The organism is Curtobacterium sp. MCBD17_032 (assembly GCF_003234855.1).
Lineage (GTDB): Bacteria > Actinomycetota > Actinomycetes > Actinomycetales > Microbacteriaceae > Curtobacterium.
In genome coordinates this window covers 1-57,671 of sequence record NZ_QKTO01000003.1, presented here as the reverse complement: position 1 = coordinate 57,671, position 57,671 = coordinate 1, and the positions used below count along the sequence as shown (strand labels likewise).

Sequence of the window (57,671 nt, the reverse complement as noted above, 5' to 3'; positions counted from 1 at the left end):
CCGGACCACGACGGCGACGACGGCCTCGAACGCCAGCGAGAGCAGGAGCACCCACCGCATCGCGACGCTCAGCGCGTCGAGGATGCGACGCCAGGTCAGTGTCGACGCGATCGCGAACGCGACCGCCGCGCAGAGGACCTGCGCGGTGATGCTCGCGAGGGTCGCCGGACGCCAGTGCGACCACACCACGGACACCAGGCACCAGGCCAGGAACACCCAGAGCGCCAGGGGAGTCCGGGTCAGCGGGGGCCGTGCCCGGACGAGGACGGAGACGCCCCCCGCCCCGAGCGCCGCCCAGACCACGGCGGCGCCGTACCAGGTGAGGGTGTTCGGCACGGCGTCGCCGGCGAAGAGCACGGAGAGGACGGCCACGGCGAAGGCGTGGGCTTCCCGCTCGGGTACGGTCCCACGCGAGAGCGGCCAGGTGTTCGTCACGACGTCAGGGTACCCGGCAGGCGGAAGCCGGACGGCGTCACCGCCGCAGCGCCCGGAGTGCGTCGGCGATCTCGTCACCGAGGTAGGGCGCGAGCGTCACCGCGAACGTGTTGGTGAGGTGCGTGCGGTCCCGGTGGACGAGGACCCCGCCGATCACGGCAGGGCAGGTCGTGGACGTGCAGTAGTACTGCGTGAGGTCGACCACCCTGGCCGCGCCGGGCATCCGGGCGGCGGCCTGCTCGCTGCCGTCGAACAGGCCGAGGGCGTCGTCGCGGGTGCTGTCACACGCGTCCGTCGTCGGACCCGACATCTGGCCGACGCACGCCACGACGTCGGTACGGGCCGTCGGGTTGTCCCGGATGGCAACGATCGGGATGCCGACGTCGGCCGCCGCTCGCCAGGCGTCGACCAGGCCGTCGACCACGGTGTCCTCCGAGGAACGGCCGGCGGCGGCGACGACGGGACCGTTGCCGGTCGAGTGCGTGACGACCAGGCCATCGAGGTCGGCGTGCGACCGGAGGTACGTCATCGCGTTCTGCTTCCAGGCGGCACAGTCGTCGATCTGCTCCTGCGTGTTCGCGACCTGCACGGCGGTCGTCAGGTAACAGCTCGTGTGCCCCGCGACGTCGATCCGCCAGTTCCTGGCCTGGGCGATCCGCTCGTAGGTGTCGACGAGCACGTTGTTGTGCGAATCGCCGATCGCGATGAGGTGCTCCGTGTACCCGGAGGCGGGGCCCAGCCGGCAGACGTTGAAGGCGCTGGAGTCGTTCGACCAGCACGCGGGGCGGTTCGCGTCGTCACCCAGCGCGTTCGCCGCTGCCGGCACCCGGACGTCGGCGAGTGCCGGGTTGACACAGGGTTCCGGCGACGAGATGCGGGCCGCCGCGCCGTAGCACGGGACGTCACCGCGAGCGAGGCGTTCGGCGAACTGCGCCGCCTGCACCTGCTGGACGTGGAGTGCGGTGAGGGTGGCCGCTCCGAGCGCGACGACGAGCACGGTGCCGATCGCGCCGTACAGGGCGACCCGGCGCGGTCGGAGCGCCGACACCCGGGACGAGGACCGGATCGGCTCCTCGACGAGCAGGGTCGTGACCGACGCGACGACGGCTGTGCCGACGAGGACCGCGACCTTGTCCTTCGTCGTGAGTTCGTGGCGCGTGAGGATCGGCAGGAGCACGATCGCCGGCCAGTGCCAGAGGTACACGGCGTACGAGATGCGACCGGCGAAGGCGATCGGCGCCAGCCGACCCACGGCCTGGAGGCCGGAGCGTCCACCGGAGAGGACCACGAGGCCGGCCGCGGCGACCGGCAGGACCGCGGCGACGCCCGGGTACGGGGTGGCCGGTGTGATGACGAAGAGGGCGACGACGAGTCCCACGGCTCCCGCCCAGGCGCCGAGCACCGAGCACCAGCGTCCCGCTGCCGTGCGCGCGGCGGCGGCGAGCGGGACGGTGGCGGCGAGGCCACCGACGGCGAACTCCCAGGCGCGGGTGGCCGTGGAGAAGTAGGCGACCCCGGCCGCGGTCTCGGTCTGCGCGATGCTCCAAGCGAGCGAGCAGACGACGACCGCGCCGAGCACGACCCGCGCGGTGACCACCGGTGACGTGCCGCTCCGCCCGACACGGCGGGACAGCCAGACCGCGGCGAGCAGCAGGAGCGGGAGGGCGATGTAGAACTGCTCCTCGACCGACAGCGACCAGAAGTGCTGGAACGGCGACGGCTGGTTCCCCTGCGCGAGGTAGTCGACCGCGTCCGCCGCGAGCTGCCAGTTCTGCACGTAGACCGTCGACGCGATGAGCTCCCGGCCGTACTGCCCCCACAGTGCGCTCGGTACCCACAGCAGGACCGCGACGCCGGTCGCCGCGATCGTCAGGAACGCACCCGGGAGCAGCCGTCGCGCCCGCCGGGACCAGAACCGACCGAGCCGGACCCGACCCGTGGCGACGACCTCGCGCAGCAGGTGGCCGGTGATGAGGTAGCCGGAGATGACGAAGAAGACGTCGACGCCGACGAACCCGCCGGGGAGCCGGTTCGGCCACAGGTGGTAGAGCACGACGGCGACCACCGCGAACGCGCGGAGCCCCTGGACGTCCCAGCGGGTCCGGTCGTCGCGTCGCGCCCCGGGGGTGCGACGCGATCGTCGGGTCGGCGACTCCACCGTGCTCGCAGTCATCAGCCGAGAGTCTACGGTGGTCGCCGGTAGGCTCGGGCGCATGTTCCTCGGCATCACGAACACCCCGCGCGACTACGCCTGGGGGTCCGTCTCCGCGATCCCCGAACTGCTCGGACGGACCGTCACCGGCGTCCCGCAGGCCGAACTCTGGCTCGGGGCCCACGCGGGCAGCCCCAGCGTGGTCGTGAACCCCGCGACGGTCGGCGGCGCGGACACGCTCCTCGACTGGATCACCGCGGAACCGGAGGTCGCCCTCGGCGCGGACCGTCATGGTCTGCCGTTCCTGCTCAAGGTCCTCGCCGCCGCGGCACCGCTGTCGCTGCAGGCGCACCCGACCCCCGAGCAGGCCCGGGAGGGCTTCGACCGCGAGGAAGCCGCCGGGGTCCCGCTCGACGACCCGGCGCGCAACTACAAGGACCCGTTCCCGAAGCCGGAACTCGTCGTCGCCCTGAGCGAGCGGTTCGAGGCGCTGAGCGGCTTCCGCCCGGTGGCCGAGGCGCTCGCCGAGGTCGAGGCGCTCGACGCCGACTCCGGCCGTCTCGGCCCACTCGTCGTGCACCTGCAGCACGGGCTCGAGGACACCGTCCGGTGGCTCGAGGAGACCGACGACTCGGCCCGTGCGGTCATCGGCGCGGTCGGGCACCTCGCGGTCGAGGCCGTCGCCGCCGCCGGTCCGGACGGCTCGGTCACACCGAACACCGCGACGGCGGCGGACCTCGCCCGCACCTACCCCGACGACCCGGGCGTCGTGGTGTCGCTCCTCATGCACCGGGTGACGCTCGCCCGCGGCGAGGCGATGTACCTGCCCGCCGGGAACATCCACGCCTACCTCGACGGGCTCGGCATCGAGCTCATGGCGCCCTCGGACAACGTCCTCCGGGGTGGCCTGACGCCGAAACACGTCGACGTGCCGGAGCTGCTCCGGGTGCTCGACTTCGCCGCGCACCCGGCGCCGCTCCTCGAGCCCGAACACCTCGCGCCCGCCGTGGACCGCTTCGCGCCCGAGGGTGTCGGCTTCGCGCTGCTCCGCGTCACGAGCGAGGGGCGACCGGTCGGTCTCGGGACCGGTGGGACCGCACCGCTGGACGGACCGTCGATCGCGATCTGCACCGAGGGCGTCGTCACCCTGGTCGGAGCGCACTCGGCGACGCTGCTCCGGCAGGGGGAGTCCTGCTACATCACGCCCGACGAGGGCGACGTCACGGTCGAGGCCGACGCCGGCAGCGGGACCACCGCCACGGTGTTCATCGCGACCGGCGCGTGACGGCGGGGGTCCCACCGCCCCGGGGGCCACCGACCCGGGTGGCGGCGGCCCGTTCCGCTAGCGTGGCGGCATGAGTTGGTTGGTCACCGGCGGTGCCGGGTACATCGGGTCCCACGTCGTCCGAGCGCTCGGCGCGGCGGGCATCGACACGGTCGCGTACGACGACCTGTCGAGCGGCTTCCGGGCGTTCGTGCCGCATGACGTCCCGTTCGTCCAGGGCACGATCCTCGACGGCGCGCTCCTCGAACGCACGATGCGGGACCACGGCGTGACCGGGGTCGTGCACGTCGCCGGGTTCAAGTACGCCGGGGTGTCGGTCGAGCGCCCGCTGCACACGTACGAGCAGAACGTGACCGGGATGGCGACGCTCCTCCGCGCCACGGCCGAGGCCGGGGTCGACAAGGTCGTCTTCTCGTCGAGCGCCGCGGTCTACGGCACGCCGGACGTCGACGTCGTGGTGGAGGAGACCCCGAAGGCACCGGAGTCGCCCTACGGTGAGTCGAAGTTGATCGGCGAGTGGCTGCTGCGGGACATGGAGGTCGCGCGCGGCTTCACGACGACCTCGCTGCGCTACTTCAACGTCGTCGGGTCGGGGGAGCCGGACCTGTACGACGCGAGCCCGCACAACCTGTTCCCACTCGTCTTCGACGCCCTGCTCGCGGGTCGGACGCCGCGGATCAACGGTGACGACTACGCGACGCCGGACGGGACCTGTGTCCGCGACTACGTCCACGTCGCGGACCTCGCGCACTCGCACGCGGTCGCGGCCCGGAAGCTCGAGTCCGGCGAACCGCTGCAGCGCGCGTACAACCTCGGCAGCGGTGACGGCGTCAGCGTCCGGCAGATCATGGACGCGATGGCCCGGGGGACCGGCATCGACTTCCGACCCGAGATCGCGCCGCGGCGCGCCGGCGACCCGGCCCGCATCGTCGCGACCGGTGAGGCCGCCGCACGGGACCTCGAGTGGGCGATGCGGCACACGCTCGACGACATGGTGACGAGTGCCTGGGAGGCCCGCCGGCACGCCGCCTGACCGGGCGCCGCGCGCGTCGACCGGGTGGCTGCACCGGCCACGCGGGTCGATCCGTGTCCCCCGGAACGGGTCCGGACCCGATGCGACACGCCCGAATGGGGGACATGCCACGGCGGAACGCGGAGGGCCTCCTATGATCCGCGACTTGACTCCGGGGAATCACACCGCTGTAATTACACCGACGGCATCGTCGTCAGGGCCGCAACCGAGACGTCAAGGGGTGATCAGGGTGAGTGCATCCGACTTCGAAGCCGGAGTACCGGACGACTGGCACGTCGACCCCGTGGCGCTCGGTGTGCCGGGTGTCCGCCGCACGACCGACGCCGACGACGAGAACCCGCTCTCGTGGCAGGTGGACTCGCTCTGTGCGCAGACCGACCCCGAGGCGTTCTTCCCCGAGAAGGGCGGCTCCACCCGCGAGGCGAAGAAGATCTGCACCTCCTGCGAGGTCCGGGCGCAGTGCCTCGAGTACGCCCTCGAGAACGACGAGCGCTTCGGGATCTGGGGCGGCCTCTCCGAACGTGAGCGTCGGAAGCTGCGCAAGCGCGCCTGAGCGCGCGCGGCCGACGACCCGTCGGCCACCTTCGCAACGCGCCGCCCCACCCACCGGCACCGCGCCTCCCGGCCCGTAGAGTGGCGCCGTCATGCAGCCCAGTGCCTCCTCACGTCACGTCACAGCGATCCTCGTCGCCGCCGACGCGGCGGACCACCTCGACCGCACGCTGAACGCCCTCGCTGCGCAGACCCGTCCGCCCGAGGCGCTCGTCGTCGTCGACGTCGGGTCCACCGACGGCTCGACCTCGGAACTCTCGTTCGGCGGCAGTGCCCAGCTCTCCCGGATCCCGGCCGGTCGACCGTTCGGGGAGGCCGTGCGCCACGGCGAACGGGTGGCCCCCCGCGCCGACCCCGAGGACGGCGTCGACGAGTGGCTCTGGCTCGTCGGGCACGACAACAGCCCGACACCGGGCACCCTCGCCGCGCTCCTGGCGGCCGTCGAGATCGCCCCGTCGGTCGCGATCGCCGGTCCCAAGCTCGTCCACGTCGACGACCCGGCGCGCATCGCGGCGTTCGGCGAGAGCATGACCCGTCTCGGGCGCTCCGTCACCCTGGTGCAGGACGAACTCGACCAGGGGCAGCACGACCGGCAGACCGACGTGCTCGGCGTCTCGGCCGGCGGCATGCTCGTCCGGCGGTCCGTGTGGAACAGCCTCGGCGGGTTCGACCCGGCGCTGCCCGACGTGGACGCGGCCCTCGACTTCTCCGTCCGCGCGCGACTCGCGGGACACCGCGTCGCCGTCGTGCCCGAGGCCCGCGCCACCAGCGCCGGGCCGATCGAGGAGTTCGGCCGCGCCAGGGTCTCCGAGCGTCGCCGCGTGCGGATGCACCGGCAGGCACAGCTGCACCGCCGGCTCACCTACGCACCCGCCGGTGTGCTCTGGCTGCACTGGCTCACGCTCCTGCCCTTCGCCCTGGGCCGCGCGATCGGGCACCTCGTGGCGAAGCACCCCGCAGCGGTCGGCGGCGAACTGGCCGCGGCGTTGGCGGTCGCCTTCGGCGGTGGTGTCCGACGTGCCCGGCGCACCCTGGCCGCGAACCGGAAGACCGGGTGGGCGGCCATCGAACCCCTCCGGGTCAGCTGGCGACGGGTGCACGAACACCGGACGACCTCGCGGGACGTCGAACTCGCACGGGCGGAGGACGCACCGGTCGCCCGCGCGTCCTTCCTCGGCGACGGCGGTGTCTGGGTCGTGCTCGCCGCGGTCGTGCTGAGCGTCGTGACCTCGTTCCCCCTGCTCGGTTCCCCGGCGCTCACCGGCGGCGGGCTCCTGCCGCTCAGCACCGACGTCGAGGACCTCTGGCGGAACGTCGGGTACGGCTGGCACTCCCTCGGCACCGGCTTCACCGGACCGTCCGATCCGTTCGCCGCGGTGCTCGCCGTCCTCGGGTCGATCACGTTCTGGTCGCCGTCCACGTCGGTCGTCATCGTGATGCTGCTCTCCTTCCCGCTCGCCGCGCTCGGGGCATGGGGGGCCGTGCGCAAGGTGACGACGCGGACCTGGGTGCCGGTCATCGGCGCCGTGCTCTACACGCTCGCCCCCGCGCTCGTCGGTGCGGTCACCTCCGGTCACCTCGGCGCCGTGATCGCACACGTCCTGTTGCCCTGGCTCGTCCTGACGCTCGTCGAGGCGCACCGCTCCTGGGCGTCCGCCTCGGGTGCCGCGTTGCTCTTCGCGGTCGTCGCCGCCTCGGCACCGTCGCTCCTGCCGGTGCTGCTCGTCGGGTGGCTGGTCGCCCTCGTGGTCGGCTTCCGGCATGCGCACCGACGCGTCTTCGTGCCGGTCCCGGCGGCCGTGCTGTTCCTGCCGCTGGTCCTCGCTCAGGTGGGCAGGGGGAACCCGCTCGCCGTGTTCGCCGACCCGGGCGTGCCGACGGCCACACCGGCGCCGAGCGCACTCCAGCTCGCGATCGGGCAGCCGCTGCCGGACTGGAACGGCTGGCTGTCCGCGACCGCGCCCCTCGGCCTCGGCACCGTGGTGCTGCCGGTCGCGATGGCGGTCCTGGCGCTGCCGGTCGCAGCGAGTGCCCTCGGTGCCGTGCTCGGACACCGCTGGACCCTGGCGGCGACCGCGCTCGTCGCCGCGCTCGTCGGCTACGCGACCGCTTTCGGCGCCACGCACCTCGCCGTCACCGGTGTCGGGTCGACGACGACGATCGTCTGGCCGGGCAGCGCGCTCTCCGTCATGGCGCTCGCGCTCGTGCTCGCCGCCTGCATCGGCATCGACACCGTGCCGCGCGCGGCCCCGGTCGTCGGGCTCGTCGCGAGCGTCTTCGCCGCCGTCGCCGTCGCGCCCGCGTTCGCCGCCTTCTACCTCGACCGTGCGGCGATCCAGCCGACCTCCGGCCGGGTGCTGAGCGCGTACGTCAACGCCGAGGCGCAGGCGAACCCGGACGTCGGCACCCTCGTCGTGCAGCCGCAGACCGACGGCTCGCTCGCGGTCGCCCTCGAACGCGGGCAGGGGTCGACGCTGGACGACCAGTCGACGCTCGACGCGACCGCGCTGTCGCTCAGCCGGTCCGGTGCACGACTGGCGACGCTCGCGGGCAACCTCGCGAGCCGCAGCGGCTACGACCCGGAGCCCGCGCTGCGGGAACTCGGCGTCAGCTTCGTGCTGCTCGACGACGCCCCCGACGACCTCGAGGCCCGGGCGGTGCACGACCGTGCGGCCGGGGCGATCGGGCAGAACGCGCTCTTCACGAGCATCGGTGAGACGACGAACGGTGCGCTCTTCCACTACGAGGGCGACGTCGACCGGACGAGCACCGGGTCCGCCGCCGCGAAGGCCACGCACGTGCTGTACCTCGTGGTGATCGGGATCGTGTTCGGCGCCGCCGCGCTGCTCGCCGTCCCGACCGCACCCCGGCGACGCCGTGCCACCTCGAACGTCATCGAGGCCGACGAACCCGCCACCACCTTCGACGAGGAGCGTGACGAATGAGCACGAGCACCGCGCGCCGCTGGGCGCTCCGCGGCACCGCGACCGCCGTCGCCGTCGTCGTCGCCGCCGGCACGATCGCCGCCGCGCACACGATCGGCACCACCGTGACGCCTGGTCACCCCGCAGGTCGGACGGTGACCCCGGTCCCGGCCGCGGCGGAACGCGTCTGCGCGGGCAGCGCGCTCCGGCTGTCCGACGACGCCGGCAACGACGCCACCCGGGCGAGCGCGGTCGGCTCACCGGAGATCGCGAGCGCCACCACGGGTACGGGCGTGGAGCGGAGCCGGCTCGAGGGGTCGAACACCGGCGGCAGCGAGCCGACCCTGCTCACCGCCCCGGCCGGGGACACCGCGCCGCAGGTCGCGGGGAGCAGCGTCCAGAGCGTGTCCGACGGCGACCTGGTCGGCACCGGGGCGGCGTCGTGCGAGGACCCGTCGCAGTCGACCTGGCTGCTGGGCGGCTCCACGGAGACCGGCCGGACCAGCCTCGTCACGCTCGCCAACCCCACCGACGTCAACGCGACCGTGGACCTCGCGATCGCCGATGCGGAGGGCACGGTCAGCGCCCCGGGCACGACCGGCATCGTCGTCGCGCCGAACTCGCAGAAGGTCGTGCCGCTCGCCGGCTTCGTCACCGACCAGGGTGCGACGGTGGTGCACGTCACCTCGACCGGCGGCCAGATCGTCGCGCACATGCAGGAGACCGTCGTGCGGACGCTCACCCCCGGCGGGTTCGACATCGTCTCGGGCGGTGCCGCTCCGGCACGGACCCAGGTCATCCCCGCGGTCGTGCTCGACGACGCCGAGGGCGCGCAGCGTGGCGAGGACACCGCCGACGCGGCACCCGTCCTCCGCCTCTACGTGCCCGGGGACCGCACCGCCCGGGTGACGCTCGGCATCACGACCGCGGACGGCGGCGGCACCACGGTGGACGCCACCGCGGAACCGGGCATCGTCACCGACGTGCCGCTCGACGACTTCCCCGACGGCCGGTACTCGTTCACGATCACCTCGACGGTGCCGATCGTCGCCGCGGCACGCACGACGACGCCGACCGAGGACGGTCGGACGGACCTCGGCTGGTTCGCCTCGGCGGAACCGCTCGGCGACACGACCACCACCGCGGTCGCCGCCGGGTCCGGTGCCCGGCTCAACCTGGTCAACCCCACCCGCGAGGACGCCACCGTCACGATCGCCTCCGGCGACGACGCCCAGCAGGTCGCGGTCGCCTCCGGCGCCACCGCGACCGTGCGCGTGCCGAGCACGCAGCAGCTGACGATCACCGGCGCGGCGGGACTGGTCGCCGGGGTCTCGTACCAGGGCGACGACGGCATCGCCGGCTTCCCGGTCCGGCCGGCCACCGAGGTGTCCAGCCCGATGCGGGTCTACCCCTAGCGGGTCCACCCCTGGCGGGTCCACCCCTGGCGGGTCGGGCGGACCGGGCTCCGGCCACGTCCGGCAGGGCGTCGACGGTGGTGCTGCGAGCGCGGCACCGACCGGGAGGCCCGGGTCACCAGTGCCGGTACCGGTCGGGTGCCAGGTCCCACGGGTCCTTGTCGATGAGCTCGGCGACGGCGCGGAACACCGCGGTCTCGACGACGATGCGTCGGTCCACGTCGTCCTTCTCCGGGCTGTGCGTCACGCGCTCCACCGGGATCCGGAACACCGTGACGCGGCGGCCGACGCGGTCGACGCGCCACCGTGGCAGTGCGTCCGGGAGGGACGTGTCGTGCGGCATGTCGGCGACCTGGAAGACGACGCCGGCGAGTTCCTCCGGCCAGAGACCGACCAGGTAGTGCGCGGTGTCGCCGACGATGCGGTCGAAGACCTCGGCGCGGGTGGTCACCGGCGCGAGCTCGGGACCGGTCACGCTCGACCGGTGGCCCCGGCCGTGCCGGGAACGGCCGCGGGCACGGTCGACTCGCGGGACGGGCGGGGGCTTGCGGCGCATCCGCCCATCGTACGCGGCGGCCCCCACGGCGGCTGCCGGTAGGGTCGCAGGCGGTATGGACGTACGGATCTGCAGCAAGGTCGCCTGTGGCGCGGGCGCCTCGGCGACCCTGACGTACGACTACGCCGACTCGATGGTGGTCGTCGGACCGCTGTCCACGCGCGTCGAGCCGCACGGCTACGACCTCTGCGCTCGACATGCGGCGACCCTCCGGGTACCCCGCGGGTGGCAGGTCGTCCGGCGGGACCCGCCACCGAGGACACCGGACCGCACCGCGCCCTGACCCGGGTCGGTGGCGCATGCGACACTGGTCCGCATGCCGATCGAAACCCGCGCAGCCGTCCCGTTCCGCGTCGCCGACCTCACCCTGGCCGAGGCCGGCCGACACCAGATCCGCCTCGCCGAGAACGAGATGCCCGGCCTGATGGCCCTGCGCGAGGAGTTCGGCTCGTCGCAGCCGCTCGCGGGTGCGCGCATCGCAGGCTCCCTGCACATGACGGTGCAGACGGCCGTCCTCATCGAGACCCTCGTCGCGCTCGGCGCGCAGGTCCGCTGGGCGAGCTGCAACATCTTCTCCACGCAGGACGAGGCCGCGGCCGCGATCGCCGTCGGCCCGACCGGGACGCCCGACGCGCCGGCCGGCGTGCCCGTGTTCGCCTGGAAGGGCGAGACGCTCGAGGAGTACTGGTGGTGCACCACCCAGGTGTTCGACTGGAGCGCAGAGGCCGCGGCGGCCGGGGCGGACTGGACCGGGCCGAACCTCATCCTCGACGACGGCGGTGACGCGACGATGCTCGTGCACACCGGTGCCGACGCCGAGGCAGCCGGCCGCGTGCCCGAGGCCGGTGCGGACGCCAGCGCCGAGTGGAAGATCGTGCTGGCCACGGTCGCCGCCTCGCTCGAGGAGTCCCCGGACCGCTGGACCCGCATCGCAGCCGAGGTGCAGGGCGTCACGGAGGAGACCACGACGGGCGTGCACCGGCTGTACGAGCTGGCCCGGAACGGCGAGCTGAAGTTCCCGGCGATCAACGTGAACGACTCCGTGACGAAGTCGAAGTTCGACAACAAGTACGGCATCCGCCACTCGCTGCCCGACGGGCTGAACCGGGCCACCGACGTCCTGATCGGTGGCAAGGTCGCGTTCGTCGTCGGCTACGGCGACGTCGGCAAGGGCGCCGCCGAGGCCCTCCGCGGCCAGGGCGCCCGCGTCATCGTCAGCGAGGTGGACCCGATCTGCGCGCTCCAGGCGGCGATGGACGGCTACCAGGTCGCACGGCTGCAGGACGTCGCCGGCGAGGTCGACATCGTCGTCACCTGCACGGGCAACCTCGGCGTCGTCGGTGTCGAGGACATGCTCGCGCTGAAGCACCTCGCGATCGTGGCGAACGTCGGGCACTTCGACAACGAGATCGACATGACCGGCCTCGAGCGCCTGCCCGGTGCCGAGAAGGTCGAGATCAAGCCGCAGGTGCACGAGTGGCGCCTACCGAACGGCCGCTCGGTCCTGGTGCTCAGCGAGGGTCGGCTCATGAACCTCGGCAACGCGACCGGGCACCCGTCCTTCGTGATGAGCAACTCGTTCACCAACCAGGTGCTCGCGCAGATCGAGCTGCACACGCGCCTCGACGCCTACCCGACCGGCGTGTACGTGCTGCCGAAGCACCTGGACGAGAAGGTCGCACGCCTGCACCTCGACGCGCTCGGCGTGCGGCTCACCGAACTCCGCCCGGAGCAGGCGGCGTACATCGGTGTCGACGTCGCAGGCCCGTACAAGCCCGAGCACTACCGGTACTGACGCCGGCGGCGGTCGCGACCGGTACCGCCGGTCGGCGCGGCTCACGCCCGTCGGTCGGTCGGCCGCGCCCGGGAGCGCGACCCCGCCGGTGCGCGGGCCACGCCGGTCCGCGGCGCCGCCGGACAGCGCGGTGCCGCCTGACAAGACGGCGCCGCCGGACAGCGTGGCTGCGACGCTCGGGAAGCCGGTCAGCGCGGCCGCGCCGGTCAGCGTGGCCGCGCCGGTCAGCGCGGGAAGCCGGGCGGGCGGGCACCCGCCACACCGGTGGCCGTGTCGAGCGCGCGCAGCCGGGAGCTGAACGCGCGGGCGTCACGCTGTCGTCGGAGCGCCACGACGCCGGCCAGGAACTCCTCCGGCGGCACCGGCGGGACCGGGTGCGCGTACTCGGCGACCTCGGCCGCGAGGGCGCGGGCCGCGGCGTCCCGGTGCGCCGGTCGTACGGACCCGGCCCCGCGGAAGAACGCGCCGAGCCGGTTCTCGAGACGCTGGGGCAGCGCTCGGACGTCGGCCACGCGGGCCCAGCCTGCCAGTGACGGCGGCAATGACACCGACGGGGCAGCGGAGCGCGGGAGTCGTTCGTGCTGGACCACGGTGCCGGCGAGCAGGTCGCCGAGGCGGCGCGGTCGGGAGCCGAACAGGGCGACCACGAGCGCGAGTGACCCGACGGTGCCCCAGAGCTCGAGCAGACCGACCAGTGACCGGGTGAACGCGTGTCGGAAGGCCACCGCGCCGCCGTCGAGTCGGACCACCCGCGTCCCGAGCGTGTACCGCCCGACGCTCTTGCCCCGGGTCGCCGTCTCGACGGCCGCGGGGACGAGCACGAACACGGTCACGACGACGGCGATCTGCGACGCAGCGGCCCAGGCGTCGTCGACGCCTGCCGGCCAGACGCGCGACAGGCCGATGAGCGACATCACGAGGAGCGCGCCGAGGCAGAGCGCGTCGAGGAGCGCTGCCGCGAGACGGAGCACGATGCCCGCCGGGACGACGTCGAGCGCGACCGCCTCGCCGACGACGAGCGCGTCGTCGGTGTCGTCGAGCGCGCGGACGAACCGTCCGTCCGCCAGGTCGCGGGGCGTGCTGCGCTTCGGCATGGGATCATCTTGGCGGAAGCGTGCCACGAGCGGCAGGACGAGCTCGACAGGGTGACGGTGGGGGCGACGTGCCGGTCGACGCCGTGACGGCCGACGGCGGCGGAGGACCGAGGGGGAGACGGATGGACCTGGACGCGTACGCGGACGTGCACCGCGAGCGGTGGGCGGAGCTCGACCGGCTCGCCCGGCGCCACCCGTCCTCCGGTGCCGACGTCGACCGCCTGGTCGCCGGGTACCAGGCCGCCGCGACCGACCTCGCGCGGATCCGGGCCGCCGCGCCCCGGTCCGCCACGGGGGACCGGCTGTCCCTGACCCTGCACCGCGCCCGGCTCCGGTTCACCGGGACACCGGCCGACCCGCTGACCGTGCTGACCCGGTTCTTCGCACTGCAGCTGCCCGCGGCGCTGTACCGCATCCGCTGGGTGACCGTCTGGGTCGCGGTCGCGACCGTCCTCGTCGCGAGCATCACGGCGGTCTGGATCGCCTCCACGCCGGGCGCCGTCGCCACCTTCGGCACGGATGCCGCGCTCCGGCAGTACGCGACCCGGGACTTCGTCGACTACTACTCGGACCACGGCCTCGGTGCCTTCACCGCGCAGGTCTGGACGAACAACGCGTACATCGCGGCGAGCATGGTCGCGTTCGGGATCACCGGACTGTTCGTGCCGTACGCGATCATGCAGAACGCGGTGAGCCTCGGTGTCTCGGCGTCGATCATGCACTCGCAGGGGCGGCTCGGCGACTTCTTCCTCTACATCGCACCGCACGGGCAGCTCGAGTTGTACTCGATCTTCCTCGCGGGCGGTGCCGGCCTCATGATCGCCTGGTCGTGGATCGCCCCCGGCGCGCGGACCCGCGCACAGGCCCTCGCCGAGGACGGGCGGGCGCTGATCACGGTCGCGATCGGGCTGGTGCTCACGCTGCTGCTGTCCGGGGTCGTCGAGGCCACCGTCACCCGGCAGGAGTGGCCGTGGCCGGTGAAGATCGGCATCGGGACGGTCGCGCTCGCCCTGGTCCTGGCGTACCAGTGGGTGCTCGGCGGTCGGGCGTACCGGGCGGGGGAGCGCGGGGACCTCGACGAGTTCGACCGCGGCGCCGCCGCGATCATCGCGGGCTGACCAGCGATCCCCCCGTCCGCCGCGACCCGCCCACCGGACGGGTTCAGAGCCTCCCGGAGGCCTTCGCCCGGATGTAGGCGTCCGCGGTGCGCGGTGGGACGTCCTCGGGCAGCCCCCGCACCACCTCGGCCCCCGCCCGGCGGGCGACGTCCGCGACGCCGTCGGCGTCGAGCAGCGTCCGTTCCGCGGCGGCGCGTCGGTACACCTGGTCGGCGTCGCGCCGCGACCACCCGGCTCGGTCCCTTCCGGCACGCCGACGCGCGAGGCCCGGCTCCGCGCCGTCCGTCGTCCCACCGGTCGCGGCCATCCGCACCACGGCTGGGTCCTCGACCGACGTGACGACCACGGCGTGCCGGCGGCCGAGCACGGGCAGCACCGCGAGCAGGTCGCCGGACGCGCCCACCGAGTCGAGGCTCGTCGCGAGCACCACGAGCGCCCGCTGCGTGGTCACCGCGTCGACGATCGCCGGGACCGCAGCCCAGTCGGTGGCGCGGAGGGCGGGCTCGGCGGTGGCCAGGGTCTCCCCGAACCGCTGCACGACGTCAGCCCGGGTGGCGCCGTGCACGCGGCCCCGGACGGTGTCGTCGAGCACGACGAGGTCGACCCGGTCCCCGGCGGCGGCGGCGAGCGCCCCGACCAGCAGCGCCGTCTCGATCGCGGTGTCCAGGCGGGGCTCGTCGTCGACCCGTCCGGCTCCGGCACGACCGGCGTCGACGACGACCAGGACCCGGCGGTCACGCTCCGGCCGCCAGGTCCGCACGACGAGGTCCTGCCGCCGGGCCGTGGCACGCCAGTCGACCGACCGGACGTCGTCCCCGCGGACGTAGTCGCGGAGGGAGTCGAACTCGGTGCCGTGCCCGCGCAGCTGCAGGGTCGTCTCGCCGTCGAGTTCCCGCAGGCGGGCCAGGCGCGACGGCAGGTGTCGCCGCGACCGGAACGGCGGGGTGACCACCAGGGCGTCCGGCGCCGCGACGACCCGTTGCCGCGCGGCGAGTCCGAGTGGGCCGGCTGCCCGGAGCGCGATCCCGGCGGTGGTGCGTCGGCCGCGACGGAAGGGGGCGAACCGCATCCGGGCGGTGCGGCGCTCGCCTCCGGGCACGGTCATCGGGATCCGACGCGGTCCGTGGCCGGCCGAGGGCTCCCACATGTCCCGGGCCACCGCCCGCAGCACCCGCCGACCGTCGTTGGCGAGCACCAGCGTCCCCTCGGCCGTGGTGTCGCGGCGGGCGAGGTGGGGCATCCGCCGTTCCACCCGCACCAGCCGCAGGTCGGCCGCCAACACGAGGTCGACGGCGGAGGCCAGCACCACGAGGCCGATCCACGCGAGACCGCCCCACCCGCTGCCGAGCAACACGGTGGGGACGATCGCGACGGCGAGGAGCGCGACGAACCGACCGGTGACGGCCACTAGATCGGCACCCGGACCTGCTCGAGCACCTGCTGCAGCACGCCGTCCGCCCCGACGCCCTCGAGTTCGGCGTCGGGCGCGATGCGGAGCCGGTGCCGCCAGACGGGCAGGAGCATCGCCTGCACGTGGTCGGGCGTGATGGCGTCGTAGCCGGTCAGCCAGGCCCAGGCCTTCGCAGCGGCGAGGAGCGCGGTCGACCCGCGCGGGCTCACCCCGACGCGGACCGACGGTGCCTGCCGGGTGGCACGGGCCAGGTCGACCACGTACGCGAGCACGTCGTCCCGGGCACCGACGCCCCGCACGGCACGCTGCGCGGCACGGACCTCCTCGACACCGACGACGGGCACGATCCCGGCGGAACGGACGTCCCGCGCCACGAACCCGTCGGCGTGCCGGCGGAGGACCTGCCACTCGACGTCGCGCGGTGGCAGGTCGAGCGTGAGCTTCATGAGGAAGCGGTCGAGCTGCGCCTCCGGGAGCGTGTACGTCCCCTCGAACTCGATGGGGTTCATCGTCGCCGCGACGAAGAACGGGTCGGGCAGTGGCCGGGCGGCACCGTCGACGCTGACCTGGCGTTCCTCCATGGCCTCGAGCAGCGCGGACTGCGTCTTCGGCGGCGTCCGGTTCACCTCGTCGGCGAGCAGCACGTTCGTGAACACCGGCCCCTCGCGGAACGGGAACGTCCCGGTCGAGGCGTCGTACACGAGCGAGCCCGTGACGTCGCCGGGCATGAGGTCCGGGGTGAACTGGATGCGCTTCGTGTCGAGCGACATCGCCGCGGCCAGGCTCCGCACGAGCAGGGTCTTCGCGACGCCGGGGACGCCCTCGAGCAGGACGTGTCCCTGCGCGAGCAGGCCCACGATCATGCCGGAGACCGCGCCCTCCTGACCGACGACGGCCTTGCCGACCTCGGTGCGGACGCGACCGAGGACCTCGCGCAGGGGATCGCCGCCCGGGCGGGGTCCGGATGTGGTGGGCAGGTCGGTCACGGTCGTCCTCCTGGTGGTGTGGGCGCGGTCGGTGTCGTGGACGGGGGCGCCGGCGGTGCGGCCCGGCCGGCGACGCCGTTCCGGGGACCAGGTCGCGCGGACCCGCCTGTGCGGGGAGTGGGGATCGCGTCGGCGGCGGTCCTCGGCGGAGCCGTCCGGGAGGCTCGGCGCACGTCCCCGGAGACGGCCAGGCCGACCGCGTCCTCCAGGTCGTCGAGGGCGGCCGCGCCGGCGACGAGCGCACGGTCGTCGCCGGTGGGCCCGCCGACGAGCACCGCTCCGACCTGCCCGACCGGGCGGCCGGTCACGGCGGCGGACCGGCGCACCACCTCGTCGACGTGTGCGGAGCGGGGCAGGCCGAGCTGCCGCCCGATCCGGCGGACCGCGGCGATCCGGAGCGTGTCGAGCGTGTGCGTGCGGTCGCGGACCCGCGCGGCGAGGCGCGCGCGTCCCTCGGTGGTCTCGGCGGCACGGACCACGACCGGCAGGCGCTCGACCACGAGGGGGCCGAGTCGTCGGCCGCGCCAGACCGCCGCAGCGACCGCCACGACGCCGAGCACGCCGATCGCGCTCGGCACCCACGGCGGAGCGAGGTCGCCGAGCGAGGGAGCGGCATCGGCGCTCCCGGCCGCCGGCACGTACCAGACCAGGTCCTCCTGACTACCGAGCAGACCGAGCGCCAGGGCCGCGTTGCCCGCACGGGTCACGGTGTCGTTCCGGAAGGCCGCCGTCGTGCCGACGACGGTGACGTGCCCGGCCGGGGTCGCGGCGCGGAGAAGGCCCCACCGACGGTCCGCCCCGGTGCCGGACGGGACGCAGCGGACCACCTCGGGGTCGTCGGTCGCGTAGGTGGCCCCGGCGGTGCTGACGGACCCGGCGTCGCGGGCGGCGTCGATCGCGCACGACGCGGTCGACGCCGTGGTGTCCGTCGAGGACCCGCCGGCCGGGCGCGCGTCGAGGTCGAACGCCTCCAGGACGCCGGGGTCGGTCGTGACGAGGACCACGTCGGCCGCGGTCCGGGCGATGCGGCGGGCGACGGACGGGGCGAGCACCCCGGCCGAGTCGTCCACGAGGACGGTGCCCTCACCGCTGCCGATCCGGTCGGCGTCGGAGACGACCGTGACGTCGGTGCCCTGCTCGACGAGGACCCGCACCAGTGCCCGCGAGCCGCTGCCCGTCGTCGACGACGGATCGAGCGGGACGTCGGACGGCTGCTGGCCGGGACCGACGATGGCGGTCAGGACCGCCAGGAGCAGCCCGACGACGACCACCGCGGCCCATGCACCGATGCGCAGGGCACGGTCACGCGGGGCCGGCCCGGACAGGGCGGCAGCCGCTCCGGCCGGTGCCGCCGGACGCGTCGCGGTGGTGCTCATGCGCGGACCCCCGGGTCGGCGTCCGTCCGGTCGGCGTCGGTCCGGGCGGCAGACCGTGCCGGGGGAGTGGGGCCCGCCGGACCGGGGGCGCTGCCGGTGCCCGTGCCGGTGCCGGTGCCCGTGCCCGTGCGGTGTCCGCCCGGGCCGTCGGGTCCGCCCGTCGGCACCGGCCGGGCGTCGCGCACCGCCGCGGAGGCGTCGAGCACACGGCGGGCGGTGTCCTCGTCGGCGTCGACCCCGAGGTACCGGACGGCGTCGAAGGCGTCCGACGCGTCCCGCAGCACGGTGCCGAGGGCGGGGAACGGCACCGTGGCGCGGTCCGCGATGGCACGGGCGGTGGCGCCGGGGACCACCGTGACCAGGTCCCGTTCGCCGAGCCCCCGGGCCAGCGCGCGGTACCCCTCGAGCACCGCGGTCGACCAGTCCCCGGCGCGGAACGCAGCGCTGGCCGCAGCGGCGACGGCACTCGCCGAGCGGAGGTCGTCGTCGTCGAACACCCCGCCCGGGTCCTCGCCGCGCAGCCGTGCTCGTCGGCGCGGCAGCCCACGGGTCACCACGACGAGCACCACGACGGCGACGAGCACGACGACCGCGATCACGAGCAGCGTCCGCCCGAACGTGGTGGTGCCGTCACCGTCGGGCAGCAGGGACCCGAGCCAGTCGAGGAAGGCCCGGGAGGCACGGTCCCACCAGGTCTCCTGCGCCCCGCGGTACTCGGCGCGGCCGAGCTCCTGCTCGAGCAGGCGGCGGGCCTCGTCCGGGTCGACCGCGGTCACGGGCGACCGCTCGGCGGGTCCTGCTGCTCGGGCCATCGCTGCTGCTCGGGCCAGCCCTGCTGCTCTGGCCAGCCCTGCTGCTGCTGGGGCCAGCCCTGCTGTTCGGGCCAGCCCTGTTGCTGCCAGCCCTGTTGCTGCCAGCCCTGCTGCTCGGGCCAGGCCTGCCGGGGCGACCACGACTGCCGGTCCCCGGGAGTCGACGGCGCGAAGGGGTCGGCCGGCTGCCCGGTCTCCAGGTGCGCGGCGATGCGCTGGTCGAGCGCCTCGGTCCGGATGCGCCGGTCGATCGTCAGGAAGGTGGTGATCGACGCGGTCAGCACGTCCGTGACGCACTGCACCGCGATCACGAGCAGGCTGCCGATGGCGAGCGTGACGACGGCGCCGACCGAGGGCGGGCCTCCGGCGGTCGAGGAGCCGGTCTGGCCGAGCGGGTCGAACACCCCGGAGAACAGCGTGAGCCCGACGGTCAGCGGGACGCTGGCGATGCTCGCCGCGACGGCCAGCACCACCTGCACGAGCAGCAGGATCCCGAAGGTCCGCCAGAACGCGCCACGGGTGAGACGCCACGACTGCCCGGCGGCCGAGAAGACCCCGCGGCCCTCGAGCGCGATGGTCGGGACGGTGAAGGCGAAGCGCGTGGTGAAGAAGGCGACGAGCACGGCGAACCCGAGGACCATCACGACGATCGTCAGAACGAACCACCCGACGGCACCGTCACCGGCGGACAGGGCGGCCACGAACGCGAGCACGACCAGGACGAAGACCGTCCCGAGCACGACCCCACCGGCGAGCTGCAGCAGGATCCACCCGAGGACCGATCGCCGACGTCCGGCGAGCAGTGCCCACAGCCCCCGGAACGTCCCGCGCCGTCCGAGGACGCGCTGCCCGGTGTCGACCGCGATCGGGGCGACGAGGAACCCGCGCGCCAGGTACGCCAGGAACGGGAGGCCGATCGACAGCACGGCGTACAACGTCACGGTGCCCGCGATGATCGTGTCGGCGTCACCCGTGCCGTCCACCGCCGCGAGCATGCGGGACTGCAGGGTGCGCTGCCCGAAGGCCGACGTGAGTGTGGACACGAGGCCCAGCACGCCGGAGAGCAACACGGCCCAGAGCAGCAGCACACGGGCGTTGCGGCGGAAGACCGTGAAGGCACCGGCGAGCACGTCGCCGAGGCCGAGCGGACGGAGCGGGATGACCGGGCGGACGGGCTGCGGGCCCGGCCCGGCGACGGACGGGAGCGGTGGCGGCTGGTGGCCCGGACCTCCCGGCCCACCGACGGACGCTGGCCACGCGGGGGAGTGCACCGCGCCTCCCGGGCCGCCCTGACCGCCCGGGCCGCCCTGACCGCCCTGGCCGCCCTGACCGCCCTGGGCAGGCCACCCTGGTGCGCCGGCCGCGCGCTCGGGGCCGCCCGTGTGCTCCGGGGGCGTCCCCGCCCCCGGAACGTGCCATCCGCCGTCGACCATGCGCCGCCCCCCCGTCGTCCGGTCGCCGTCGGACGACGCGACCGTGTCCATCCTGTCGGAAAACCTGCATCGACGAGGGCTCGGCTATCGTGAGCGGAGCGTGCCCGTCCCGGGGCACCCCGCCCTGCCCCTCGGAGTCCGGATCCCATGACACCGCGCATCCTCGTCGTCGACGACGACCATGCCCTCGCCGAGATGATCGGCATCGTCCTCCGCTCGGAGGGCTACGAGGCCGACTTCAGCGCCGACGGCAACGACGCCGTGGACGCGTTCCACAGCACGAAACCCGACCTCGTGCTGCTCGACGTGATGCTGCCGGGCATCGACGGCATCGAAGTCTGCCGACGGATCCGCGCGGAGAGCGGGACGCCGATCATCATGCTCACCGCGAAGGGCGACACCGCCGACGTCGTCGCGGGGCTCGAGAACGGTGCCGACGACTACGTCGTCAAGCCGTTCAACCCGAAGGAGCTCGTCGCGCGCATCCGGACCCGGCTCCGCCCGGCGGCGTCGGACGCGACCGTGCTGCACGTCGGCGACCTCGTCGTGGACGTCCCCGGGCACGAGGTCCGCCGTGGCGACCGGCCCATCGCGCTCACGCCGCTCGAGTTCGACCTGCTCCGCGCCCTCGCCGAGAAGCCCAGCCAGGTGTTCACCCGCGAGATGCTCCTCGAGCAGGTCTGGGGCTACCACTACAAGGCGGACACCCGGCTCGTGAACGTGCACGTGCAGCGCCTCCGCGCGAAGATCGAACACGACCCCGACAACCCGCGCATCGTGACCACCGTCCGCGGCGTCGGGTACCGGGCCGGCGCGCAGAGCTGACGGTCGTGCCGTCGACGTCGGTCCCGGTGCCGTTCCGCCGGGCACGCCGGCGGGCACGCTCCTGGCTGCGCCGGGCCTGGCGGGGGGTCGCGTACCTGTGGCGGCGCTCGCTGATGGTCCGGTCCGTCGCCATCACGGTCGCGACCACCGGCCTGGCGGTCGCGGTCATCGGCACCGCGGTCATGGTCAGCATCTCGAACAACGTGTACGCGCAGCGCCGCGACCAGATCGAGGCCGAGTCGGCGCGTGCCACCATCGTCGCGCAGGGGATCTTCGACGCCGCCACCGCGGCCGAGGACAACAACCAGACCGAACTCGAGTCGCTGCAGAGCGAGGCGCAGAACGCGATCCTCTCGAACACGACGAGCCCCGGCGGCACGAGCATCGCGATCGAACGGACCCCCGGCGGACCGACCCCGCAGATCCTGCAGAACGTCGCGAGCACCGGCTTCCCGGACGCCGTCATCACCGACGAACTCCGGGAGCGCGTCGCCGCGGACACCGGCGAGCTCAGTCTGCAACCGGTGCGACTCGACGGGCCGGACGGCCGGGGACCCGGGCTCGCCGTCGGGTCCACGCTGCAGATCCCGAGCGCCGGGCAGTACGAGCTGTACCTGGTGTACGACCTGTCCGACGCGCAGCAGACCCTGGACTTCGTGTCGCAGACGCTCTCCATCGGCGGTGTCGCGCTCATCGTGCTCATCGCCCTCGTCACGTCCCTCGTGGTGCGGCTCGTGGTCCTGCCGATCCGGGGCGCTGCCGAGACGAGCCGCAAGATCGCCGCGGGACGGCTCGACGAACGCATCCCGGTCCGGGGTGAGGACGACATCGCCACCCTCGCCCGGAGCTTCAACGACATGGCGGACGCGGTGAGCCGACAGATCACCCAGCTCGCGGAGCTCTCCCGCGTGCAGCAGCGCTTCGTGTCCGACGTCTCGCACGAGCTGCGCACCCCGCTCACCACCATCCGCCTCGCGGGCGACCTGTTGTACGACGCCCGGCACGCCTTCGAGCCCTCTGCCGCACGGTCCGCCGAGCTGCTGCACGCGCAGGTGGACCGGTTCGAACTGCTCCTCGCCGACCTCCTCGAGATCTCGCGGTACGACGCCCAGGCCGTGGAGCTCGAGACCGAGCCCGTCGTCCCGGCGTCGCTCACGGCCGACATCGTCGACGAGTTCCGTCCGCTCGCCGAACGGGTCGGCATCGAGCTCCGCCTCGCCACCCCCGGCGGACACACCACGATGCAGCTCGACGGGCGCCGGATCCGCCGGGTGCTCCGCAACCTGGTCGGCAACGCGATCGAGCACGGCGACGGCCGCCCGGTGGACGTCGTCGTCGACAGCGACTCCCGCTCCGTCGCGATCGCCGTGCGGGACCGCGGCGTCGGGATGCCGCCCGAGGACACCGCACGGGTGTTCGACCGGTTCTGGCGCGCCGACCCCAGCCGCAAGCGCACCATCGGCGGCACCGGACTCGGCCTCGCGATCAGCCTCGGCGACGCGCAGCTGCACGGCGGCCGCATCGACGTCTGGTCCCGACCTGGCGAGGGGTCGGCGTTCGTGCTCGTCCTGCCACGCCGCACCGACGAGGCGCCGGCGACGTCGGCCATCCCGCTGCCCGCACTCGACGAGTCGTACGACGGACCCACCACCCCGGAGGACCGATCATGACCAGGACTGTCCGCCAGGGAGCGCGCCGCTTCCGGAACGTGCTCGCCACCGTGCTCGCCGCGGTGACGCTGCTCGGCGTCACGGCCTGCGCCGCCGTCCCGGAGACCGGTCCGGTGCGCGCCGGTCGGTCCATCACGGACGAGTCGCAGTCGGGCGGGGTCGACTACCGGCCCTCGGGTCCCGAGGCCGGGTCCGACCAGACCGAGCTGCTCACCCAGTTCATCGACGCCGCGACCGGTGCCCAGAACGACTACGCCGTCGCCCGGAAGTTCCTCAGCGCCGGGTTCTCGCAGAAGTGGAACCCGCGCCAAGGGGTCACGATCCGGCAGGGTGACGGGCAGGTCGAGCGGGTCGGGGAACGTGCGCTCACGTACACCCTGACGGCGAGCGCCTCGGTCGACGCCGACGGGGAGTACACGCAGGCGGTCCGCCCGACCTCGTCGACGCTGACGTTCCAGTTCACGCGCGAGGACGGCGAGTGGCGGATCGCCTACGCCCCGGACGGCATCATCCTGTCCCCGATCAACTTCGTCTCGGTGTTCCAGCCGCATGCGCTCTACTTCTACGACCCGACGTACCGGTACCTCGTCCCCGACGAACGGTGGTTCCTCGCCCGTTCCTCGACGAGCACCCGCATCGTCAGCGCCCTGCTCGCCGGCCCCGCCGAGTGGCTCGAGGGCTCCGTCGTCTCGTCCTTCCCCGAGGGGACCCAGCTCTCCCTCAACGCGGTGACGATCGAGAGCGGCAGCGCACAGGTGGACCTGTCGAGCGAGGCGTTGCGCGCGAGCACGGTCGACAAGGTCCGGATGCGCGAGCAGCTCACCGACTCGCTGTCGTCCATCGCGACCGTGTCCTCGGTCGACCTGACCGTCGAGAGCGTGCCCGTGCCGTTGCCCGACTCGAGCGGCACGAGTGCCCAGCGGAACCCCGACGTCGACGCCCGGCCCCTCGTCGTGCAGGACGACTCCGCGGGGTTCGCGACCCCGAGCACGGGCGACGTGACCGGTCTCGGCGGCGGGATGAGCGGCCGGATCGCCGCGCTCGACCCGCAGTCGCTCGCGCTGTCCGCGAACGGGACGCTCGCCGCCGTCGGCAACCGCGACGGGGTGTTCGTCGTGCGGAGCGGCAAGGAGCCGCTCCGCGTCGACACCCGGAACGGGCTCGCACCGCCGTCGATCGACGACCAGGGGTTCGTCTGGGTGGCGGAGCGGTCCGACGTCCGGTCGATCACGGCCTACGGCTCCGGCGGCGACCCGCACCAGGTCACGTCGACCCTGCCCGAGGGGGACCTCGTGTCGTTCCAGGTCTCCCGGGACTCCACCCGCGCGCTCGCGCTCCTCGACACCGACGACGGCGCGGCCCTGTACGTCCTGGCGATCACCCGCGGCTCGGACCGCGCCCCGACGTCGCTCGGACCGCCGGTGCGCGTCCAGGCCGCAGCGGGCGAGCCCGTGGGCGCGACCTGGGTGGACGAACTCGACGTCGCGTCGGTCGGTCGGACGAGCACGGGGTCGAGCGTCGTCCGGACGACGGTCGGCGGGCAGTCGGAGACGCTCGCCAAGCCGGACGGCACGGCGACGACCATCGCCGGCGGGAGCGGCGGCGCGCTGCTGCTCCGCACCGCCGACGGGGCGGTGCTGCAGTCCACCGGCGGCGGCTGGGAGACCACCGGGGTGGACGCCGCGGTCCTCGGCATCCAGCGCTGAGGCACCTCCCCGCCACCGACGGGTCGACCGGGAGGCCCGTCCACCATCCGCCGGTCGGCCCACCCGGACGCTGCCCCGACGGGCGAGCATCGGGTCATGTCGCCCACGCAGCCGTCACCCGTCGTGCCACCCGATCCGACGCCAGCGCCAGCGCCAGTGCCAGGGAGGGCGCCAGCGCCCGCGTCGGCGGCAGGGTCGGTGCCTGCCGCCGGGTCGCCCCCTCCCCGTCGGGAACCGGGCCTCCCCGCGCAGGGCCCCGGCCGCACCACGGTCGCCTCCCGCCCGTGGTCCGACGCCGGCGCCGCGGCGCTCGCCGTGTTCCTGCCCGTCGACTGCGTCGGGTGCGGCGCTCGCGACCGCGCGCTCTGCCCGACCTGCCGGGCGGACCTCATGGCGCTGCCCGGGCGCACCCGACTCGTCGCGGGGGTCCGCCTCGACGCGGCGTACGAGTACGAGGGGCTCGTCCGGACGCTCGTCCTCGCCTGGAAACTGCGCGGCCGGGTCGACGTGGTCGGACCCCTGGTCGACCGGACCGCCGGCCTGGTGCGGGCGGCGCTCGCCGCGGCACCGGGCGCGGTCGTCCTCCGGGTGCCGCCGTCGACCCGCGGGCACCGGCGTCGGGGGTTCGACCCCGTCGTGTCGGTGCTCCGTCGCGCCGGTGTGCGCCGCGCGTCCGCCCTCCGCCGGGTCGCCGTCCCGAGCGGTGCGGCCGGAGCCGCCGGAGCGGCAGGACCAGCCGGAGTGGCCGGAGCGGCAGGACCAGCCGGAGCAGTCGCACGGCCCGACGGGGACGCTGCCCCGGGACGCGTCCCTGCGCACCGAGCGCCGGAGCGTCCCGCTGCGGCGCGGGCAGCGGGCTCCTCCCGTGGCGGCACGGGCGCGCACCCTGCCGGTGCCGGGCAGAAGGAGCGAACCGCCGTCGAGCGCGTCGCCGCGACGGTGGGCTCCCTCCGCGCACCCGGGTCGGTCGCGGGGCGGGACGTCGTGGTGGTGGACGACGTCGTGACGACCGGGGTGACGATGGCCGAGGCCGTGCGTGCCGTGCGGGCCGCGGGTGGTCGTGTGGTCAGGTGCGTCGCGGTGGCGAGCGTCGAGGCCTGAACGCCGAGTGTCTCCTGGGCATCCGGTGGGTGTCCTCGCCCGAGGGCTCGACGCGGACACCCGCACGGGCGGCAGGGTCTAGCCTCGCGGCAAGGCGTTGGTGTTCGCCGGACGGAGGCGAACCGCCGAAAGTGGATGGGAGCCGCCATGGACGTGACGATCACGGGCCGGAACGTCGGAGTGACCGACCGATTCCGGACCTACGTGGAGCAGAAGTCCCAGAAGATCGACGTGCTCGCCGACCGGGCCCTCGCGTTCGAGGTGCGGCTGAGCCGGCACCACGAGAAGAGCAGCGGAGCGCAGGGCGAGGACCGCGTCGAGCTGACCATCATCGGGCCCGGACCGCTCGTCCGGGCCGAGTCCGCGGCGTCGGACAAGTACGCTGCCTTCGACCTGGCCTTCGCGCGCATCGCCGAGCGTCTCCGTCGTGCTCGTGACCGCAAGAAGGTGCACCGCGGGCGTCACCGTCCGACGTCCGTCGCCGAGGCAGCCGGCGTCGGCTTCGAGGGGATGGGTGTCGAGCCCGCCGACGGCAAGCTCATCGAGGAGGTCGCCACGGGCGCCGTGACCGTGGTCGACGGCGACCAGGGCGCGGACCACGAGGACGAGGACCAGGCGTACTCGCCCGTCGTCATCCGCCAGAAGGTGTTCGAGGCCGCGCCGATGACGGTCGACGACGCGCTGTACCACATGGAGCTCGTGGGACACGACTTCTACCTCTTCGTCGACTCCGAGACCCACCGCCCGAGCGTGGTCTACCGCCGGAAGGGCTGGGACTACGGCGTCATCGGCATCGACGAGAACCCGGGCGCCGATGCCCGGGGGAGCGAGCACGTGCTCGTCGAGGAGACGACCGCCGCGAACGCGTAGTCGGCTCCCGCACCACCGGCGAGTGCGCACGGTCCACCCGGGCCGTGCGCACTCGTGTCGTCCGCGGCGCGCTCGTCCTGCTCCCAGCGCCGGGCTGCGGGGGGTTGCTAGCATGACTGGCTGATCGGGCGCGCGGACCGCGCACGACGACTTCGTAAGGAGCTCACGTGGCAAACGTGCTGGAGAAGGTCCTCCGCATCGGTGAAGGGCGGACCCTCCGTCGGCTGAAGGCGTACGCCTCGGCGATCAACGACCTCGAGGACGACTTCGCGAGCCTGTCGGACGAGGAACTCCTCGAGGAGACGACCGAACTCCGCGAGCGGTACGCCAACGGCGAGACCCTCGACGACCTCCTGCCCGAGGCGTTCGCCGCGGTGCGCGAGGCCTCGAAGCGGACCCTGGGCATGCGGCACTTCGACGTGCAGCTGATGGGTGGCGCGGCACTCCACCTCGGCAACATCGCCGAGATGAAGACCGGTGAGGGCAAGACCCTGGTCGCGACGACCGCCGCCTACCTCAACGCGATCCCGTCCCGCGGCGTGCACGTCATCACGGTCAACGACTTCCTCGCGTCGTACCAGTCGGAGCTCATGGGCCGCGTCTTCCGCGCCCTCGGCATGACCACGGGCTGCATCGTCGCGGGCCAGTCACCGGCCGAACGCCGTGAGCAGTACGCCGCCGACATCACGTACGGCACGAACAACGAGTTCGGCTTCGACTACCTGCGCGACAACATGGCGTGGTCCGCGTCGGAGATGGTGCAACGCGGCCACTTCTTCGCGATCGTGGACGAGGTCGACTCGATCCTCATCGACGAGGCCCGGACGCCGCTCATCATCTCCGGCCCGTCCTCGGGCGAGGCGAACCGCTGGTTCACCGAGTTCGCGTCGATCGCCACCCGACTGACCCCGGGGGAGGACTACGAGGTCGACGAGAAGAAGCGCACGGTCGGCGTGCTCGAGCCCGGCATCGAGAAGGTCGAGGACTACCTCGGCATCGACAACCTGTACGAGTCGGCGAACACCCCGCTCATCTCGTTCCTCAACAACTCGATCAAGGCCGTCGCCCTGTTCAAGCGCGACAAGGACTACGTCGTGATGAACGGCGAGGTGCTCATCGTCGACGAGCACACCGGCCGCATCCTGATGGGCCGCCGCTACAACGAGGGCATCCACCAGGCGATCGAGGCGAAGGAAGGTGTCGAGGTCAAGGCCGAGAACCAGACCCTCGCCACGATCACGCTGCAGAACTACTTCCGCCTGTACCAGAAGCTCTCGGGCATGACCGGTACCGCCGAGACCGAGGCGGCGGAGTTCATGTCGACGTACAAGCTCGGCGTGGTCCCGATCCCGACGAACCGTCCGATGCAGCGCATCGACCAGACCGACCTGGTCTACAAGAACGAGCAGGCCAAGTTCGAGCAGGTCGCGAACGACATCGAGGAGCGCCACCAGAAGGGGCAGCCGGTCCTGGTCGGCACCACGAGCGTCGAGAAGTCCGAGTACCTGTCGAAGCTCCTCGCCAAGAAGGGCGTGAAGCACGAGGTCCTCAACGCGAAGAACCACGCGCGTGAAGCCGCGATCGTCGCCCAGGCCGGTCGGGCCGGTGCCGTCACGGTCGCGACGAACATGGCCGGTCGTGGTACCGACATCATGCTCGGTGGCAACGCCGAGTTCCTCGCCGTGCAGGAGATGCACGCGAAGGGCCTGTCCCCGACGGAGACCCCGGAGGAGTACGAAGCCGAGTGGGACAAGGTCTTCTCGGCGATGAAGGCCACGGTCGACGAGGAGAGCGAGAAGGTCCGGGAAGCCGGCGGTCTGTACGTCCTCGGCACCGAGCGCCACGAGTCCCGCCGCATCGACAACCAGCTCCGCGGACGGTCCGGCCGTCAGGGCGACCCCGGCGAGAGCCGGTTCTACCTGTCGCTCACCGACGACCTCATGCGGCTGTTCAACTCCGGAGCGGCCGAGAGCCTCATGGGCCGTGGCAACGTGCCGGACGACCTGGCGATCGAGAACAAGCTCGTCGGGCGCGCGATCCGCTCCGCACAGGCGCAGGTCGAGGGCCGCAACGCGGAGATCCGCAAGAACGTCCTGAAGTACGACGACGTCCTGAACCGTCAGCGCGAGGCCATCTACAGCGACCGCCGCCACATCCTCGAGGGCGACGACCTGCACGAGCGCGCACAGTCGTTCCTGAAGAGCGTCGTCGACGACGTCATCGACACCCACACCGGCGAGGGCTCCCCGGACGACTGGGACCTCGACGCCATGTGGACCGAGCTCGGCACGCTGTTCCCGATCTCGATCACCATCGACGAGGTCATCACCGAGGCCGGGTCGAAGGGCAAGGCCACGCGGGACTTCCTCGCGCGGGAGATCCTGTCCGACGCCCAGCTGGCGTACCAGAAGCGCGAGGAGACCCTCGGCGAAGAGGCCATGCGTGAGCTCGAGCGTCGCGTCGTCCTCTCGGTGATCGACCGCCGCTGGCGCGACCACCTGTACGAGATGGACTACCTCAAGGACGGCATCGGCCTCCGCGCGATGGCCCAGCGCGACCCGCTCGTCGAGTACCAGCGCGAGGGCTACGCGCTGTTCCAGACGATGATGGGCCAGATCCGCGAGGAGTCCGTGGGCTTCCTCTTCAACCTCGAGGTGCAGGTCCAGTCGGACGGCGACAACGCCGTCATCGAGGCGAAGGGGCTCGGGGAGGAGAGCGAGGCCGCCGGGCTGGAGTACTCCGCCCCGTCCATCGACGGCGAGGTCGAGGTCCGCGACGAAGCAGGGCGTCTCGAGCAGGCAGCGACCGCGCGCGCCCAGCGTGCGCAGGCCGAGCAGGAGGCTGCGGGCCCCGAGCGGGGCTCGGCCTTCGGCTCCGCGGCGACCGCGACGGGGCAGGCCGACGCGAACAACCGCGCCGAGCGCCGGGCGGCCGCCAAGAAGGGCTGACGCTCGCACGACGACGGACGGGAGGCCCGGTACCAGCTGGTACCGGGCCTCCCGTCCGTCGTCCTGGCGGCGGACCGATCGTGCCTGCGGTCCGGAGGGTCCGGCTCCGCCGGGTCAGAGGACGCCGATCGCGGTCGCCCGCCAGCGGCCGCTCCGGACCTCGAGCCGGATGGCGACCGCGCGGGCGCGACTGCGCGTGTGGACGACGACGGCCGCCTCGGCGACCCCGTCACGCGGTCCGTCGAGCACGACGCCGCCGACCCGGATGACCGCGCGCTGCCGCGCGTGGCGGGACACCGACCGGGCACGGGCCGCGACCGCCGCACGGTGCTGCAGGTGCCGGTGGACCTCGTCGGTGATCCACCGGGAGATGGTGTCGACCTCGCGGGCGCCGGTGAGGATCTCGGCGACGCACAGGGCGAGGGACCGCGCCGTCTCGCCCGCGTCGGGCAGGTCGGACCCGGCTCCGCCGTCGGTACCGCCGGCGGTCGCGGTGGCCGTCGCGGTGGCCGTCGCGGTGGCCGCCGCGGTCCGGTCGGTCCGGTCGGCACCGGCACGGCGGAGCACGATGTCGCGACGTCCCGTCCCGCGGCCGCCGGTGTCGTCCTGGTCCTGGTCCTGGTCCTGGTCCTGGTCCTGGTCGTGGTCGTGCGCGTGCCCGGCCTCGACCTCTCCGTGCCGCCCGACCGGCTCCTCGTCGATCCGCCGTGCGGTGTCCGTCACCCCGGCCCCCTTTCTCCAGGGCCGAGCGTATGGGCCGTACAACATCACATTTCGCGCAGTGGCGGTGGCTGTGGAGAGTGCGCCGACTCCACATACCCGCGGACCTAGACTTGGCGGGTGTCGACCCTCAGTGACCTCGTCCTCGCACAAGGCCGTTCCTCCGAAGCCGACGTGGAGTGGCTGCACCTGCTCGTCGGTGACTGGCAGCTGCTCGCCGACCTCTCCTTCGCCGACATGGTCCTCTGGGTGCCGACGGCCGACGGGTCGTCCTTCGTGGCCGTCGCCCACGCCCGGCCGTCCTCGGCCGCGACGCTGTTCTACCGTGACATCGTCGGCCAGGAGATCCGGGAGGAATGGCGTGACCAGGTCACCCAGAGCTTCACCGGCAGCCGCGTGGTCGACTCAGCCGAGCCGGACTGGTACGAGGACACCCCGACCCGCGTCCGCGCCATCCCGGTGCTCCGTCGCCTGAACGCGAAGAGCGCCGAGACCACCGAGCGGCCCATCGCCGTCGTCACCCGACACTCGAACCAGGACGAGTCCCGCACGCCGAGCCGTCAGGAGCTCAACTTCACGGCGAGCGCGAACGACCTGTTCGGCATGATCGCGACCGGCGACTTCCCGGACCTCGGCGCACCCGCGGGTCCCCGCCGCGGCGCGCCGCGAGCGAGTGACGGCCTGCTCCGTCTCGACACCGACGGCGTCGTCACGTTCGCCAGCCCGAACGGTCTGAGCGCGTTCAACCGGATGGGCTTCGACGGCGAACTCGAACGCAAGTCCCTGGCCGAGGTCACGACGGAGCTGCTCGGTGCCCAGCTCGACGTCGACGAGTCCCTGCCCCTCGTGGTCACCGGTCGTGCGCCGTGGCGTGCGGACATCGAGGCGAAGGGTGTCACCGTCACCCTGCGCTCGATCCCGCTCCGCGACCAGGGCGCGCGGATCGGCGCCGTCGTGCTCTGCCGCGACGTGACCGAGATGCGGCACCAGGAGCGCGAGCTCATCACGAAGGACGCGACGATCCGCGAGATCCACCACCGCGTCAAGAACAACCTGCAGACGGTCGCCTCCCTGCTGCGCATCCAGGCGCGCCGCACGCACTCGGACGAGGCGCGGACGTCCCTGCAGAACGCGATGCGGCGCGTGGCCGCCATCGCCGTCGTGCACGACACCCTGTCGACGGGGCTCAGCCAGACCGTCGACTTCGACGAGGTGTTCGACTCGGTGCTCAAGCTCGTGACCGAGGTCGCCGCCTCGCACAACACGACCGTGCACCCGAAGAAGACCGGGGAGTTCGGCGTGCTGCCCTCGGAGGCCGCGACGCCGCTCGCGCTGGGTCTCACCGAACTCGTCACCAACGCCGTGGAGCACGGGCTCGACGGGCGCGACGGCGAGGTCGAGATCGTGGCGAACCGGCACGACGACCACATCGAGATCCAGGTCCGCGACAACGGCGTCGGTCTGCCGGAGGGCAAGGTGGGCTCCGGACTCGGGACGCAGATCGTCCGCACCCTCATCCAGGGCGAACTCGGCGGCACGATCGACTGGCACACCCTCACGGGCAGCGGCACCGAGGTGACCATCTCGATCCCGTTCCGGTGGCTGACGGCCGCGCCGGCGCCGTCCGCCTGACCGCGCCGCCTCCGGTGACCCCCTGGAGGCCCGTGACCGGTCCGACGGGCCCGGTGCGGGCCTCCAGGCGGTCGGGCGGTCGCAGTACGGCCGCGTCCCGGACGCGCGAGAGCCCGCCATCCCGAGGGGTGGCGGGCTCTCGCGTCAGCTGCGCGCGATCAGGAGGCGCGGCGGGCACGAGCGGCGCGGCGCTTGAGCGCGCGACGCTCGTCCTCGCTGAGGCCGCCCCAGACGCCCGAGTCCTGGTTGTTCTCGAGGGCGTACTGCAGGCACATCTCGGTCACGGTGCATCGAGCGCAGACCGACTTGGCCTTCTCGATCTGGTCGACGGCCGGGCCGGTGTTCCCGACGGGGAAGAAGAGCTCGGGGTCTGCGGTGAGGCAGGCAGCCTGGTCACGCCAGTCCATGTGTGGTGCTCCTTGCGGTAGATGCTCGAACGGCAGGCCGCGGCCGTGACTCGGGGGATCGGGACTCTGCACATGCTCATGTGACGTACGGGAGGCTTCCTGTGGGGGAGGAGCCCGCGCGGGGAGAGTTCGACGCCCGCAGAACGCTCGGGGGAGGAGCGTCGAACCACGGGAGACGTACACCACATCGTGCCGTCCAAACGACCTCGGACATCGTTCCATACTGGTATGGCCAAATCAAGGGTTTCACTGCTGGAGGATCGCTGTGCCTGACACCACCCCGGACGACGGGCTCGTCCCCCGGAGGCGGCCCGCTGCGCTCCTCGTGCTCATCGCCGTCGTCGGACTCGAGTTCCTCGCGGTGGCGGCCGTGACGGTCTTCCTGCTGGTCGAACTGCTCACCACGCCCGCTGCGAGCATCGCGTCCGCGGTCGCCCTGCTCGTGCTCGCGGTGCTCGCCACCGTCTGGCTCGGCGCGATGGTCGCCGGACTCCGCCGGGGCCGCGCCTGGGTCCGCAGCGGCGTCGTCGTCTGGCAGGTCCTGCAGGGCGCCCTGGCGGTCGGGGCGTTCCAGGGCGAGTCGCGGGTGGCGTCCGTCGGGTGGGCGCTGCTCCTCCCGGCGCTGCTCGGCATCACGCTCGTGCTGAGTCGGTCGGTGACCGCGGTCCTCGCACGACGGGACTGAACGGCGGCAGGACCGGGCAGCGCCGGGGGCGAGGGGTCGTCAGACCAGACCGAGCTTCTTCCGCAGGCTCGCGACGTGGCCGGTCGCCTTGACGTTGTAGAGCGGCAGCTGCACGCGGCCCTGCTCGTCGACGACGATCGTCGACCGGATGGTGCCGGTGACGATCTTGCCGTAGTTGTTCTTCTCGCCCCACGCCCCGTACGCGCGGTGCACGGCGAGGTCGGGGTCGCTGAGCAGCGGGAAGCTCAGGGCCTGCTCGGCGTGGAACCGCTGCAGGGCGGGCAGCTCGTCCTTGGAGACACCGAGGACCGCGTAGCCGGCAGCCTGGAGCGACGACATGTTGTCCCGGAAGTCACAGGCCTCGGTGGTGCAGCCCGGGGTGGACGCCGCGGGGTAGAAGTACACGATCACCTTCCGCCCGCGGAGGTCTGCGAGCGCGTGCTCGGTGCCGTCCTGGTCGGGGAGGGTGAAGGCGGGGGCGGTGTCGCCGGCGGCGAGACGGTCGCTCAAGTGGGGCTCCTGTTCGTCCGGTGCCGCGAGTGGTCAACGGCACGCAGAAGTCATGCTATTGTTGATTCCCGTCGCGGGGCGCACGCCGAAGCGGCAGGACAACTCCACACACGCACCTCTAGCTCAATTGGCAGAGCAACTGACTCTTAATCAGTGGGTTCTCGGTTCAAGTCCGAGGGGGTGCACCAACCGAAGACCCCGACCGCTCCGGTCGGGGTCTTCGTCGTGGTGCCGGCGTCCGCTGCGGGACCGGCGAGCGGCCGCGACACGCCCGACCCGGCCCCGGACGCCGTTCCCTGGTGCGGTGGGTGCGCAGTCGTCACCCGCCCGGCAGGTCCACGACCCGTTCATCGCCGAGGACCGCGTCGAGTCCGCCGGATGACACCGCCGCCAACTCCGCCCGCAGCGCCGCGATCCCGTCCGCCGGGACCCACACCTCGAACGTCGCCTCCGCGCCGTAGACCGTTGCTCCCGAGGTGGCGTCGTGCCGCTGCACCCACGAGCGCAGGGCGTTGTCCACCCGGCCGGCGTCCGCGTGCGGGACCGCCACGGTCACCTGCGTCCGCGCCGCGCGGCGGACGACCTCGGCCCGGTCGAGCGTCTCGGAGACCGAGGTCGAGTAGGCACGGACCAACCCGCCGGCCCCGAGCTTCACGCCGCCGAACCACCGGCTGACGACCACGACGACGTCGGTGAGCTCGCGGCGCCGGAGGACCTCCAGCATCGGGACCCCCGCGGTGCCCGAGGGCTCACCGTCGTCGGAGGACCGGGCCTGGTCGCCGAGGACGCCGGTGACCATCGCGGTGCAGTGGTGGCGGGCGTCCCACGACCGCCGACGGACGTCCGCGATGACGGTCTCGGCCGCCGCCGGGTCCGCGGCGGGGTGCGCGAGGGTGACGAACCGGGAGCGGGAGACGACGAACTCGTGCTCGACCGGGCCGGCGATGGTCGAGGGGTACCGGCGGGACACCCGTCCGAGGGTAGTGGCGCAGTAGGGTGGTCGGGCACGGGATCGAAGGGGGCGACGATGACGGGATCGGTGCCGAAGGGCGGCGTGCTCGACGCGGGGGAGCTCGCGCGACGACTCAACCTGCTGCTCGACTTCGAGGAGTCGCAGCGTGGTGTGCCCGTGCCCTTCGCGGAGATCGAGCAGTACGTGGCCGACCACGGCGGGTCGCTCTCGCGGGCGAAGTGGACCTACATGGTCTCCGGCGACGGTCGGCGGAACAGCGACACCCGGCTGCTGTGCGTGCTGGCGGGGTTCTTCGAGGTCGACGAGCGCTTCCTGCTCGAGGACAGCGAACTGCCCGAGCGCATCGGCGCGCAGCTCGCCCTGGTGCGCTCGATCCGGTCCGCACGGGTGAGCGGCTTCGCGGCGCGGACCTTCCCCGGGGAACTCTCCCCGGAGGCCCTCCGCCGGATCGCAGAGGTCATCGAGCAGGAGTCCCGCAGCGGCGGTGCGGTGTGACCCCGCCCACGCTGGTCGACCGGTTCTGGCAGCTGGGCGCGGACGCGGGCTGGACGGGGATCGACGAGGCCGTCGTGGCGGCCGAGCACCTCGTCGGCAAGCCGATCACCGTCCGTGAGGAGTCGTTCCTGGCCGACGAGCCGGTGTGCGGCTTCGTCGCGACGCTCGAGCACCAGCACCTCGTCATGATCTCCCCGACGCCGTCCCTGACCTTCCGCGCGTTCGTCATCGGGCACGAGCTCGGCCACGTCCTGCACGGTCACCACGAGGCTGCCCCGCAGGCCGCCGCGATCCGGAGCCTCGTCCCGGACCTGCCCGAGTACAAGGTCGAACGGGCCCTCGCCCGCGGTCTCTTCGAGAACGAGTACGAACGCGAGGCCGAGCTCTTCGCCGACCGGCTCGCGCAGCTCATCCGCGGCCACCGGGAACGTCCCAGCGCGTTCCGCGGGGTCTTCGGGTGATCCTGTCCGTCGTCCAGGCGGTCCTGCTCGTCGTCGGGGCGGCCGTCCTCGCCGTCGTGCAGCGCGGGCAGGACCGCACGCTGGCGCTCACCTTCCTGCTGTTCTCGGGCACGATCGTGGCCGGCGTCGACCCCCTGTACCGCCTCGTCGACCCGGTGCTCGGCGGACGGAACGTCCTGACCCTGGTCTGCGACGTCCTGATGGCGGCCGGGACGAGCACGCTGCTCTGGGGCGTCGCGAAGGCGGTCGGTGCGGCACGGCCGTGGATGCGCATCACGGTCGTCGCCGCGTGCTCCGTCGTGGTGGTCGTCGTCGTCACGGCGTTCGTGCTGCTCGACCCGGTGCCGACGACCACGACGTTCATGCTCGCCGTCGGTGCCCAGCCCCTCGCGGCCGTCTACTCCATCGTGCAGACGACGTACCTGGGCGTCACCCTCGGCGCCACCGGTCTCATCTGCGTGCTCCGGGTGCGGGAGGCCCGGACCGGGACGGACCGTGTCGGGCTGTGGGTCCTCGTCGCCGGTGGGGTGTTCGGCGTCGTCCGGATGGTGGTCGTCGCGGTGATGGACCTGGCCCACGTCGCCGGCCGCATCGACGTCACGCGCGCGCTCACCCTGCCCTACGACGTCACCACACCGGGCGCGGTGCTGCTCGTCGCGTCGGGCATGCTGCTGCTCGTCCTCGGGCACCGGTTGTGGCAGGGGCGGCGGACCCGGGCGCTGCAGGAGGCCCTCCGGCGCCTCGAACCGGTGCACGCCCGACTCGGTACGGACAACGAGTACCCCGACTCCGACGACCCCGCGACCCGCCTCAGCCGACTCATCGTCGAGGTGAACGACGGGGCCCGGCGACACCGCGCATCCCTCAGCGCGGCGGACCAGCACGCCCTGGCCGAGGCGGAGGCGGTCCTCGCCCGTACGTGATCCGAGACCGACCGGCCCGTCGTGTACGCTCTGTAGCACGTGCTACACCCGGTGTGGCCGCGGGTCTCGGCCGGTCGTGGGGGGCGGCCGAGGCCCGGGCGTAGGATCGTCGGGTGCTCGTCTTCGCTGCAGTCGTCCTGATCGTCGGCGCCGTGTTCAACGTGGTCGCCTGGCCGCGCTTCTTCCAGCGCGTCGCGAAGGACCCCCGCGCCCGGGACGCATCGGGCCGTCCGACCACGTTCTGGCGGGTGCACTTCGTGCTGCTGCTCATCGCACTGGCGATCGCGGTGGCGTCCGTGCTCGCGGCGGTCCTGCTCCTGGTCTGACGTCGGCCAGCGCGGTCGTGACGCTCGTCCGCCAGCCGCCAGCCGCCAGCCGCCAGCCGCCAGCCGCCAGCCGCCAGCCGCCAGCCGCCAGTCGCCAGCCGGCACGGCGAGTGCCCGCTGGCTGTCGCCGCGCCACGCGGCCGGCCGGCAGCCGCCGTCGCGCGGCCCGTCCACCGGTCGCCGTCCGACGAGGCGGGGACGGAGGGACGCCGGGAGACTACGACGCGGGTGGCAACGGAGCGCCGAGCGCCGAGCGCAACGCGACGTCCGCCACGGCCTCGTCCGCGGGGGAGAGCAGCACACGCCACACGTCGTCCGGCGTGACGAACTCGACGCAGACCGCGTCGTCGTCGCACTCCTCGATGCGCCAGCCCTGCGCGGCCTCCATCGGCACCGGGAGCAGCGCGTCCCGCTCGTAGTTCGTCTCCGCGGTGACGCGGTCGCGGAACACCCGCATCCGGCACATGGCACCACGCCAGGTGTGCTGCAGGTCGAGCGTCGGGAGAACAGGAGAGTCCGGCACCCGCTGATCGTACCGGCGGGTGCCGGACCCGTGTCCACGTCCCGGGTCAGGCCCGGTCGTCGCCGTCCGTGTCGCCGGCGGACCGTCGCACCTGCGCGGCCGGGTCGCGCCCGGTGATCGGGTACGGGCCGGTGACGCCCTGTCGGAGCGAGGCGATCCGCAGGATCCGGTCGCGCTGCAGGAACCACCCGACGACGAGCAGCGGGATGACGACGACCAGCGAGGCGATCGTGTAGGTCCCGACCGGGTAGTCGATCGCCATGAGGACGATCACCGAGGCGAGGAACGCCAGCGTCAGCCAGCTCGTGACCGGTGCGCCCGGCAGCCGGAACGTCGGTTCCTTCGCCAGGCCCTGCTTCGCCCACTGCCGGAGCTTCATCTGGCAGAGGATGATCGTGCCCCAGGCCGTGATGATCCCGAGGCTCGCGATGTTCAGGGCGATCTCGAACGCCTGGCCGGGCACGAAGTAGTTCAGGACGACACCCGCGACGGTGAACGCCGCGGTGAGCAGGATGCCGGCGTACGGCACACCGCCCTTCGACATCTTCGTGGTCCACTTCGGTGCCGAGCCGTTCATGCCCATCGAGTGCAGGGCTCGACCGGTCGAGTACAGGCCGGCGTTGAGCGACGACAGTGCTGCGGTGAGCACGACGAAGTTCATGACGGACCCGACCACGACCCCGACCTGCGGGTTCCCGATCGACGAGAAGAACGTCACGAAGGGGCTCTCACCCTCCTTGTACGCGGTGTACGGCAGCAGGATCGACAGCAGGACGATCGAGCCGACGTAGAAGACCGCGATGCGGAAGACGACGGAGTTGATGGCGCGCGGGATGACCTTCTCGGTGTCCTGCGTCTCGCCGGACGCAGTGCCGACCAGCTCGATCGCGGCGTACGCGAAGACGACGCCCTGGATGACCAGGACGGCCGGCAGGACGCCGTTCGGCAGCAGTCCGCCGTTGTCGCCCCAGATCGAGAAGCCGGTCCGGACGGTCTCGCCCCCGCTCTCCACCGGGAATGCGAAGACGAGCCAGACGATCGCGACCACCAGGAACGCGACGAGTGCGGCGACCTTGATGAGCGCGAACCAGAACTCGAGCTCGCCGAACACCTTGACGGCCACCATGTTCGCCGCGAGCACGACGACCAGGGCGATGAGCGCCAGCAGCCACTGCGGGGCAGCGGTGAACGCCGACCAGTACTTCAGGTAGACCGCCACGGCCGTGGTGTCGACGATCGAGGTCATCGCCCAGTTGAGGAAGTACATCCACCCGGCGGCGTAGGCGAACTTCTCGCCGTAGAACTCCCGGGCGTACGAGATGAACGACCCGGACGACGGCCGGTGCAGCACGAGCTCACCGAGTGCGCGGAGGATGAAGAACGCGAACACGCCCGCGATCAGGTACGTCACCGCGAGGGCGGGGCCGGCGGTGTGGAGCCGGCCACCGGCGCCGAGGAACAGGCCCGTCCCGATCGCGCCACCGATGGCGATCATCTGCAGTTGCCGGGGCTTCAGGCCGTGCTGGTAGCCCTCCTGCTCGTGCGAGAAGTCGTTCGCCGGAGCGCGGTCGACCCCCGTGTCGTTCTTCGCTGTCATGGCCGACACGCTACCGCCGGAGGTCCGACCCGGCCGACCGCCGGTGCCCGCATGCCACCGGTCCGCGCTCGACGGCCTCCCGGGCGTCCGCTCCCTGGCCGCAGCCTGGACGACCTCCGTGACGGACCCACCACGATGGACGGATGGACATCTTCCTCCGACTCCTCGTCGCGATCGGGATCGCCCTGCTCGTCACGGCCGTCGCTTCGCTCGTCCTGCACCTGGTCTTCCGGGCGCTCGGTCGGCGGGAACGCTGGGCCGCCGCGCTCGCCCGGCGGACGAAGCACCCGACCCGGGCCACCCTGCTCCTCGCCATGCTCTGGACCGCGTTCAGCACGAGCGTCCCGCGGGACGCCGACCGGTTCCCGTGGCGGGACGAGGTGTCGCACGTCTTCCTCATCGCGATGATCGGCGTGGGGTGCTGGTTGGCCTGCGAGCTCGCGATCTTCCTCGAGAGCCTCGGGCTGCACCGGTACCGCGTGGACGTGCCGGACAACCGGGTCGCGCGCCGGGTGCGCACGCAGGTGCTCATCATCCGGCGCCTGACCGTCGCCGTCCTCGTCATCATCGCCGTGGGGGCGATCCTGCTCACGTTCCCCGGCGTCGAGGCCGCCGGCGCGAGCGTCCTGGCGAGCGCCGGTCTCCTGTCGGTGATCGCCGGTCTCGCCGCGCAGACGATGCTCGGCAACGTCTTCGCCGGGATGCAGCTCGCCTTCTCCGGTTCGATCCGGGTCGACGACGTCGTGGTGGTGGAGTCGCAGTGGGGCCGGATCGAGGAGATCACCCTGACCTACGTCGTCGTGCACCTGTGGGACGACCGGCGGTTCGTGCTGCCCTCGACGTACTTCACGAGCACCCCGTTCGAGAACTGGACCCGGACGAGCAGCGAGCTGCTCGGCGCGGTCGAGTTCGACCTCGACTGGCGGGTGAACCCGTCGGAGATGCGCGAGGAGCTCGACCGGATCCTCGAGACGAGCACCATCTGGGACGGCCGCACGAAGGTGCTGCAGGTCACGGACGCCGTCGGGGGACTGGTCCGCGTCCGCATCCTCGTCACCGCGCCGGACGCCGGCGGCCTGTTCGACCTCCGGTGCTACGTCCGTGAGGAGATGGTCGAGTGGATGCAGCGCCGGCACCCCGAGGCGCTCCCGCTGCAGCGCGTCCAGCTCACCGAACCGACGCAGGAGCCCGCGGCACCGCGACGCCCGCGGAGTGAGAACGACTCGCAGCTGTTCGGCGAGGGCGACGAGCGCTCCGCGCTCTTCACCGGACCGATCCAGACCTCCGGCATCCGCGCCGACGACGTCCCGCCCGAGCAGCGGCGCTGACGACCGCCCCACGACGGACGGGAGGCCCGGTACCAGCTGGTACCGGGCCTCCCGTCCGTGGTGGGGTGCGTCAGCGCGCCGCGCGCTGCTTCGCCTTCACCGCACGGTCGTCCTCGACGACCGTGCCGACCGCCACGATCGTGGTCGAGAGCCAGGCCACCCAGGTCAGGGCGAGCCGCCAGTCACGCGGTCCACGCCTGGTCGTCTGCAGCACGCTGTAGCCGCTGATGAGCGAGCCCCACACCGCACCGCTGAACATGAACTTCCGCACGGGTTCCTCCTGTCGTCGTCCGGGCCACGTTACCGGGCAGTACATTGGAGCGCCGCCGGGCGCACAGGGACCTCCGGCCAGCCGAGAAGGAGACGTATCGTGCGCCAAGCCGTCATCGGAGCCGTCCTGCTCGCCGCCGGGGCGGTGTGCGTCGCCCTCGGGCTGCTGCCGCTCCCGGAACTCGCGGCGCTCGCGGAGCGGGTCCTGCCGGTGCTCGGCTTCGTGCTCGGGCTGACGATCGTCTCCGAGCTCGCGGCGGACGCGGGCGTCTTCGACCGGCTCGCCGACCTCGCGGCGCGGGTCGGCGGCGGCCGGACCATCGGTCTGTGGGCGGCGGTCGTCGTGCTCGCTGTGGTCTGCACGGTGTTCCTGTCGATCGACACCACCGCGGTGCTGCTGACGCCGATCGTCATCGCGCTCGCGCGTCGGGTGGGCCTGCCGCCGATGCCGTTCGCCCTCACCACCGTCTGGCTGGCGAACACGGCGTCGCTGCTGCTGCCGGTGTCGAACCTGACGAACCTGCTCGCCGTGGACGGGATCGGGCTCGACGGACCGCTGCCGTTCGCCGGGCTCATGGTGTGGGCGGCGCTCGCCGGGGTCGTCGTGCCGTGCGCGGTGCTGCTCGTGGTGTTCCGTCGCTCGCTGTTCGGGCGCTACACACCGGTCGGGCTCCGGGCCGCGTCGGACCCCGTGTTCTTCTGGGCGGCCTCGGCCGTCCTGGTCGCCCTGGTCGTCGCACTGACCGCCGGGGTGGAGGTCTGGGTCGCCGCCGTCGTCGCGGCACTCGTGCTCATCGGCGTCGCGGCATGGCGGGCCCCGCGGGAGCTCAAGCCGTCCCGCGTCCCGTGGTCGACGCTCGTCTTCGCGGCCGGGCTCTTCGTCGTCGTCGAGACCCTGCACGCCACCGGCGTCACCGACCCGCTCGTGCAGGCCGTCGGCGGCGGCACCGGTACCGGGTCGCTGCTGCTCCTCGGCGGTGCGGGCGCGGTCGCGGCGAACGCCATCGACAACCTGCCCGCCTACCTGGTGCTCGAACCGGCGGCGGGGCACGAGGCCCTGCGGTACGCGGCACTGCTCGTCGGCGTGAACGCGGGGTGTCTCATCACACCGTGGGCCTCGCTCGCGACGCTGCTGTGGCACGCGCGGCTCACGGCCGAGGGCATCCGGCTGTCGTGGGGGCGCTACATCACCCTCGGGTGCGTGGTCGCACCGCTCACCGTCGTCGCGGGCGTGCTGGCGCTGCAGATCTGATCCGTCGTGCCCGGCGCGCTCGCGGTGCCGGCGCTCAGAGCCAGTCGCGGTGCTTGAACGACCGGTAGAGGACCAGCGACGTCACCACGGTGAGCGCGAGCGACGCCCACAGCCCGCTCCACTCGCCCGCGCCGGGGAACTTGACGTTCTGCCCGAAGAAGCTCGTGATGCCGGTCGGGATGGCGATGATCGCCGCCCAACTCGTCACCTTCTTCATGACGGTGTTCTGCCGGTTCGACGCCAGGTTCAGGTTCGTCTCCAGGACGCTGGAGACCGCGTCCCGCTGCTGCTCGACGGTGTCCGCGATCGACACGAGGTGGTCCTCGACGTCCCGGAAGTACGGGCGGACCCCGTCGACGATCGTCTCGGCGTCTCCATGCAGCAGCGACCCGACGCTGTCCCGGGTGGGGACGACGAGCCGGCGCAGCACACCGAGCGCCTTCCGGAGCCGGAACGAGCGCCGCTGGATCTGCTGCTCGCGCGGGTCACCGTTCTCGAACAGGTCGTCCTCGAGCGCGTCGATGTCCCGCTCGATCGTCTCGAGGACGCTCGTGGCATGGTCGACGACCGTGTCGAGCAGGCCCCACAGCAGCCACGGGACCCCGTGGTCGGCGAGGTCGCTGTTGGCGTCCCACCGGCGCTGGACCGCGGAGGTGTCGAAGTCGGCGCCGTGGATCGTCACGAGCGCGTGGGAGGTGACGAACGCCTTCACCTCGTGCGTGACGAGCTCGCCGTCCGCGCCCGGCCCGTGCGTGTCGTAGACGACGAGGAACAGGCTGTCGCGGTACCGGTCGAGCTTCGGACGCTGTCCGCCCTCCACGGCGTCCTCGACCGCGAGGGCGTGGATGCCGAGCTCGCCCTCGACCTGCTCGAGGTCGGCCGGTGTCGGATCCGTGAAGTCGACCCAGACGAAGGCGCCGTCGCGGGCGACCAGTTCCGACACGTGTCCGACCGGGAAGTCCTGCTCCGCCGGCGACCCGTCCTGCCAGCAGCGCGTGCTCACCATGGGGCGAGCCTAGCGAGGCGGTCCGGTGGCACCCGACGGTCTGGGCGCTCCGGTGCCCGTCCGTGAACGTCCCCTCAGCCCGGTCGACCGGTCGCTGGTAGTTTCGGGTCGACGCCCCGGCAGGCCGCCGGGCAGGAACGGAGCACCCGCCACCCATGCCCGCAGACCGCACGGACAGCACCCGGTACGCATTCATCGTCGCCTCGAACCGACTGCCCGTCGACCGGGTGGTCGAGGAGGACGGCACGGAGGGCTGGCGGCACTCTCCCGGCGGCCTGGTCACGGCGCTCGAGCCGGTGATGCGCCAGAACGACGGGGCGTGGGTGGGCTGGGTCGGGCAGCCCGACGTCACGGTCGACCCGTTCGACAACGAGGGCATCCACATCGTGCCGGTCCCGCTCAGCGCCGACGACGTGCAGGAGTACTACGAGGGCTTCAGCAACGACACACTGTGGCCCCTCTACCACGACGTCATCGAGCACCCGAGCTACCACCGCGACTGGTGGAACGCGTACAAGCGCGTGAACCAGCGCTTCGCGGAGCAGATCGCCGAGATCGCCGAGCAGGACGGCATCGTCTGGGTGCAGGACTACCAGCTGCAGCTCGTGCCGGCACTCCTGCGCACCCTCCGCCCGGACCTGACGATCGGGTTCTTCAACCACATCCCGTTCCCGCCGGTCGGCATCTACGCCCAGCTGCCCTGGCGCGCGCAGATCCTGGACGGTCTGCTCGGTGCGGACGTCATCGGGTTCCAGCGCCAGGACGACGCGAGCGACTTCCTCCGTGCCGTCCGGCACATCAAGGGCTACACGACGAAGGGCTCGGTCGTCGACGTCCCGGTCGACGACCCGCAGGCGCCACGCAGCCGCAAGGGCGTGACCGTGCGCCACGTCGAGGCGCGGCACTTCCCGATCTCGATCGACGCCGAGAGCTTCGAGGAGATCGCCCGCCGCCCCGAGGTACAGCAGCGTGCGAAGGAGATCCGAGACGGCCTCGGGAACCCGAAGACCGTGCTGCTCGGGGTCGACCGTCTCGACTACACGAAGGGCATCCGGCACCGCATCAAGGCGTTCGGCGAGCTCGTCGAGGACGGACGCCTGGCGGTGGAGGACGCGGCGCTCATCCAGGTCGCCAGCCCGAGCCGTGAGCGCGTGGACACCTACCGGATGCTCCGTGACGAGATCGAGCTCACGGTCGGGCGCATCAACGGCGACCTCGGCGTCATCGGCCACCAGCCGATCTCCTACCTGCACCACGGCTACCCCCGCGAGGAGATGGTGGCGCTCTACCTCGCAGCCGACATCATGCTCGTCACGGCGCTCCGGGACGGCATGAACCTCGTCGCGAAGGAGTACGTCGCGAGCCGGTTCGACAACGACGGCGTGCTCATCCTGTCCGAGTTCGCCGGTGCCGCCGACGAGCTCAAGCAGGCCGTCATCGTCAACCCGCACGACATCGGGGCGCTGAAGGACTCGATCCAGCGCGCGATCGAGATGCCACGTCGCGAGCGGTCCACACGCATGCGGGCGCTCCGCAAGCGCGTGCGCGACAACGACGTGGCGCGGTGGTCCCGCTCCTTCCTGGAAGCGCTCGACCGTCACGCGCCGAAGAGCGCCCAGATCGACCCGGCGGCCGACCAGGGCGAGCCGCACCGCGAGGCACCGACCGACGGCACGTCGATCTTCGACCAGGACGCCCAGACGGCGCGTGCCGCGGAGGACACCCGGGAGGACCGTGATGCCTGACCAGACGACGGGGACCGGTCTCGCCCCGGCGCTCGAGACGCTCGCGGCCGCGCCGCGACTGCTCGTGGCGCTCGACTTCGACGGGACACTCGCGCCCTTCGCCGACGACCCCGCGCAGGTGGGTGCGCTGCCCGGCAGCTGGGCCGCCGTCCTCACCCTGCAGCGTGCACGGGACACGGAGGTCGTGCTCGTGTCCGGACGACCGCTCGGAAGTCTGGCGGCGGTGTCCCATGCGCCGGAGGGCATGGCCCTGATCGGCTCGCACGGCGTGGAGTGGCGGGTCGACGGCCACGACGAAGCCGCTCTGACCGAGGACGAGACCGCGCGGGTCGCCCGGATCGGCGCGGTGCTCGACGCGGTCGGTGCCCGGCACCCCGGCGTCGTGGTCGAGCACAAGCCGGCCGGGCACGCCGTGCACACCCGGCGGGTGAGCGCGGAGGAGGCCGCCGCGACGAACGCCGAGGCGAGCCGCGCGGCGCACGACGCCGACCCCGGCGTGCTCGAGCGCGGGGGCAAGGACATCCTCGAGTTCGCGGTCCGGCACGTCACGAAGGGTGACGCGATCGACCGCCTCCGGGAACTCCACGGAGCGGACGGGGTGTTCTTCGCCGGCGACGACGTCACCGACGAGGACGGCTTCCGGGTGCTCCGCGACGGCGACGTCGGCGTGAAGGTGGGGGAGGGGGACACCCTGGCCGCCCACCGTGTCGCCGACCCGGCAGCCCTGACCGACGTGCTCAAGCAGCTCGGACGACTCCGGGCCACGCGCTGACCGAGGGGCGCAACACGATGCAGACGCATGGTGTTGCGCCACTGGTATCCCAAACGGTCCTAGACTCTGGACATGCCTGACATCGACGTGAAGCCGCGCAGCAGGGTCGTCACCGACGGGATCGAAGCAACCACTTCGCGTGGCATGCTGCGGGCCGTCGGGATGGGCGACGAGGACTGGGAGAAGCCGCAGATCGGCATCGCCTCGTCCTGGAACGAGATCACTCCCTGCAACCTCTCCCTCGACCGGCTCGCCCAGGGCGCCAAGGAAGGCGTGCACGGCGGGGGCGGCTACCCGCTGCAGTTCGGCACCATCTCGGTGTCCGACGGCATCTCGATGGGCCACGAGGGCATGCACTTCTCGCTCGTCTCGCGCGAGGTCATCGCAGACAGCGTCGAGACGGTCGTCAGCGCGGAGCGCCTGGACGGCACCGTCCTGCTCGCCGGCTGCGACAAGTCCCTGCCGGGCATGCTCATGGCCGCCGCGCGCCTCGACCTGGCGAGCGTGTTCCTGTACGCCGGGTCGGTCATGCCGGGCTACGTCAAGCAGGCCGACGGGTCGATGAAGGAAGTCACGATCATCGACTCCTTCGAGGGCGTCGGCGCGTGCAAGGCCGGCACCATGACCGAGGCCGAGCTGAAGGAGATCGAGTGCGCGATCGTCCCCGGCGAGGGCGCCTGCGGTGGCATGTACACCGCGAACACCATGGCGAGCCTGGCCGAGGCGCTCGGCATGTCGCTGCCCGGGTCCGCCGCGCCGCCGAGCGCGGACCGTCGTCGCGACTACTACGCGCACCGATCCGGTGAGGCCGTCGTGAACATGCTGCGCCTGGGCCTGACCGCCCGCGACATCCTGACGCGCGAGGCCTTCGAGAACGCCATCACCGTGCTCATGGCCCTCGGCGGGTCGACGAACGCCGTGCTGCACCTGCTCGCGATCGCCCACGAGGCCGAGGTCGAGCTCACCCTCGACGACTTCAACCGCATCGGCTCGAAGGTCCCGCACCTCGCCGACATGAAGCCCTTCGGCAAGTACGTGATGGTCGACGTCGACCGCAACGGCGGCATCCCGGTGATCATGAAGGCCCTGCTCGAGGCCGGTCTGCTGCACGGCGACTGCATGACCGTCACGGGCAAGACCGTCGGCGAGAACCTGGCGGCGATCGACCCGCCCGAGCTCGACGGCGAGGTCTTCCGGAAGATCGACAACCCGATCCACGCGACCGGTGGCCTGACGATCCTGCAGGGCTCGTTCGCGCCGGAGGGTGCCGTCGTCAAGACGGCCGGCTTCGACGCCTCGGTGTTCGAGGGGCCCGCGCGGGTGTTCGACCGCGAGCGTGCCGCCATGGACGCCCTCACCGAGGGCCGCATCCAGAAGGGCGACGTCGTGGTCATCCGCTACGAGGGCCCCAAGGGCGGACCGGGCATGCGCGAGATGCTGGCCATCACGGCGGCCATCAAGGGCGCAGGCCTCGGCAAGGATGTACTACTCTTGACGGACGGTCGATTCTCAGGCGGCACAACCGGCCTCTGCATCGGCCACATCGCACCGGAAGCCGTGGACGCAGGTCCAGTGGCATTCGTGCGCGATGGCGACCGCATCCGTGTCGACATCGCGGCTCGCTCGCTCGACCTACTGGTCGACGACGCCGAGCTGGAATCCCGCCGAGCAGGCTGGGAACCGTTGCCCCCGCGCTACACCCGCGGAGTCCTCGCGAAGTACGCCAAGCTCGTCCAGTCCGCCGCCCTCGGCGCGGTCACGGGCTGACGTCGACACCCCGACACATCGCCATCCCTCCAGGCAAGGAACCGTTCATGCCCACGGAAGCCACACCGCTGTCCGCTGCCGGAGCACGTCGCTCACCAGAGGTCCTGACCGGCTCGGGAGCCGTCCTCCGGACGCTCGAGCACCTCGGGATCACCGACGTCTTCGGCCTGCCCGGCGGCGCCATCATCCCGTTCTACGACGAGCTCATGGCGTCGACGACCATCCGCCACATCCTGGTCCGGCACGAGCAGGGCGCCGGCCACGCCGCCGAGGGCTACGCGTCCTCGTCCGGCAAGGTCGGCGTCGCGATCGCGACGTCCGGCCCCGGTGCGACGAACCTCGTCACCGCGATCGCCGACGCCTACATGGACTCCGTGCCGTTCATCGCGATCACCGGGCAGGTCTTCTCGACCCTGATGGGGACGGACGCCTTCCAGGAAGCCGACATCGTCGGGATCACGATGCCGATCACGAAGCACTCGTTCCTCGTCACGAAGCCCGAGGACATCCCCGCCACGATCGCCGCCGCGCACCAGATCGCGACGACCGGTCGGCCCGGCCCGGTGCTCGTGGACATCACCAAGGACGCGCAGCAGATGTCGGCGCCGTACGTCTGGCCGCCGAAGATCGACCTGCCGGGCTACCGTCCGGTGACCAAGGCACACGGCAAGCAGATCACCGCCGCCGCGCAGCTGCTCGCCGAGTCGAGCCGCCCGGTCCTGTACGTCGGCGGCGGCGTCATCCGTGCCGGTGCCTCCCCGGAACTCCTGCGCTTCGCCGAGGCGACGGGCGCGCCGGTGGTCACGACGCTCATGGCGCGCGGAGCGTTCCCGGACTCGCACCCGCAGCACCTCGGCATGCCGGGCATGCACGGCACCGTGCCCGCGGTCCTCGGGCTCCAGGAGAGCGACCTCATCATCGCGCTCGGCGCCCGCTTCGACGACCGCGTGACCGGGAAGGCCGACGAGTTCGCCCCGGACGCCAAGGTCGTGCACGTCGACATCGACCCGGCCGAGATCTCGAAGATCCGCTTCGCCGACGTGCCGATCGTCGGGGACGCGAAGGTCGTGCTGGCGGACCTGCTCGAGGCGTGGGCCGCCGTCGACCAGTCCGAGCGGGCCTCCACGGCCGACTGGTGGGCGCACCTCGACAAGATCCGCGCAGACTTCCCGCTCGGGTACGTCGAGCCGCAGGACGGCCTCATCGCGCCGCAGCACGTCATCCGCCGCATCGGCGAGATGACCGGACCGGAGGGCGTGTTCGCCTCCGGTGTCGGGCAGCACCAGATGTGGTCGGCACAGTTCATCCAGTACGAGCGCCCGAACGCGTGGCTCAACTCCGGCGGCGCCGGCACGATGGGCTACTCCGTCCCGGCCGCGATGGGCGCCAAGGTCGCCCAGCCGGACCGCGTGGTGTGGGCGATCGACGGTGACGGCTGCTTCCAGATGACGAACCAGGAGCTCGCGACCTGCGTCATCAACGACATCCCGATCAAGGTCGCGGTGATCAACAACTCGTCGCTCGGCATGGTGCGGCAGTGGCAGACGCTGTTCTACGACGGCCGTCACTCGTTCACCGACCTGCAGACCGGGCACGGCACCCGCCGTGTGCCGGACTTCGTGAAGCTCGCGGACGCCTACGGAGCACTCGGCATCCGGGTGGAGCGGCCCGAGGACATCGACGCCGCGATCCAGCTCGCGCTCGACACCAACGACCGCCCGGTCGTCATCGACTTCGTGGTCAGCCGCGACTCGATGGTCTGGCCGATGGTCCCGCAGGGTGTGGGCAACTCCTCCATCCAGTACGCCCGCGAACTCGCGCCCACCTGGGACGACGAGGACGCCGACATGACGGGGGAGCCCGCATGAGCCACGTCCTGTCCCTCCTTGTCGAGGACAAGCCGGGTCTGCTGACCCGTGTCGCCGGGCTGTTCGCCCGACGCGGCTTCAACATCGAGTCGCTCGCCGTCGGCAGCACCGAGGTGGACGGCCTGAGCCGCATCACCGTGGTGGTGGACGTCGAGGACCTGCCGCTCGAGCAGGTGACGAAGCAGCTCAACAAGCTCGTCAACGTCATCAAGATCGTGGAGCTCGACTTCCCCCAGTCGGTGCAGCGCGAACACATGCTCGTGAAGGTGCGTGTCGACAACCAGACCCGGTCCGCGGTGCTCGACGCCGTGACGCTGTTCCGGGCGCAGGTCGTCGACGTCGCCACCGACTCGCTCGTCGTCGAGGTGACCGGTGACCCCGGCAAGATCCAGGCGATCCTGCGCGTCCTCGAGCCCTACGGCATCAAGGAGCTGGCCCGCGCCGGACTCCTGGGCATGGGCCGCGGACCGAAGAGCATCACCGACCGGGTGCGCTGAGCACCGGTCAGCCAGAGACCACCGAACCAAGGAGATCACGCACCGTGACTGACATCGTGTACGACGCCGACGCCGACCTCAGCCTCATCCAGGGCAAGAAGGTCGCGGTCATCGGCTACGGGTCGCAGGGCCACGCCCACGCCCTCAACCTCCGCGACTCCGGCGTCGAGGTCAAGATCGGCCTCAAGGAGGGCTCGAAGAGCCGCCAGAAGGCCGAAGAGGCCGGCTTCGAGGTGCTGACCCCGGCCGACGCCACCGCGTGGGCCGACGTCGTCGTCATCCTCACCCCGGACCAGGTGCAGCGGATCGTCTACAAGGACGACATCGCCCCGAACCTCAAGCAGGGTGCGACGCTCGTCTTCGGTCACGGCTTCAACATCCGCTACGGCTACATCGAGGCGCCGGAGGGCGTGGACGTCTCGCTCGTCGCGCCGAAGGGCCCGGGCCACACCGTCCGCCGCGAGTACGAGGCCGGCCGTGGTGTTCCGGTCATCGTCGCGGTCGAGGTCGACGCGTCCGGCAGCGCCTGGGACCTCGCCTGGTCCTACTCGAAGGCCATCGGCGGTCTGCGCTCCGGCGGCATCAAGACCACGTTCACCGAGGAGACCGAGACCGACCTGTTCGGTGAGCAGGCCGTCCTCTGCGGTGGCACGTCGCAGCTCATCCAGTACGGCTTCGAGACCCTGGTCGAGGCGGGCTACCAGCCGCAGATCGCCTACTTCGAGGTGCTGCACGAGCTCAAGCTCATCGTCGACCTCATCTGGGAGGGCGGTCTCACCAAGCAGCGCTGGTCGATCTCCGACACCGCCGAGTTCGGTGACTACGTCTCCGGCCCGCGCGTGATCTCGCCCGAGGTCAAGGAGAACATGAAGGCCGTGCTCGCCGACATCCAGGACGGCACCTTCGCGAAGCGCTTCATCGAGGACCAGGACGCCGGCGCGCCGGAGTTCACGGCCCTCCGCGAGAAGGGCGAGGGCCACCCCGTCGAGGCGACCGGCCGCGAGCTCCGCAAGCTGTTCGCGTGGAAGCAGGCCGACTCCGACTACGTCGACGGTTCGGCCGCGCGGTAGTCTGCCTGAGACAAGCTCGACCCGCGAGGCGGCGGTGCAGTGCACCGCCGCCTCTCGATGTGACCCGGACACGATGCAGCAGCTCCTCCAGTACCCCGACGCCGCCCGACGTCGACGCAACGCGATGACGCACGCCGTCGTGCCCGCAGCGTGGCGCGGCCCGTCCGCCCGACGTGGGATGATCGTCGGATGGCGGTGACGAGACGAGCGGTCCACATCGGCGCCGGCAAGATCGGGCGCGGGTTCGTGGGCCAGTTCCTCGTGGCGAGCGGCTACGACCTCACGTTCGTCGACGTCGACGAGCGCGTCGTCGCGGCGCTCAACGAAGCCGGGCGGTTCGTCGTGCACGAGGTCGGTGAGATGCCGGTCGAGCACACGGTCGCCGGGTTCCGTGCCCTGAACAGCAAGACGGACCGCGACCGCGTCGTCCGTGCCATCGCCGAGGCCGACGTCGTCACCACGGCCGTGGGCGCCCGCACGCTGCCCCTCGTCGCCCCGCTCATCGCGGAGGGCCTGGCGGCCCGTCCCCTCGACCGTGGCGAGGTCACGATCGTCGCGTGCGAGAACGCGTTCAACGCCACCGACTCACTGCACGCGAGCATCCGTCGTGCCCCGATCCTCGAAGACCGCGACATCGCCGCGGTCTTCGCGAACTGCGCGATCGACCGCATCGTGCCGGACCAGTCCGGCGTGCTCGGCCAGTCCGGCGGGCTCGACGTCGTGCTCGAACCGTTCTACGAGTGGGTCATCGAGCGCACGCCCTTCGCCGGCACCGACGCCGAGCACCCCGTCATCGACGGCGTGACCTGGGTGGACGACCTGCAGCCGTTCGTCGAGCGCAAGCTGTACACCGTCAACACCGCGCATGCGACCGCCGCTTACCACGGCTGGGTCCGCGGCATCCGCCTGATCCGGGAGGCCCTCCAGGACCCCGCCGTGCGGGCGGAGGTCGACGGGGTGCTCGCGGAGACGACCGCACTGCTCGTCGCGAAGCACGGCTTCGACCCGGAGGAGCACGCCCGGTACGTCGCGGCGAACCTGACGCGGATCGCCAACCCGCTCCTCCCGGACACGACGCTGCGCGTCGGTCGGAACCCGCTCCGCAAGCTCGGCCGCCGCGAGCGGTTCATCGGCCCGGCCGCGCAGCTCGCCGAGCGGGGCCTCCCGGTCGACCACCTGCTCGGCGCCGTCCGCGTCGCGCTCGAGTTCGACGACCAGGACGACCCCGAGTCGTACGAGCTCCATGCGCTGCTCCGATCCGGCGCGACGGCGCACGCCCTCACCGAGATCCTCACCGGGCTCATGGAGGGGCACCCGCTGTTCCCGGCCGTCCGCGACGTCGTGGCCGGTGTCCTCGAGACCCAGCCAGCCCAGGCATGAGCGGCGACCCTCGTAGACTCGACGGCATGACGGAGGCACGGGAACCCGACGACGACGACGCCCTGTCGTGGGGTGACGCCGATGACGCGACGCACGTGGACGCCGCGCACAACCCGATCGCCGTCAAGGAGCGCGACGACCGCGACCCCGACGCCCCGGAGACCTCCGGCGCCCTGATCGGGTTCGGCGTCTTCGGCGGGCTGTACCTGCTCTACACCGTGGCCTGGCTGCTCACCGCGTCGACCACCTACGTCTCGGGCGTCGACGCCGTCCTGAGCGGCTACGTCGAGGTCCTGCGGTTCCTGTCGATCGTCGCACCGGCGCTCTGGTTCGCGGTGGTGCTCTGGGCGGCCCGCACGCGGCGCACCCGCACGCGACTGCTCTGGATGCTCCTCGGCGCGGTGCTGCTCTTCCCGTGGCCGTTCCTCATGACGCGGAGCTTCGGGTGACCGCGGTCGGTGGCGGTGTGGACCGCGCGGCTCGCCCACACGGACAGCTCCTCGGTCGGATCGTGATCTGGGTGGTCTTCGCGGTGCTCCTCGCCTACATGACCGTGCAGAGCGTCGGGAACCTCGTGACGGTGTCACGCTCGGTCCAGGAGTTCAACGCGTTCATCGCGAGCTCCTCCGGTGGCGACTCGCTGCGACGCGCCGTGCCGTGGGTCTGGCTCGTCCTGGACATCGCGATCGCACCCGTGGCCTTCGCCGTCGCCCTGTGGGTCACCCGCCGGTCGTCGCTGGCCGTGACGGCGGCGGTGTTCCTGCTCGCCTTCGCGGCTGCCGGGGCGATCTGGCTCGACCTGCAGCTCTTCGTGCCGCGCCTGCTCGACTTCTGAGGCGGACGCCGGCCGTGCGGTCGGGAAGACCCCCGAGCGCGTCGTAACGACCCGGTCGCGTCGGTAGGGTGGTGGTACACCACCCGTCTCGTGTGAGGAACAGCAGTCGTGTCGAAGCCGGTCGTCCTGATCGCCGAAGAACTCTCGCCCGCCACCGTCGACGCCCTCGGGCCCGACTTCGAGATCAGGAACGTCGACGGTACCGACCGTCCGGCCCTGCTCTCCGCACTGTCCGACGCGCACGCGATCCTCGTCCGGTCCGCGACGAAGGTCGACGCCGAGGCGATCGCCGCCGCACCGCAGCTGCAGGTGATCGCGCGGGCCGGTGTCGGCCTCGACAACGTGGACATCAAGGCGGCCACGACCGCGGGCGTCATGGTGGTGAACGCGCCGACGTCGAACATCATCTCCGCCGCCGAGCTGACCGTCGGGCACATCCTGTCCCTCGCCCGGCACATCCCCGCGGCGCACGCGTCGTTGGCAGCCGGCGCGTGGAAGCGGTCGTCCTACACGGGCGTCGAGCTGTACGAGAAGACCGTCGGCATCATCGGGCTCGGCCGGATCGGTGCGCTCATCACGCAGCGCCTGCAGGCCTTCGGCGTCTCGGTCATCGCGTTCGACCCGTACGTCACGACCGCTCGCGCACAGCAGCTCGGGGTCGAGCTCGTGTCCCTCGAGGACCTGCTCCGCCGCGCGGACTTCACCACGATCCACATGCCGAAGACGCCGGAGACGGTCGGCATGATCTCCGACGACCAGTTCGCCCTCATGAAGCCCACCGCGTTCGTCGTGAACGTGGCCCGCGGCGGTCTCATCGACGAGGACGCGCTGCACCGTGCGCTCACCTCGAACACGATCGCCGGCGCCGGTCTCGACGTCTTCGTGTCCGAGCCGCCGAAGGACTCGCCGCTCGTGTCGCTGCCGAACGTCGTCGTGACCCCGCACCTCGGGGCCTCCACCGACGAAGCGCAGGAGAAGGCCGGTGTCGCCGTCGCGAAGTCGGTCCGCCTGGCCCTCGGCGGCGAGCTCGTGCCCGATGCGGTCAACGTCGCCGGTGGCGTCATCGACCCCTACGTCCGGCCCGGCATCCCGCTCGTCGAGAAGCTCGGCCAGGTGTTCACCGCGATGGCGACCTCCCCGGTCACGAGCATCGACGTGGAGGTGCACGGGGAGCTCGCCGACTACGACGTGAGCGTGCTGAAGCTCGCCGCGCTCAAGGGCGTGTTCACCGACGTCGTCAGCGACCAGGTGTCCTACGTCAACGCCCCGCTCATCGCCGAACAACGTGGCGTCACGGTCCGGCTCATCACCGACGGTGACAGCCCGGAGTACCGCAACCTGCTCACCATCCGCGGAGCGCAGTCCGACGGGCCGGCGATCAGCGTCTCCGGCACGCTGACCGGCCCGAAGCAGGTCGAGAAGCTCGTCGAGATCAACGGCTACGACGTCGAGGTCGCCCTCGACAAGCACCACGTGGTGATGGCGTACACGGACCGTCCGGGCATCGTCGCGGTGTACGGCAAGGAGTTCGGCGACGCGGGCATCAACATCGCCGCGATGCAGATCGCGCGGCAGTCCGCCGGTGGGGAAGCGCTCAGCGTGCTGACCGTCGACTCGCCGGTGCCGGACGAGGTGCTCGAGCACGTCCGTTCGACGATCGACGCGGCATCGCTCCGCGAGATCGACATCACGCTCTAGGAGACCCATGTCGCAGACGCTCAAGCTGGCGGTCATCCGCGGGGACGGCATCGGTCCCGAGGTCGTCGACGAGGCGCTCAAGGTCCTGCACGCCGTGGTCGGTACCGAGCTCGACGTACAGGAGACGCCGTTCTCGCTCGGCGCGACCCGGTTCCTCGAGACCGGGGACATCCTCACCGAGGACGACATGGCGGCGGTCGCCGAGCACGACGCGATCCTCCTCGGTGCCGTCGGCGGCGACCCGCGCGACCCGCGGCTCGCCGGTGGGATCATCGAGCGCGGGCTGCTCCTGAAGCTGCGGTTCGCCTTCGACCACTACGTCAACCTCCGCCCGACGACGGTGCACGACGGAATCGCCTCCCCGCTCGCCGCGCCCGGCGACGTGGACTTCGTCGTCGTCCGCGAGGGCACCGAGGGACCGTACGTCGGCAACGGTGGTGCCATCCGCGTCGGCACCCCGCACGAGATCGCCACCGAGGTCTCGCTCAACACCGCGCACGGGGTGGAGCGGGTGGTGCGGTACGCGTTCGACCTGGCGTCACGGCGTCCGCGGCAGCACCTGACCCTCGTGCACAAGAGCAACGTCCTCGTCCACGCCGGGTCGCTCTGGCAGCGGACCGTGGCGGCGGTCGGGCAGGAGTACCCGGACGTCACGGTCGACTACCAGCACGTCGACGCCGTCATGATCCACATGGTGCGGGAGCCCTCGCGGTTCGACGTCATCGTGACGGACAACCTCTTCGGCGACATCATCACGGACCTCGCCGGCGCGATCAGCGGCGGCATCGGTCTCGCTGCCTCGGGGAACATCAACCCGGACGGCACCTTCCCGAGCATGTTCGAGCCGGTCCACGGATCGGCTCCGGACATCGCCGGTCAGCAGCTGGCCGACCCCACTGCCGCCGTCCTGTCCGTCGCCCTCCTGCTCGACCACATCGGCCGGCCGGACCTCGCGGCAGCGGTGACGCAGGCGGTCGAGGCCGACCTCGCCGACCGGGGCACCACACGGCGGTCGACGGCCGAGATCGGTGACGCCATCGTCGCCGCGGTCAGCGCACGCACCACCACGGCCTGACAGGAGCCACCCATGAGCAACGACACCAGCGACGGCAGCACCGCCGACCTCGTCCTCGACTTCGCGACCGTCCCGTCCGCGGAGCGCCGAGCGGCGGCGGAGCGCGAGGAGATCCTCGCCGACCCCGGGTTCGGCAAGCACTTCACCGATCACATGGCGTCGGTCGCCTGGACGATCGACGACGGCTGGCACGACGCCTCGGTCCACGCGTACGGACCCCTGTCCCTCGACCCGAGCGCGAGCGTCCTGCACTACGCGCAGGAGATCTTCGAGGGCATGAAGGCCTACCGGCACGCCGACGGCTCGGTGTGGTCGTTCCGCCCGGACGCGAACGCGCGTCGGTTCGCCCGGTCGGCACGGCGGCTCGCGCTCCCGGAGCTGCCCGAGTCGGTGTTCGTCGACTCGGTCCGGCAGCTGGTCCGCGCCGACGAGTCGTGGGTGCCCTCGGCTCCGGAGACGAGCCTGTACCTCCGACCCTTCATGATCGCGACCGAGGCGTTCCTCGGCGTCCGCGCCGCCCACGCGGTCCAGTACCACTGCATCGCGAGCCCGGCGGGGGCGTACTTCACCTCGGGGCCGAAGCCGGTGTCGATCTGGTTGTCCACCCGGTACGCCCGCGCTGCCCGAGGCGGCACCGGTGCGGCGAAGACCGGCGGCAACTACGCGGCCTCCCTGCTCCCGCAGCAGGAGGCGTACGAGCACGGTTGTCAGCAGGTGATGTTCCTCGACTCCGAGAAGGGCGAGTACCTCGAGGAGCTCGGCGGCATGAACGTCGTGCTCGTCCGCTCCGACGGCACGCTCGTCACGCCGGACTCGGACTCCATCCTCGAGGGCATCACGCGAGACTCGATCCTGCAGCTCGCGCTCGACCGCGGCCTCCGCGTGGAACGTCGTCCGGTCGCCCTGAGCGAGTGGCGCGACGGCGTCGCCGACGGCACGATCACCGAGGCGTTCGCCTGCGGGACGGCAGCGGTCGTCACCCCGATCGCCGAACTCCGTGGCGACGGGTTCACGATCGGGTCGCCGACCACCGGTGCCGGCGAACTGACGATGTCGCTGCGTACGGAACTGACGGACATCCAGTACGGTCGCCGTCCCGACCCGCACGGGTGGATGGTCCAACTCACCGAGCCGACGACCACCACCAGTGCTGAGTAGGGTCGACGCGTGAAGATCGCACGGTTCAGCACCGAGGGGGAGGACCCCCGTTACGGCATCCTCGACGAGCGCGCACTGGTGGTGCTCGCCGGCGACCCGATGTACCAGGGCTTCGAGACGACGGGGGAGCGGGTGCCGCTCTCCGACGCGAAGCTGCTCGCCCCGGTCATCCCGCGGTCGAAGGTCATCGGCGTCGGGCTCAACTACGCCGAACACGTCTCGGAGATGGACGAGCGCTCGGCCGACGACCCGGTGGTGTTCCTCAAGCCGAACACCTCGGTCATCGGTCCCGAGGACCCGATCCGTCTGCCCGCCGACATCGGCCGCGTCGACCACGAGGGCGAACTCGCGATCGTGATCGGGTCCCTGGCGAAGAACGTCGCGAAGGAGGACTTCGCCAGCGTCATCCTCGGCTACACGGTCGCGAACGACGTGACCGCCCGGGACCTGCAGGCCCGCGACGGACAGTGGGCCCGCGCCAAGGGCTTCGACACCTTCTGCCCGCTCGGCCCGGTCATCGAGACCGAGATCGACCCGTCGGACATCCGCATCGAGACCCGCGTGGACGGCGACCTCCGTCAGGCGGCCTCGACGAACGAGATGGTGCACGACATCCCGACGCTCATCGAGTTCATCTCGTCGATCTGGACCCTGCTGCCCGGCGACGTCATCCTCACCGGGACGCCGGCGGGTGTCGGCGCCATCCGTGACGGCGAGGTGGTGGAGGTCACGATCTCCGGCATCGGTTCGCTCCGCAACCCGGTGATCGCTCGGCACTGACCGGCGACGCCCGACCGGCCTGGAGGCCCGACACCGGCATGGTGTCGGGCCTCCGTCCGTCCCGGGGCCGGCATCGCGCCTCCTGGCCGCGATCCGCTGTGAGGCGGACGACACGCCCGGGATGGGCCCCGGTTGGCAGGTCCTCGCAGGCTGTGTAGAGTAATCACTCGTTGCCGCTGAGGCGGAGAACGGATCGGCCGAGACGCTGACGGAGCGATGCTCCGGGAGCTGCAGTCTGGCTCCGGTTCTTCCCCGGGCGACGAACCAGCCTCTCTGGCGAAGCATCCTGGTGGTGTGGAGTGGGGAGTGCGTCTGGTCCTTGAGAACTCAACAGCGTGCACATTGTCAATGCCAATTTTATTGACCTCGTGCCTGGTCGGTTTTGCCGGTCGGGTCATGAAGCAATTCCTTTTGGATTGAA

At 72.2% G+C, this 57,671-nt stretch carries 53 protein-coding genes and 1 tRNA gene (1 of these 54 running past the window's edge); 37 read left to right on the top strand and 17 right to left on the bottom strand.

Going from position 1 to position 57,671, the window contains the following annotated elements; genetic code table 11:
- Both DEI91_RS05755 and DEI91_RS05750 read right to left on the bottom strand, forming a co-directional pair.
- On the bottom strand, positions 1-435 hold the 5' portion of the coding sequence (locus tag DEI91_RS05755; RefSeq protein ID WP_111051384.1) for an O-antigen ligase. It extends 945 nt beyond the left edge of the window; only the first 435 of its 1,380 coding nucleotides appear in the window; it begins with the start codon at positions 433-435; its stop codon lies off the left edge, out of view.
- A 37-nt stretch (positions 436-472) separates the two neighbouring features.
- Positions 473-2,608 (bottom strand): acyltransferase family protein, encoded by a 2,136-nt coding sequence (locus DEI91_RS05750; protein ID WP_181439500.1) that lies wholly within the window; start codon positions 2,606-2,608, stop codon positions 473-475.
- A 40-nt stretch (positions 2,609-2,648) separates the two neighbouring features.
- On the opposite strand from DEI91_RS05750, the gene manA reads away from it, so the two are divergent.
- From manA to DEI91_RS05725, 5 genes are all read left to right on the top strand, one after another.
- The gene (gene manA / locus DEI91_RS05745) at positions 2,649-3,872 is read left to right on the top strand and encodes a mannose-6-phosphate isomerase, class I (RefSeq protein ID WP_111051382.1); all 1,224 of its coding nucleotides are present in this window, start codon (positions 2,649-2,651) and stop codon (positions 3,870-3,872) included.
- A 70-nt stretch (positions 3,873-3,942) separates the two neighbouring features.
- Entirely contained in the window at positions 3,943-4,905 is a 963-nt protein-coding gene (gene galE, locus DEI91_RS05740) for a UDP-glucose 4-epimerase GalE (RefSeq protein ID WP_111051381.1), read from the top strand.
- Between the two features lie 220 nt (positions 4,906-5,125).
- Positions 5,126-5,458 carry a WhiB family transcriptional regulator gene (locus DEI91_RS05735; RefSeq protein WP_375537668.1) on the top strand — a complete coding sequence of 111 codons (333 nt, stop codon included), beginning with the start codon at positions 5,126-5,128 and terminating at the stop codon, positions 5,456-5,458.
- A gap of 91 nt (positions 5,459-5,549) precedes the next feature.
- Positions 5,550-8,402, top strand: coding sequence for a glycosyltransferase family 2 protein (locus DEI91_RS05730; protein WP_111051379.1), 2,853 nt, complete (start codon positions 5,550-5,552; stop codon positions 8,400-8,402).
- Positions 8,399-9,796, top strand: coding sequence for a DUF5719 family protein (locus tag DEI91_RS05725; RefSeq protein ID WP_111051378.1), 1,398 nt, complete (start codon positions 8,399-8,401; stop codon positions 9,794-9,796). The genes DEI91_RS05730 and DEI91_RS05725 overlap by 4 nt, the downstream gene beginning before the upstream one ends.
- Before the next feature lie 115 nt (positions 9,797-9,911).
- On the opposite strand, the gene DEI91_RS05720 is transcribed toward DEI91_RS05725, so the two are convergent.
- Complete coding sequence (locus tag DEI91_RS05720) at positions 9,912-10,352, bottom strand: metallopeptidase family protein (protein ID WP_111051377.1); 441 nt, start codon at positions 10,350-10,352, stop codon at positions 9,912-9,914.
- A 55-nt stretch (positions 10,353-10,407) separates the two neighbouring features.
- On the opposite strand from DEI91_RS05720, the gene DEI91_RS05715 reads away from it, so the two are divergent.
- The gene (locus DEI91_RS05715; RefSeq protein ID WP_111051376.1) at positions 10,408-10,635 is read left to right on the top strand and encodes a DUF3499 family protein; all 228 of its coding nucleotides are present in this window, start codon (positions 10,408-10,410) and stop codon (positions 10,633-10,635) included.
- Positions 10,636-10,668: 33 nt separating this feature from the next.
- The gene (gene ahcY, locus DEI91_RS05710; protein ID WP_111051375.1) at positions 10,669-12,147 is read left to right on the top strand and encodes an adenosylhomocysteinase; all 1,479 of its coding nucleotides are present in this window, start codon (positions 10,669-10,671) and stop codon (positions 12,145-12,147) included.
- A gap of 224 nt (positions 12,148-12,371) precedes the next feature.
- On the opposite strand, the gene DEI91_RS05705 is transcribed toward ahcY, so the two are convergent.
- A complete protein-coding gene (locus DEI91_RS05705) occupies positions 12,372-13,241 on the bottom strand; it encodes an RDD family protein (RefSeq protein WP_111051374.1) in 870 nt (289 codons plus the stop codon).
- Positions 13,242-13,363: 122 nt separating this feature from the next.
- Between DEI91_RS05705 and DEI91_RS05700 the strand changes: the two genes are divergently transcribed.
- Positions 13,364-14,359, top strand: coding sequence for a stage II sporulation protein M (locus tag DEI91_RS05700; RefSeq protein WP_111051373.1), 996 nt, complete (start codon positions 13,364-13,366; stop codon positions 14,357-14,359).
- Between the two features lie 43 nt (positions 14,360-14,402).
- On the opposite strand, the gene DEI91_RS05695 is transcribed toward DEI91_RS05700, so the two are convergent.
- Genes DEI91_RS05695 through DEI91_RS05675 form a run of 5 tightly spaced genes read right to left on the bottom strand, consistent with a single transcriptional unit; the run spans position 14,403 to position 20,215 of the window.
- Complete coding sequence (locus tag DEI91_RS05695; protein WP_111051372.1) at positions 14,403-15,767, bottom strand: DUF58 domain-containing protein; 1,365 nt, start codon at positions 15,765-15,767, stop codon at positions 14,403-14,405.
- Complete coding sequence (locus tag DEI91_RS05690) at positions 15,767-16,756, bottom strand: AAA family ATPase (protein WP_375537667.1); 990 nt, start codon at positions 16,754-16,756, stop codon at positions 15,767-15,769. The genes DEI91_RS05695 and DEI91_RS05690 overlap by 1 nt, the downstream gene beginning before the upstream one ends.
- The gene (locus DEI91_RS05685) at positions 16,753-18,132 is read right to left on the bottom strand and encodes a DUF4350 domain-containing protein (RefSeq protein ID WP_111051371.1); all 1,380 of its coding nucleotides are present in this window, start codon (positions 18,130-18,132) and stop codon (positions 16,753-16,755) included. Before DEI91_RS05685 ends, DEI91_RS05690 begins: the two co-directional genes overlap by 4 nt.
- Positions 18,129-18,944 (bottom strand): DUF4129 domain-containing protein, encoded by an 816-nt coding sequence (locus DEI91_RS05680; protein WP_111051370.1) that lies wholly within the window; start codon positions 18,942-18,944, stop codon positions 18,129-18,131. Before DEI91_RS05680 ends, DEI91_RS05685 begins: the two co-directional genes overlap by 4 nt.
- Positions 18,905-20,215, bottom strand: coding sequence for a glycerophosphoryl diester phosphodiesterase membrane domain-containing protein (locus DEI91_RS05675; protein WP_111051369.1), 1,311 nt, complete (start codon positions 20,213-20,215; stop codon positions 18,905-18,907). The genes DEI91_RS05680 and DEI91_RS05675 overlap by 40 nt, the downstream gene beginning before the upstream one ends.
- A gap of 309 nt (positions 20,216-20,524) precedes the next feature.
- Here DEI91_RS05675 and mtrA point away from each other — a divergent pair, with 309 nt between their 5' ends.
- The 6 genes from mtrA to secA all read left to right on the top strand — a co-directional run bounded on the left by mtrA (position 20,525) and on the right by secA (position 29,497).
- Positions 20,525-21,202: an MtrAB system response regulator MtrA gene (mtrA, locus tag DEI91_RS05670; RefSeq protein WP_111051368.1), complete on the top strand. Its 678-nt coding sequence runs from the start codon at positions 20,525-20,527 to the stop codon at positions 21,200-21,202.
- A gap of 113 nt (positions 21,203-21,315) precedes the next feature.
- Positions 21,316-22,872, top strand: a complete 1,557-nt coding sequence (mtrB, locus tag DEI91_RS05665) for an MtrAB system histidine kinase MtrB (RefSeq protein WP_375537666.1) — start codon at positions 21,316-21,318, stop codon at positions 22,870-22,872.
- Entirely contained in the window at positions 22,869-24,578 is a 1,710-nt protein-coding gene (locus DEI91_RS05660) for an LpqB family beta-propeller domain-containing protein (RefSeq protein WP_111051367.1), read from the top strand. Before mtrB ends, DEI91_RS05660 begins: the two co-directional genes overlap by 4 nt.
- A 198-nt stretch (positions 24,579-24,776) precedes the next feature.
- Complete coding sequence (locus DEI91_RS16625) at positions 24,777-25,679, top strand: ComF family protein (protein WP_258374306.1); 903 nt, start codon at positions 24,777-24,779, stop codon at positions 25,677-25,679.
- Between the two features lie 147 nt (positions 25,680-25,826).
- Positions 25,827-26,549 carry a ribosome hibernation-promoting factor, HPF/YfiA family gene (gene hpf / locus DEI91_RS05650; RefSeq protein WP_111051366.1) on the top strand — a complete coding sequence of 241 codons (723 nt, stop codon included), beginning with the start codon at positions 25,827-25,829 and terminating at the stop codon, positions 26,547-26,549.
- A gap of 167 nt (positions 26,550-26,716) precedes the next feature.
- The gene (gene secA / locus DEI91_RS05645; RefSeq protein ID WP_111051365.1) at positions 26,717-29,497 is read left to right on the top strand and encodes a preprotein translocase subunit SecA; all 2,781 of its coding nucleotides are present in this window, start codon (positions 26,717-26,719) and stop codon (positions 29,495-29,497) included.
- A gap of 114 nt (positions 29,498-29,611) precedes the next feature.
- Here secA and DEI91_RS05640 read toward each other — a convergent pair whose 3' ends face one another.
- Positions 29,612-30,220: an Rv3235 family protein gene (locus tag DEI91_RS05640; protein WP_111051364.1), complete on the bottom strand. Its 609-nt coding sequence runs from the start codon at positions 30,218-30,220 to the stop codon at positions 29,612-29,614.
- Positions 30,221-30,337: 117 nt separating this feature from the next.
- On the opposite strand from DEI91_RS05640, the gene DEI91_RS05635 reads away from it, so the two are divergent.
- The gene (locus tag DEI91_RS05635; RefSeq protein WP_111051363.1) at positions 30,338-31,849 is read left to right on the top strand and encodes a sensor histidine kinase; all 1,512 of its coding nucleotides are present in this window, start codon (positions 30,338-30,340) and stop codon (positions 31,847-31,849) included.
- Between the two features lie 158 nt (positions 31,850-32,007).
- Here DEI91_RS05635 and DEI91_RS05630 read toward each other — a convergent pair whose 3' ends face one another.
- Entirely contained in the window at positions 32,008-32,256 is a 249-nt protein-coding gene (locus DEI91_RS05630) for a WhiB family transcriptional regulator (RefSeq protein ID WP_022904217.1), read from the bottom strand.
- Between the two features lie 265 nt (positions 32,257-32,521).
- Between DEI91_RS05630 and DEI91_RS05625 the strand changes: the two genes are divergently transcribed.
- On the top strand, positions 32,522-32,941 hold the full coding sequence (locus DEI91_RS05625; protein ID WP_146244220.1) for a hypothetical protein: 420 nt from the start codon (positions 32,522-32,524) through the stop codon (positions 32,939-32,941).
- Positions 32,942-32,980: 39 nt separating this feature from the next.
- Here DEI91_RS05625 and bcp read toward each other — a convergent pair whose 3' ends face one another.
- Positions 32,981-33,451: a thioredoxin-dependent thiol peroxidase gene (gene bcp, locus DEI91_RS05620; RefSeq protein WP_111051361.1), complete on the bottom strand. Its 471-nt coding sequence runs from the start codon at positions 33,449-33,451 to the stop codon at positions 32,981-32,983.
- Between the two features lie 112 nt (positions 33,452-33,563).
- Between bcp and DEI91_RS05615 the strand changes: the two genes are divergently transcribed.
- A tRNA-Lys gene (locus DEI91_RS05615) sits at positions 33,564-33,639 on the top strand.
- A gap of 131 nt (positions 33,640-33,770) precedes the next feature.
- Here DEI91_RS05615 and DEI91_RS05610 read toward each other — a convergent pair.
- Positions 33,771-34,421 (bottom strand): YigZ family protein, encoded by a 651-nt coding sequence (locus DEI91_RS05610; RefSeq protein WP_111051360.1) that lies wholly within the window; start codon positions 34,419-34,421, stop codon positions 33,771-33,773.
- A gap of 57 nt (positions 34,422-34,478) precedes the next feature.
- Between DEI91_RS05610 and DEI91_RS16215 the strand changes: the two genes are divergently transcribed.
- From DEI91_RS16215 to DEI91_RS05595, 4 genes are all read left to right on the top strand, one after another.
- A complete protein-coding gene (locus DEI91_RS16215; protein ID WP_181439499.1) occupies positions 34,479-34,919 on the top strand; it encodes a hypothetical protein in 441 nt (146 codons plus the stop codon).
- Positions 34,916-35,380, top strand: a complete 465-nt coding sequence (locus DEI91_RS16210) for an ImmA/IrrE family metallo-endopeptidase (protein ID WP_181439498.1) — start codon at positions 34,916-34,918, stop codon at positions 35,378-35,380. Before DEI91_RS16215 ends, DEI91_RS16210 begins: the two co-directional genes overlap by 4 nt.
- The gene (locus DEI91_RS05600) at positions 35,377-36,303 is read left to right on the top strand and encodes a hypothetical protein (RefSeq protein WP_111051358.1); all 927 of its coding nucleotides are present in this window, start codon (positions 35,377-35,379) and stop codon (positions 36,301-36,303) included. The genes DEI91_RS16210 and DEI91_RS05600 overlap by 4 nt, the downstream gene beginning before the upstream one ends.
- Before the next feature lie 113 nt (positions 36,304-36,416).
- Positions 36,417-36,629: an SCO4848 family membrane protein gene (locus DEI91_RS05595; protein ID WP_111051357.1), complete on the top strand. Its 213-nt coding sequence runs from the start codon at positions 36,417-36,419 to the stop codon at positions 36,627-36,629.
- A gap of 217 nt (positions 36,630-36,846) precedes the next feature.
- Here DEI91_RS05595 and DEI91_RS05585 read toward each other — a convergent pair whose 3' ends face one another.
- Positions 36,847-37,152, bottom strand: a complete 306-nt coding sequence (locus DEI91_RS05585; protein WP_146244219.1) for a hypothetical protein — start codon at positions 37,150-37,152, stop codon at positions 36,847-36,849.
- Positions 37,153-37,198: 46 nt separating this feature from the next.
- On the bottom strand, positions 37,199-38,749 hold the full coding sequence (locus tag DEI91_RS05580) for an amino acid permease (protein WP_111051354.1): 1,551 nt from the start codon (positions 38,747-38,749) through the stop codon (positions 37,199-37,201).
- 143 nt (positions 38,750-38,892) lie between these two features.
- Between DEI91_RS05580 and DEI91_RS05575 the strand changes: the two genes are divergently transcribed.
- On the top strand, positions 38,893-40,077 hold the full coding sequence (locus DEI91_RS05575) for a mechanosensitive ion channel family protein (protein WP_111051353.1): 1,185 nt from the start codon (positions 38,893-38,895) through the stop codon (positions 40,075-40,077).
- A 70-nt stretch (positions 40,078-40,147) separates the two neighbouring features.
- On the opposite strand, the gene DEI91_RS05570 is transcribed toward DEI91_RS05575, so the two are convergent.
- Positions 40,148-40,348: a hypothetical protein gene (locus DEI91_RS05570; RefSeq protein WP_110824472.1), complete on the bottom strand. Its 201-nt coding sequence runs from the start codon at positions 40,346-40,348 to the stop codon at positions 40,148-40,150.
- Between the two features lie 99 nt (positions 40,349-40,447).
- Between DEI91_RS05570 and DEI91_RS05565 the strand changes: the two genes are divergently transcribed.
- A complete protein-coding gene (locus tag DEI91_RS05565; RefSeq protein WP_111051352.1) occupies positions 40,448-41,599 on the top strand; it encodes an SLC13 family permease in 1,152 nt (383 codons plus the stop codon).
- Positions 41,600-41,633: 34 nt separating this feature from the next.
- Here DEI91_RS05565 and DEI91_RS05560 read toward each other — a convergent pair whose 3' ends face one another.
- Complete coding sequence (locus tag DEI91_RS05560) at positions 41,634-42,605, bottom strand: magnesium transporter CorA family protein (protein WP_111051351.1); 972 nt, start codon at positions 42,603-42,605, stop codon at positions 41,634-41,636.
- A 155-nt stretch (positions 42,606-42,760) separates the two neighbouring features.
- Here DEI91_RS05560 and otsA point away from each other — a divergent pair, with 155 nt between their 5' ends.
- The 14 genes from otsA (at position 42,761) to DEI91_RS05495 (ending at position 57,250) form a co-directional block, all read left to right on the top strand.
- On the top strand, positions 42,761-44,350 hold the full coding sequence (gene otsA / locus DEI91_RS05555) for an alpha,alpha-trehalose-phosphate synthase (UDP-forming) (RefSeq protein ID WP_111051350.1): 1,590 nt from the start codon (positions 42,761-42,763) through the stop codon (positions 44,348-44,350).
- A complete protein-coding gene (gene otsB / locus DEI91_RS05550) occupies positions 44,343-45,122 on the top strand; it encodes a trehalose-phosphatase (RefSeq protein ID WP_111051349.1) in 780 nt (259 codons plus the stop codon). The genes otsA and otsB overlap by 8 nt, the downstream gene beginning before the upstream one ends.
- 72 nt (positions 45,123-45,194) lie before the next feature.
- Complete coding sequence (gene ilvD / locus DEI91_RS05545) at positions 45,195-46,889, top strand: dihydroxy-acid dehydratase (RefSeq protein ID WP_111051348.1); 1,695 nt, start codon at positions 45,195-45,197, stop codon at positions 46,887-46,889.
- A gap of 47 nt (positions 46,890-46,936) precedes the next feature.
- Positions 46,937-48,757, top strand: coding sequence for an acetolactate synthase large subunit (locus tag DEI91_RS05540; RefSeq protein WP_111051347.1), 1,821 nt, complete (start codon positions 46,937-46,939; stop codon positions 48,755-48,757).
- Positions 48,754-49,254, top strand: coding sequence for an acetolactate synthase small subunit (gene ilvN / locus DEI91_RS05535; RefSeq protein ID WP_110824465.1), 501 nt, complete (start codon positions 48,754-48,756; stop codon positions 49,252-49,254). The genes DEI91_RS05540 and ilvN overlap by 4 nt, the downstream gene beginning before the upstream one ends.
- A 44-nt stretch (positions 49,255-49,298) precedes the next feature.
- Entirely contained in the window at positions 49,299-50,324 is a 1,026-nt protein-coding gene (gene ilvC, locus DEI91_RS05530; protein WP_111051346.1) for a ketol-acid reductoisomerase, read from the top strand.
- Between the two features lie 73 nt (positions 50,325-50,397).
- A complete protein-coding gene (locus tag DEI91_RS16620; RefSeq protein WP_258374305.1) occupies positions 50,398-50,523 on the top strand; it encodes a hypothetical protein in 126 nt (41 codons plus the stop codon).
- A complete protein-coding gene (locus DEI91_RS05525) occupies positions 50,514-51,704 on the top strand; it encodes a mannitol-1-phosphate 5-dehydrogenase (protein ID WP_111051345.1) in 1,191 nt (396 codons plus the stop codon). The genes DEI91_RS16620 and DEI91_RS05525 overlap by 10 nt, the downstream gene beginning before the upstream one ends.
- Positions 51,705-51,730: 26 nt before the next feature.
- Entirely contained in the window at positions 51,731-52,153 is a 423-nt protein-coding gene (locus DEI91_RS05520; protein WP_111051344.1) for a hypothetical protein, read from the top strand.
- Positions 52,150-52,539 (top strand): hypothetical protein, encoded by a 390-nt coding sequence (locus DEI91_RS05515; RefSeq protein ID WP_111051343.1) that lies wholly within the window; start codon positions 52,150-52,152, stop codon positions 52,537-52,539. Before DEI91_RS05520 ends, DEI91_RS05515 begins: the two co-directional genes overlap by 4 nt.
- A 108-nt stretch (positions 52,540-52,647) precedes the next feature.
- Positions 52,648-54,237, top strand: coding sequence for a phosphoglycerate dehydrogenase (gene serA, locus DEI91_RS05510; protein WP_111051342.1), 1,590 nt, complete (start codon positions 52,648-52,650; stop codon positions 54,235-54,237).
- A 7-nt stretch (positions 54,238-54,244) separates the two neighbouring features.
- A complete protein-coding gene (locus DEI91_RS05505) occupies positions 54,245-55,312 on the top strand; it encodes a 3-isopropylmalate dehydrogenase (protein WP_111051341.1) in 1,068 nt (355 codons plus the stop codon).
- Between the two features lie 12 nt (positions 55,313-55,324).
- Positions 55,325-56,470, top strand: coding sequence for a branched-chain amino acid aminotransferase (locus DEI91_RS05500; RefSeq protein ID WP_111051340.1), 1,146 nt, complete (start codon positions 55,325-55,327; stop codon positions 56,468-56,470).
- Between the two features lie 9 nt (positions 56,471-56,479).
- Positions 56,480-57,250: a fumarylacetoacetate hydrolase family protein gene (locus tag DEI91_RS05495; RefSeq protein ID WP_111051339.1), complete on the top strand. Its 771-nt coding sequence runs from the start codon at positions 56,480-56,482 to the stop codon at positions 57,248-57,250.
- The last annotated feature ends 421 nt before the right edge of the window (positions 57,251-57,671 follow it).

Excerpts from the sequence above, each read along its gene's own strand:
- manA (WP_111051382.1), top strand. The coding sequence starts at position 2,649 with ATGTTCCTCGGCATCACGAACACCCCGCGCGACTACGCCTGGGGGTCC.
- galE (WP_111051381.1), top strand. The coding sequence starts at position 3,943 with ATGAGTTGGTTGGTCACCGGCGGTGCCGGGTACATCGGGTCCCACGTC.
- DEI91_RS05575 (WP_111051353.1), top strand. The coding sequence starts at position 38,893 with ATGGACATCTTCCTCCGACTCCTCGTCGCGATCGGGATCGCCCTGCTC.
- otsA (WP_111051350.1), top strand. The coding sequence starts at position 42,761 with ATGCCCGCAGACCGCACGGACAGCACCCGGTACGCATTCATCGTCGCC.
- hpf (WP_111051366.1), top strand. The coding sequence starts at position 25,827 with ATGGACGTGACGATCACGGGCCGGAACGTCGGAGTGACCGACCGATTC.
- mtrB (WP_375537666.1), top strand. The coding sequence starts at position 21,316 with ATGGTCCGGTCCGTCGCCATCACGGTCGCGACCACCGGCCTGGCGGTC.
- DEI91_RS16215 (WP_181439499.1), top strand. The coding sequence starts at position 34,479 with ATGACGGGATCGGTGCCGAAGGGCGGCGTGCTCGACGCGGGGGAGCTC.
- DEI91_RS05525 (WP_111051345.1), top strand. The coding sequence starts at position 50,514 with ATGGCGGTGACGAGACGAGCGGTCCACATCGGCGCCGGCAAGATCGGG.
- DEI91_RS05725 (WP_111051378.1), top strand. The coding sequence starts at position 8,399 with ATGAGCACGAGCACCGCGCGCCGCTGGGCGCTCCGCGGCACCGCGACC.
- mtrA (WP_111051368.1), top strand. The coding sequence starts at position 20,525 with ATGACACCGCGCATCCTCGTCGTCGACGACGACCATGCCCTCGCCGAG.
- DEI91_RS16620 (WP_258374305.1), top strand. The coding sequence starts at position 50,398 with ATGCAGCAGCTCCTCCAGTACCCCGACGCCGCCCGACGTCGACGCAAC.
- DEI91_RS05630 (WP_022904217.1), bottom strand. The coding sequence starts at position 32,256 with ATGGACTGGCGTGACCAGGCTGCCTGCCTCACCGCAGACCCCGAGCTC.
- DEI91_RS05560 (WP_111051351.1), bottom strand. The coding sequence starts at position 42,605 with ATGGTGAGCACGCGCTGCTGGCAGGACGGGTCGCCGGCGGAGCAGGAC.
- DEI91_RS05505 (WP_111051341.1), top strand. The coding sequence starts at position 54,245 with ATGTCGCAGACGCTCAAGCTGGCGGTCATCCGCGGGGACGGCATCGGT.
- DEI91_RS05705 (WP_111051374.1), bottom strand. The coding sequence starts at position 13,241 with ATGCCGAAGCGCAGCACGCCCCGCGACCTGGCGGACGGACGGTTCGTC.
- DEI91_RS05500 (WP_111051340.1), top strand. The coding sequence starts at position 55,325 with ATGAGCAACGACACCAGCGACGGCAGCACCGCCGACCTCGTCCTCGAC.
- DEI91_RS05730 (WP_111051379.1), top strand. The coding sequence starts at position 5,550 with ATGCAGCCCAGTGCCTCCTCACGTCACGTCACAGCGATCCTCGTCGCC.
- DEI91_RS05680 (WP_111051370.1), bottom strand. The coding sequence starts at position 18,944 with ATGGCCCGAGCAGCAGGACCCGCCGAGCGGTCGCCCGTGACCGCGGTC.
- DEI91_RS05720 (WP_111051377.1), bottom strand. The coding sequence starts at position 10,352 with ATGCGCCGCAAGCCCCCGCCCGTCCCGCGAGTCGACCGTGCCCGCGGC.
- DEI91_RS05715 (WP_111051376.1), top strand. The coding sequence starts at position 10,408 with ATGGACGTACGGATCTGCAGCAAGGTCGCCTGTGGCGCGGGCGCCTCG.
- ahcY (WP_111051375.1), top strand. The coding sequence starts at position 10,669 with ATGCCGATCGAAACCCGCGCAGCCGTCCCGTTCCGCGTCGCCGACCTC.
- ilvD (WP_111051348.1), top strand. The coding sequence starts at position 45,195 with ATGCCTGACATCGACGTGAAGCCGCGCAGCAGGGTCGTCACCGACGGG.
- ilvN (WP_110824465.1), top strand. The coding sequence starts at position 48,754 with ATGAGCCACGTCCTGTCCCTCCTTGTCGAGGACAAGCCGGGTCTGCTG.
- otsB (WP_111051349.1), top strand. The coding sequence starts at position 44,343 with ATGCCTGACCAGACGACGGGGACCGGTCTCGCCCCGGCGCTCGAGACG.
- DEI91_RS05685 (WP_111051371.1), bottom strand. The coding sequence starts at position 18,132 with ATGAGCACCACCGCGACGCGTCCGGCGGCACCGGCCGGAGCGGCTGCC.
- DEI91_RS05520 (WP_111051344.1), top strand. The coding sequence starts at position 51,731 with ATGACGGAGGCACGGGAACCCGACGACGACGACGCCCTGTCGTGGGGT.
- DEI91_RS05660 (WP_111051367.1), top strand. The coding sequence starts at position 22,869 with ATGACCAGGACTGTCCGCCAGGGAGCGCGCCGCTTCCGGAACGTGCTC.
- DEI91_RS05540 (WP_111051347.1), top strand. The coding sequence starts at position 46,937 with ATGCCCACGGAAGCCACACCGCTGTCCGCTGCCGGAGCACGTCGCTCA.
- DEI91_RS05750 (WP_181439500.1), bottom strand. The coding sequence starts at position 2,608 with ATGACTGCGAGCACGGTGGAGTCGCCGACCCGACGATCGCGTCGCACC.
- DEI91_RS05580 (WP_111051354.1), bottom strand. The coding sequence starts at position 38,749 with ATGACAGCGAAGAACGACACGGGGGTCGACCGCGCTCCGGCGAACGAC.
- DEI91_RS05700 (WP_111051373.1), top strand. The coding sequence starts at position 13,364 with ATGGACCTGGACGCGTACGCGGACGTGCACCGCGAGCGGTGGGCGGAG.